The following is a 49903-nucleotide window of genomic DNA, read 5'->3' as shown; positions in this document are numbered from 1 at the left end:
ACCTTCCGGTGTGCCGGGCCGTTGCGTCGGACGGGGCGCGAACGCGTCAGTTCATGTCGCCCATCAGCTCATTGACCTTCTTGCGGTACATGTAGATCGCGACACCGGCGAGCACGGCGGCGGTCGCCTGGAAGAGGATCACCCCGACGCCGTTCAGCTGCACCTCGGCCAGGCCGAGCAGACCCGTGACGCAGTCACCGGCGGTGACGGCCAGGAACCAGACGCCCATCATCTGGGAGCCGTACTTCTGCGGCGCCATCTTCGTCGTGACCGACAGGCCGACCGGCGACAGGCACAGCTCGGCGAGGGTGTGCATCAGGAAGATCAGCACCAGCCACCACATGGTGACCTTGGTGTCGTTGCCGGCGGTCTGGCTCAGCGGCAGGGCGAAGACGAAGAACGAGGCGCCGACGATGACCAGGGCCACCGAGAACTTCGCGATGGTGCTGGGCTCGCGGCTCCGGCGGGCCAGGGCCACCCACACGGCGGCGAAGATCGGGGCCAGGGCCACCACGAAGAGCGGGTTCAGCGACTGGAAGATGACGGTCGGCACTTCCCAGCCGAGCAGGCTGCGCTCGGAGTTCTTGTCACCGAAGAGGGAGAGCGTCGAACCGCCCTGGTCGTAGATCATCCAGAACACGGCGGCGGCCACGAAGAACCAGATGTAGGCGCTCATCCGGCTCTGCTCGACGGTGGACAGGTCCTTGTCCCGCTTGATGCGGGCGAGGACGGCGACCGGGATGATCAGACCGGCGACGGTGATCGGGTACAGCGCCCACTTGATGGTGAACATGTCCGCCGCGACCACGGCGCCGTAGAAGACGGCGATGACGGCCAGGACGGCGAGAGCCTTGACGATCACGGCCTTGCGCTCGGCCTGCGACAGCGGGTTCGGGACGACGCTGCTCTTCGGGCTCAGGGTGCGGCCGGCCAGCAGGAAGATGGCCAGGCCGACGCCCATGCCGATGGCGGCGAGGAAGAAGCCGAGGTGCCAGCTGACGGTCTCGCCGATGGTGCCGATCGCGATCGGCGCCGCGAAGGCACCCACGTTGATGCCGATGTAGAAGATCGTGAAGCCACTGTCACGGCGCGGGTCGTCCACACTCTTGTACAGGTGGCCGACCATCGTGGAGATGTTGGCCTTCAGCAGACCGGAACCGACTGCGACCAGCAGCAGACCGACGAAGAACGCCGGCTGGCCGGGCAGGGCGAGCGACACGTGGCCCGCCATGATGACGAAGCTGGCGACGGCCACCGTCTTGCGGGCGCCCCAGACGCGGTCACCGAACCAGCCGCCCGGCATGGCCATGAGGTAGACCATGGCCACGTACACGGAATAGATCGCCGTGGCCGTCGCCGCCGTGAAGCCGAGCCCGCCGCCCTGGCTTCCGGTCGCGGCGTCCACACCGCCGGAGACCAAGTACAGAACGAGAAGCGCACGCATGCCGTAGTAGGAGAAACGCTCCCACATCTCGGTCATGAACAGCGTGGCCAGGCCGATCGGGTGGCCGAGGACGGTCTTCTCGTGAGCGGGGCTCGGTGAGGCCGTCGTCAGGCTGGAAGCCATGGTCGATCCTTGCTTGCTCGGGACGCTTGGCTTCGTGAGCTCATCCGCGCCCGGTGGGGGGTGGCCGGCACCGGCGACGGATCTCCCACCCACGCCTGGGGGTCTCGCCCCCCGTTGGGGTTGGAGGCGAAGGGACATCCGCAACCGGGATCCACGCCCGCTCCCGCACATGGCGCGAGGGGCCCGGCCCACAGGTCGTTCACTGTCATCAAGCCCGGACAGGCGATGTCATGCAGACTGCCCGTCCGTTCAGGACAGAAAAAGAGACCTTTGGCGCGCTTTATGGCACAAAGGTCCCTGAGGTAGTGCATCAGGCGTCTCGCCACCATACGACACGACAGTGCCGGATTTGAAAGGACTTGAGAGATGGATCACAAGGTTGACGGGGAACCGTTCGACCATATTCGAAGGCGCTCGGGCGTTCATAAGCCCAGATAGAGAGGGGTCTGTAGGCAGGCACCTCGTTTCAGTCGCCGCGGACTACCATCACCCACATGACGCGTGTACTGCTCGCCGAGGACGACGCATCCATCTCGGAGCCCCTGGCCCGCGCCCTGCGCCGGGAGGGGTACGAGGTCGAGGTCCGGGAGGACGGCCCCAGCGCCCTGGACGCAGGACTGCAGGGCGGCGTCGACCTCGTCGTCCTGGACCTGGGCCTGCCGGGCATGGACGGTCTGGAAGTCGCCCGCCGGCTGCGCGCCGAGGGCCACGGCTTCCCGATCCTGGTCCTCACCGCCCGCGCGGACGAGGTCGACACGGTCGTCGGCCTGGACGCCGGCGCCGACGACTACGTCACCAAGCCCTTCCGCCTGGCCGAGCTGCTGGCCCGGGTCCGGGCCCTGCTCCGGCGCGGCGCCGCCGAGACCGTCCAGCCCCCCGCCACCCACGGCGTGCGCATCGACGTCGAATCGCACCGCGCGTGGATGGGGGAGGAGGAGCTCCAGCTCACGGCCAAGGAGTTCGACCTGCTGCGGGTCCTGGTCCGCGACGCCGGCCGGGTCGTCACCCGCGACCAGCTCATGCGCGAGGTCTGGGACACCACCTGGTGGTCCTCCACCAAGACGCTCGACATGCACATCTCCTGGCTGCGCAAGAAGCTGGGCGACGACGCCGCGAACCCCCGCTACATCGCCACCGTCCGCGGCGTCGGCTTCCGCTTCGAGAAGAGCTGAGCGGTCCGCTCCGCAGACGCCTAGGGCATGCTCTAGGACATGCGCCGCCGCCTCATCCAGTCCACGCTCGCCGTGGTGCTCGTCGTGATCGCCGTCTTCGGGGTCTCCCTCGTCATCGTGGAGACCCGGACCATCACCAGCAGCGCCCAGGACCGCATCGAGTCCGAGGCGCTGCGGCTGGTGGGCATCGTCGAGGCGAACGTCCTGGAGCGGAAGAAGGTCGACCCCGTCGCCCTCGCCGAGCAGCTGGACGCCGGCCACTACGCGCGGATCACCATCCCCGGGCAGCCGGCCCTGGAGGTGGGCGACCCGATCACCGACAGCGTCAACCGCGGCACCGCGCGCGGCGAGCAGGGTGAGACGGTGATCGTCGAGGAGTCCCGCTCCACCGTGACCAGGGAGGTCGTGCGGACCCTGGCCGTGGTCGGCGCGGTGGCCCTGCTGGCCGTCGTGGCGGCCGTCCTGCTCGCCGTACGGCAGGCGAACCGGCTGGCCTCCCCCCTCACCGACCTCGCCGAGACGGCGGAGCGGCTGGGATCGGGCGATCCGAGGCCCCGGCACAAGCGGTACGGAGTCCCCGAGCTGGACCGGGTCGCGGACGTGCTGGACTCCAGCGCCGAGCGGATCGGCCGGATGCTGACCGCCGAGCGGCGCCTGGCCGCGGACGCCTCGCACCAGCTGCGCACCCCGCTCACGGCGCTGTCGATGCGGCTGGAGGAGATCACGGTCACCGAGGACCTGGAGACCGTCCGGGAGGAGGCGACGATCGCCCTGACCCAGGTGGAGCGGCTCACGGACGTGGTGCAGCGGCTGCTCACGAACTCGCGGGACCCGCGGACGGGCTCGGCCGTCCCCTTCGACCTGGACGAGGTCGTCAAGCAGCAGGTGGAGGAGTGGCGACCCGCCTACCGCAGCGCCGGCCGGGCCATCGTGCGCTCCGGCAAGCAGGGCGTACGGGCCGTCGGCACGCCGGGCGCGGTCTCGCAGGTCCTGGCCACCCTGGTGGAGAACGCCCTGATGCACGGCGGCGGCACGGTCGCCCTGCGCACCCGGGTGATCGGCAACCAGGCGGTGCTGGAGGTCACGGACGAGGGGCCGGGGGTCCCGGCCGACCTCGGAAACCGGATCTTCGAGCGGGCCATCAGCGGCCGCAACTCCACCGGGATCGGCCTCGCGGTCGCCCGGGACCTCGCGGAGGCGGACGGCGGACGCCTCGAGCTGCTCCAGACGCAGCCGCCGGTGTTCGCGCTGTTCCTCAGCAGGACGGCGCCGGAACGGGCCGAGCCGTCGGCCACGGTGCGCTAGCCGCTGCCGGAGGCCGTACGAGGGGCGGTACGCGAGCCCGTACTAGTTGTTCGCGGGCTCCGGCTCGGGCAGCGGATCGGGCCTGCACCCCGGCTCGGCGGCCAGGGGCGCAGGCTCCGGTATCGGCTCGGCCGCCGGCGCGGCCGCGGGCAGGGCCTTGAAGACCCAGGTCCGGTACGACCAGAAGCGGAAGACCGTGGCGGTGCCGATGCCGATGAACTTGAACATGTTGCTCGCGAGCGGGCCGTCCCAGCCGAAGCCGTAGGTGGCGGTGTAGAGCACGCCGTTCTCGATGACCAGGCCGATCCCGCTGAACGCGGCGAACAGGGCCATCTCGCGGGTGCGGCCGCTCTGGGCGCGGTCCCGGTAGGCGAAGTAGCGGAAGCCGAGGTAGTTCGTCACGATGGCCACGACGGTCGCTATCACGCTCGCGCGCACCACCTGCAGGTCCGTCGTGTTGCGGATCAGGTTGAAGACACCCAGGTTGACCAGCACACCCAGACCGCCGACCGCCCCGAACTTGGCGACCTCTCGCACGAGGCCGCGTAGGCGTTCGAGAACAGATCCGTTCTCCGGAGCGCTCATCTGATGGTTCAGTCCCTGTCGGTCACCGCCCCGCTGGGGGCGTCCGGAGTTCTCCGTCAACCCGTTCATGGTAAGTGTCCCCCCTGCGGCCCGTCTGTGCCTTCGGACACCGTGCGACGCACGGCACACCGTCGGGTCCGCGCCAGGGTCCGGTCCGGATGGCGGAATACCGGCGGATACCCTGGAGGAGTGACGTTCCCGGTAGTCGGCATGGTCGGCGGCGGTCAGCTCGCCCGCATGACCCACGAGGCGGGTATCCCCCTCGGCATCAGATTCAAGCTCCTCAGTGACACCCCGCAGGACTCGGCGGCCCAGGTCGTGAACGATGTCGTCATCGGCGACTATCGCGACCTGGAGACGCTGCGTGCCTTCGCGCGCGGCTGCGACGTGATCACTTTCGACCACGAGCATGTACCCACGGAGCACCTGCGGGCCCTGGAAGCGGACGGCATTCCCGTCCGTCCGGGGCCCGACGCTTTGGTGCACGCCCAGGACAAGGGGGTGATGCGCGCCAAGCTCGACGAGATCGGCGCGCCCAGCCCCCGCCACCGGATCGTGAGCGATCCGGACGACGTGGTGGCCTTCGCGGACGAGGTGGGCGGTTTCCCCGTCATCCTCAAGACCGTGCGCGGCGGCTACGACGGAAAGGGTGTGTGGTTCGTCCGCACACCCGAGGACGCGCAGGCCCCCTTCAAGGCGGGCGTGCCGGTCCTCGCGGAGGAGAAGGTCGACTACGTCCGCGAGCTCGCGGCCAACATCGTCCGCTCCCCGCACGGCCAGGCGGTCGCCTATCCCGTCGTCGAGTCCGTCCAGGTGGACGGGGTCTGCGACACGGTGATCGCACCCGCTCCGAACCTCTCGGAGGACCTCGCGGGCGAGGCCCAGGCCCTCGCCCTGCGCATCGCCAAGGAACTCGGCGTGACCGGCCACCTGGCCGTGGAGCTGTTCGAGACCACCGACGGCCGGATCCTGGTCAACGAGCTGGCGATGCGCCCGCACAACAGCGGCCACTGGACCCAGGACGGTGCCGTCACCTCACAGTTCGCCAACCACGTACGGGCGGTCCTGGACCTCCCGCTGGGCGACCCGCGCCCCCGCGCCAAGTGGACGGTCATGGCGAACGTGCTGGGCGGGGACTACCCCGACATGTACGCGGCGTACCTGCACTGCATGGCCCACGACCCCCAGCTGAAGATCCACATGTACGGCAAGGACGTGAAACACGGTCGCAAGGTCGGCCACGTCAACACCTACGGCGACGATCTGGACGATGTGCTGGAGCGCGCACGCCACGCTGCCGACTACCTCAGAGGAACGGTCACCGCATGAGCACCCCCGCCGCAGCCCCCGTCATCGGCATCGTCATGGGCTCCGACTCGGACTGGCCCGTCATGGAGGCCGCCGCCCAGGCCCTCGACGAGTTCGAGATCCCCTACGAGGTCGACGTCGTCTCCGCGCACCGGATGCCGCGCGAGATGATCGCGTACGGGGAGCGGGCCGCCGAGCGCGGCCTGAAGGCGATCATCGCGGGCGCGGGCGGAGCCGCCCACCTGCCCGGCATGCTCGCCTCGGTCACCCCGCTGCCGGTCATCGGCGTGCCCGTGCCGCTGAAGTACCTCGACGGCATGGACTCGCTGATGTCGATCGTCCAGATGCCCGCGGGCGTTCCCGTCGCCACCGTCTCGATCGCCGGGGCGCGCAACGCGGGACTGCTGGCCGTACGGATGCTGGCCGCGCACGACGCGGAGCTGCTGGCCCGTATGAGCGACTTCCAGCAGGAGCTCAACGACCAGGCCACCGAGAAGGGCAAGCGGCTGCGTACGAAGGTCGCGAGCGCGGAGTCCTTCGGGTTCGGCAAGTGAGCGCCGCGCAGCATCTGGACGAGGCGCGCGCGCTGCTGGCCGAGCACCCCGTCGTGGACGGCCACAACGACCTGCCCTGGGCGCTGCGCGAGCAGGTGCGCTACGACCTGACGCAACGGGACATCGCCGGCGACCAGTCCGCCCACCTGCACACCGACATCCCCCGGCTGCGCGCCGGGGGTGTCGGGGCGCAGTTCTGGTCCGTGTACGTCCGCTCCGACTACGCGGGCGACGAGGCGGTCAGCGCCACCCTGGAGCAGATCGACGTCGTCGCCCAGCTGATCGACCGCTACCCCGGCGACCTCGTGCGGGCCCTGACGGCCGACGACATGGAGGCGGCCCGCGCCGACGGCCGGATCGCCTCCCTGATGGGCGCCGAGGGCGGCCACTCCATCAACAACTCGCTCGCCACGCTGCGCGCCCTGCACCAGCTGGGCGTGCGGTACATGACGCTCACCCACAACGACACGATCGACTGGGCGGATTCCGCGACGGACGAGCCCCGGCACGGCGGCCTGACCGACTTCGGCCGCGAGGTCGTCCGCGAGATGAACCGCGTCGGCATGCTGGTGGACCTCTCGCACGTCGCCGCGACGACGATGCGGGACGCGCTCGCGGTCTCCGCCGCGCCGGTGGTCTTCTCGCACTCCTCGGCGCGGGCGGTCTGCGACCACCCGCGCAACATCCCCGACGACGTGCTGGCGCTGCTGCCGGCCAACGGCGGGGTCGCCATGGCCACCTTCGTCCCCAAGTTCATCCTCCCGGCGGCGGTGGAATGGACGCTGGCCGCGGACGCGAACCTGCGGGCCCACGGCTACCACCACCTGGACACCACCCCCGAGGCGATGGCCCTGCACCGGGCCTTCGAGGCGGAGCGTCCGCGCCCGGTGGCCACGGCCGCCACGGTGGCCGACCACCTGGACCACATGCGCGAGGTGGCCGGCGTCGACCACATCGGCATCGGCGGGGACTACGACGGCACGGCCTTCACCCCCTCCGGGCTGGACGACGTGGCCGGCTACCCGAACCTGGTCGCAGAGCTGCTGGCGCGCGGCTGGTCCACGGCGGACCTGGCCAAGCTGACCTGGTCCAACGCGGTACGGGTGCTGCGCGACGCGGAAGCCGTGGCGCGCGACCTCTCGGCGTCCCGGGGCCCGTCGAACGCGGTCCTCTAGAGGCCGGCGGGGGCGGACCCGGGGCGGACCCGGGGCGGACGCGGCGGATACGGCGGATGGGGCGACGGGTGTGACCTGCGGATCTCACCCGAACGCCACATCCGCCGGGCGCCCCCGCAGTCCCGCGTGTCACGGTGGCACCATCCCTCCCTGCTGCCGCCGAGACCGGAGCGAATGCCATGGCCGACCTGCAGGACGAACCCCACTCAGTGGGCATCGGAGCCGGGGACCTCCCGGCCCCCGCCACACCGGAGTCCGCGGCGAGCGCCCTCGAACGGGCCGCCGCGCTGCTGTCCGTGCATCCCGTCGCGGACGGGTGCAACACCCTCGTCTGGACCCTGCGCCAGAGCCCCTACCACGACATCGACAAGCCGGGGGACAGCGGTGTCGACACCGACCTGCCGCGGCTGCGTGCGGGCGGGGTGGGCGCGCAGTTCTGGTCCCTGATGCCCCCGAACGACGCGTCCGCCCCCGCCGACCAGGTGGTGTCCGACACGCTCGAACAGATCGACGTGGCGCTGACCCTGCTGCGCCGCTACCCGGACAACCTCAGCCTCGCGCTGAACGCCGACGACATGGCCGACGCCCGCAATCGCGGCCGCATCGCCTCGTTCCTGGGGCCTGTGCCCGGCCGTATGATGACGGACTCCCTCAGTGCGCTGCACGCATTCCATGCGCTCGGCGTACGGATCCTCGCGCCCGCCGGAGCGATCTGGGCGCGGGAGGACCTGACGGTCTTCGGCCACGAGGTGGTCCGCGAGGCGAACCGGCTGGCGATCCTGCTGGACCTCACCGGCTGCCCGCCGTCGGTCGCCTGCCAGCTCGCCGAGGCCTCCAAGGCCCCGGTGGTCATCTCGAACACGGCCGCCGCCGCACTGAACCCGCACCCGGGGAACGTGCCCGACGAGGTCCTGCTCGCGCTGCGCCAGGCCCACGGCCTCGCCATGGTCACCTTCGACACCGCGCGCACCGGCGACTCCCTGCACGCGGTCGCGGACCACCTCGACCACGTCCGGACGGTCGCGGGCCCCGAGAGCGTGGGCCTCGGCGCCGCCTTCGGGACCGAACCGCGCAACCCCCGCCCCACCGGCCTGACCGACCCCTCGGGCTACCCGCGGCTGATCGCGGAGCTACTGGACCGAGGCTGGCCGGAGTCCGACGTAGCGCTGCTGACCTGGGGCAACACCCAGCGCGTCCTGCGCGACGCGGAGTTCATCTCCCGCGCCGCCCAACACCGCCGCACCGCCCCTTCCTGAAGGACACCGCCGCGCCTCCGGCCCTGCCCGGCCCATCCCGCGCCGCCAGGCCACTGCGGCCCGGCCCCGCCCCGCCGGCGTACGAGGCGCGGGCTTGGGAGCGGAGCCGCGGCCTCTCACCCCGCCGTCCTTCGTCCGGCGCGCGGGGGCGGGGCAGCGCGCCGCAACGGCGCGCCGGATCCGGCCGGCCCGTCCCGCAGGGGCCCGGCGGCCCCGCTCAGGCCCGCGGACGGCCCATCGCGCGATAGGTCCAGCCCGCCGCCCGCCACCGCACGGGATCGAGCGCATTGCGGCCGTCCAGGACGAGCCGGTCCGTCACGACGGCCGCCAGCCCCGCCGGGTCCAGATCGCGGAACTCGCGCCACTCGGTCAGGTGCAGCACGACCTCCGCACCCCGCGCCGCCTCCAGCGCGGAGTCCGCGTACCTCAGCGTGGGGAAGACCCGCCGGGCGTTGTCCATGCCCTTGGGGTCGTAGACGGTGACCTGCCCGCCCTGGAGGTGGATCTGACCGGCCACGTTCAGAGCGGGCGAGTCCCGTACGTCGTCCGAGTCCGGCTTGAAGGTCGCGCCGAGCACGGCGACCCGCTTGCCGAGGAACGACCCGCCCACGGCGTCACGGGCCAGCTCGACCATGTGCCCGCGCCGGCGCATGTTGATGGAGTCCACCTCGCGCAGGAAGGTCAGCGCCTGGTCGGCCCCCAGCTCGCCGGCCCGTGCCATGAAGGCCCGGATGTCCTTGGGCAGGCAGCCGCCGCCGAAGCCGATCCCGGCCCGCAGGAACTTCGCGCCGATCCGCTCGTCGTAACCGATCGCCTCCGCCAGCTTGACCACGTCACCGCCGGCGGCCTCGCACACCTCCGCCATCGCGTTGATGAAGGAGATCTTGGTGGCGAGGAAGGAATTGGCGGCGGTCTTGACGAGCTCGGCGGTAGGGAAGTCGGTGACGACCAGCGGGGTCCCCTCCGACATCGGCGTCTCGTACACCTCGCGCAGCAGCTTCTCGCCGCGCTCCCCCTGAACGCCGACCACGATCCGGTCGGGGTGCAGGGTGTCCTGCACGGCGAAGCCCTCCCGCAGGAACTCCGGGTTCCAGGCCAGCTCCACGTCCTCGCCCGCCGGGGACAGCTCCACCAGCTTCGCCGCCAGCCGCTCCGCCGACCCCACCGGGACCGTCGACTTGCCGACCACCAGCACCGGCCTCGTCAGGTGCGGGGCCAGCGAGGCCATCGCGGAGTCGACGTACGACATGTCGCAGGCGTACTCGCCGTGCTTCTGCGGAGTGTTCACGCACACGAAGTGGATGTCGCCGAAGGCGCCGACCTCCTCCCAGGAGGTGGTGAACCGCAGCCGCCCCGTCGAGCCCGGCAGTCCGGCCACGTGCTGGGCCAGCAGTTCCTCCAGCCCGGGCTCGTACATCGGCACCCGGCCCGACGCCAGCATTTCGATCTTCTCGGGCACCACGTCCAGGCCCAGCACTTCGAACCCCAGCTCCGCCATCGCCGCGGCGTGGGTCGCGCCGAGATATCCGGTGCCGATCACAGTGATCTTGAGGGGGGCCATGGGTGCTCCAGAGGTGCGGGGCCTTTGCGGCCACTGAGCATAGTCGGGCCCACCAGCGGGGACGCTCCCCAGGAGACCCCTGCTGTCACGCAACTCACGTAGGCCTTCCATATCGCCATCCGTGACCGGGCCACTAAGCTTGGGTTACTTAACGGTAGTTAGCATCACGCATCACCCTGGGGAGTGAGAGATCTTGGCGGGTTCTGCCGACTTCGACCTGTACCGCCCGGCCGAGGAGCACGACATGCTCCGCGAGTCGGTCCGCTCGCTCGCCGAGGCGAAGATCCTGCCGTTCGCCGCCGCGGTCGACGAGGAGTCCCGCTTCCCGCAGGAGGCCCTCGACGCCCTGGTCGCCAGCGACCTGCACGCCGTCCACGTGCCCGAGACCTACGGCGGTGCGGGCGCCGACGCCCTCGCCACCGTGATCGTGATCGAGGAGGTGGCCCGCGTCTGCGCGTCCTCCTCCCTGATCCCGGCCGTGAACAAGCTCGGCTCGCTCCCGGTGATCCTCTCCGGCTCCGAGGAGCTCAAGGCCAAGTACCTCGGGCCGCTCGCCAAGGGCGACGCGATGTTCTCGTACGCGCTCTCCGAGCCGGACGCCGGCTCCGACGCCGCCGGCATGAAGACCCGCGCCGTACGCGACGGGGACTTCTGGGTCCTCAACGGCGTCAAGCGCTGGATCACCAACGCGGGCGTCTCCGAGTACTACACGGTCATGGCCGTCACCGACCCTTCGATGCGCTCCAAGGGCATCAGCGCCTTCGTCGTGGAGAAGGGCGACGAGGGCGTGTCCTTCGGCGCCCCGGAGAAGAAGCTCGGCATCAAGGGCTCCCCGACGCGCGAGGTCTACCTCGACAACGTCCGGATCCCCGCCGACCGCATGATCGGCGCCGAGGGCACCGGCTTCGCCACCGCGATGAAGACCCTGGACCACACCCGCATCACGATCGCGGCCCAGGCGCTCGGCATCGCCCAGGGCGCCCTGGACTACGCCAAGGGCTACGTCCAGGAGCGCAAGCAGTTCGGCAAGCCGATCGGCGACTTCCAGGGCGTGCAGTTCATGCTCGCGGACATGGCCATGAAGATCGAGGCCGCCCGCCAGCTGACCTACGCCGCAGCGGCGAAGTCCGAGCGCGTCGACGCCGACCTCACCTTCTTCGGCGCCGCGGCCAAGTGCTTCGCCTCCGACGTGGCCATGGAGGTCACCACGGACGCCGTCCAGCTCCTCGGCGGCTACGGCTACACCCGTGACTACCCGGTGGAGCGCATGATGCGCGACGCCAAGATCACGCAGATTTACGAAGGCACGAACCAGGTCCAGCGGATCGTCATGGCGAGGAACCTGCCGTAACGAGCCCGGCCCGTACGTACGTGAACGACCCCCGGCGTCTCGCCGGGGGTCGTTCGCGTCGTGTGCCCGGGCAACCCTCCGCGCCCCTGCGGGAAGTGGCCCAGAACCACCGTTCGAATATGGCCCAAGGGCATCTATGATGCTGTCGCACCGGGCTGGTCGCCGCCGTTCAGGCCGTATGACCAGAGGCGTTGACGGGCCGACAGCCACCACTCCTGCGGCCGCCTCCACCTAGGCTTAAGGACTTGAGCATGACCACAGAGACGGTCACACCCGGCCGCAGCAAGCCCGAAAGCCAGGAAACCCCCTCCGGCGGCAAGCGGCGTACGCGAGGGCAGCGCATCCGGCGGGGCATCGCCTGGACGGCGCTCGGTCTGGTTCTGGTGGCGGGAGGCACCGGCTGGTGGATGTACCACCGCCTGGACTCGAACCTGAGCGCCGTGGACCTGAACCAGGCCCTCGGCCCGGACCGGCCCGAGAAACTCCCCTCAAGCGGTACGAATCTGCTGATACTCGGCTCCGATTCCAGGGCCGGCGCCAACGGGGAGCTGGCCGGCGGCAGCAGCGGCGGTCTCTCGGACACCACGCTGATGGTGCACATACCCGACGGCCGGCAGCAGGCGGTCGTGGTCAGCATCCCGCGCGACACCCTGATAACGAGACCCGAGTGCCAGAAAAGCGACGGCTCGCTGCTCCCCTCCCGCGAGCGCGTCATGTTCAACTCGCTTCTCCCGCAGGCCGGTCCCGGCTGTGTGGTCAAGACCGTCGAGAAGATGTCCGGCGTGCGGATGGACCACTACATCGAGGTCGACTTCGCCGGCTTCAAGAACCTGGTCGACGCGATCGGCGGTGTGCACATCACGCTGAAGGAGCCGATCAGGCACGGCGCGAGCGGCCTCAACCTGGCAGCCGGTCCCCAGAAGCTCAACGGGACGCAGGCGCTGGGTTTTGTACGGACCCGGCTCGGCGTCGGTGACGGCAGCGACCTCGGCCGCATCAGCAACCAGCAGATGTTCCTGACCGCCCTGCTCAGCGAGGTGAAGCAGCAGGACCTGCTCGGCAGCCCCGCCAAGTCCTTCGAAATCGCCGATGCCGCCACCCGGTCGATGACGACCGACTCCGAACTCGCGTCCCTCACCTCGCTCGCGGCCTTCGCCCGCAGCATGAAGGGCGTCGATCCCGCCACCATGGAAACCGTCATGCTGCCCGTGGCGTACGACAAGACCGACCCGAACCGCGTGGTGGCGGCCGAGCCGCAGGCGTCCACCCTGTGGAAGGCCCTGCGCGAGGGAACGAAGATCCCGGAGTCGGCGAAGAAGTCGCCCGCGACCGGCGGCTGACGGACAGCACGACGACGGCCCGCTCCCTCATGAGGAAGGCGGGCCGCGGTGTTGTCGCCCGAAGTCCGAAGTCCGAAGTCAGACGTCCGAAGCCGAAGTCCGAAGCTCGCCGCGCGCAACGGCAAAAGCGGCAAGAGCGGCAAGAACGGCAGCAGCGGTGAGCCTGTGATCCGCCCCACGCCCGCCGCCCCCGCTCCGGCTCTTGGGCACCACTCCGATGGGCTAAATTTGGACCTTCGTACGCCGGAATCGGTTGGGGAGAACGCAATGACGGAAGCGATCCTGCTGGTCGGCGGACAAGGGACGCGGTTGCGCCCCGTGACGGTGAACACGCCGAAGCCGATGGTCCCCACAGCAGGCGTCCCGTTCCTCGCCCACCAGATAGCCCGCGCCGCCGCCGCCGGTGTCACGCACATCGTGATGGCCACCTGCTACCTCGCCGAGGTCTTCGAGCCCTACTTCGGCGACGGATCCGACTTCGGCGTCCACCTGGAGTACGTGGTCGAGGACGAGCCGCTCGGCACCGGCGGCGCGATCCGCAACGCCGCGCAGCTGCTCACCGGGGACCCGGACTCCGCCGTCCTCGTCTTCAACGGCGACATCCTCACCGGCCTGGACATCGCCGGCCTGGTGGAGTCCCACAAGACGGCCGACGCCGACGTCTCCCTGCACCTGGTCCGCGTCGAGGACCCGCGCGCCTTCGGCCTGGTCCCCACGGACTCCGAGGGGCGGGTGCTGGCCTTCACCGAGAAGCCGCAGACCCCCGAGGAGATCATCACCGACCAGATCAACGCCGGCTGCTACGTCTTCCGACGCAGCGTCATCGACTCCATCCCGGCCGGCCGGCCGGTGTCCGTCGAGCGCGAGACGTTCCCCGGCCTGCTCGCATCCGGGGCCCGGCTGCACGGCGTCACCGAGAACAGCTACTGGATGGACCTCGGCAGGCCCGAGTCCATCATCCAGGCCTCCGCCGACCTGGTCCGCGGCGTGGTCTCCTCCCCGGCGGTCCCCGGGCGCCGCGGCGAGTCCCTGGTGCTGCCCGGCGCCCAGGTGGAGGCCGGGGCCAAGCTGTCGGGAGGCACCGTCGTCGGCGCCGGCGCCCGGATCGGGGCCGGAGCGGTCGTCCAGGGCTCCATCGTGCTCGACGACGCGGTCATCGGCCCCGACGCCCAGGTGAGCGCCAGCCTGATCGGCGCCCGTGCCTCGGTGGGCGCGCGGACCGTACTGGACGGCACGGTCGTCGGCGACGGCGCCGTCGTGGGGGCCGACAACGAACTGCGCTCCGGGGCCCGGGTGTGGTGCGAGGCCGAACTGCCCGCCGCCGCCATCCGTTTCTCCCCGGACGCCTGATCCGGGTCCGGGGAGGGGGCGCCGCCGCGGTCAGTTTCCGCGGACGGTGACCTTCTCGTCGTTCTGGATCTGCTTCACCAGCTGCTGCACCTTCGCCTTGTCCCAGACGAGGTTGCCGCCGCGCTGGCCGGAGATCGGCATGTTCATCGAGACGCCGTCACCGCCGTTGACGCCCTTCATCGCGAAGAACATCTGGCCCATGTCGTACAGGCCCATGTCCTTGTCGACGATCAGCGTGTCCAGTCCCGCGCCGAGCGTGGGGTACAGCGCGAACGGGTTGAGGACCGTCGACGGGGTCGCGGCCTGGCTTGCCAGCGCCGACAGGAACTTCTGCTGGTTCTTCGTCCGCTGCAGGTCCGACTCGGCGAAGGCGTAGCGGGTCCGGACGAAGGCCAGTGACTGCTCGCCGTTCAGCGTCTGCTTGCCCGCCTTGAAGTCGGCGCCCGACTTCTCGTCCTTGAAGCCCTCCTCGATGTTCAGCTCCACACCGCCCAGCGCGTCCACGATGTTCGCGAAGCCGGCGAAGCCGATCTCCGCGTAGTGGTCGATGCGCAGACCGGTGTTGTGCTCCACCGTCCGCACCAGCAGCTCGGGCCCGTCCTCCGCGTACGCCGCGTTGAGCTTGACCCGGCGGCCCTGCGCCGGGAACTTCTTGCCCGACTGGGAGCCCACGAAGGACGGGATCTCCACGTCCGAGTCGCGCGGCAGCGAGATCATCGTGTTCCCGCTGGAGCACTTCGCCAGGATCATCATCGAGTCGGTGCGCTTGCCCTCGGCCGAGCCCGTGTGGAGCTTCTTCTTCTCCTCGTCGGACATGCCCTCGCGGCTGTCGGAGCCCACGATCAGGTACGTCGTGCAGTCGCCCTCCTTGGGGCGCTCGATGACCTTGGAGAGGTCCACTTCGCGGCGCACCTTGGAGTCGGCCCAGAAGTAGGTGGCGACCGAGGTCACGAGCAGCGCCGAGACCAGCACGATCGAACCGACCTTGATCCGCTTGCGCCAGTCCGGGGCGGGGCCGGGCGCCCGCCCGGGGCGGCCGGGCCCCGACGGCCCGCCGGGACCGCCCGGCCCGCCCGGAGCGCCGCCCGCGGGAGACCCGTAGACCTGGCCGGTGTTGTAGCCGCTGTCGTAACCGCCGTACGTGTCGTGGCTCCCCGCCTGCTGCGGGGGTACGCCGTAGGCCGGCGCAGGGCCCGCCGGCCGGTCCGGGCGCGGGGGCTGCGCGGGTCGCGGCGCCTGCTGCGGCTGCCGCCGGATGTGCCGCATCCGCTGTACTCCCTCGGGCTGCGGCTGCGCGCTGCCGCGCCCGTACGCGTCGTCACGACCTTCTGGCCAGTCATTCATGCGCCTAAGGATGCCTTCCCCGGCGCGTCGTCCGACAGCCCGGGGGTGGATCCGTGCCGGTGCTGTTGCAGAGCTGATGCCTCCGGTACGGATCTAAGGTGTCCGTATGACACAGATACCGGGCGAGCTGCCCGGGAAGCCGACCGCGGCCTCCCGTACGACCCTCAGCCACATCATGACCGCGAACGACACCAACCTTCTCGGAACGGTGCACGGCGGTGTGATCATGAAGCTGGTGGACGACGCGGCCGGCGCCGTGGCCGGGCGCCACTCCGGCGGTCCGGCGGTCACCGCCTCCATGGACGAGATGGCCTTCCTCGCGCCCGTGCGCGTGGGCGACCTCGTCCACGTGAAGGCCCAGTGCAACTGGACCGGCCGCTCCTCCATGGAGATCGGCGTACGGGTCCTCGCGGAGCGGTGGAACGAGTCCACCCCCGCCACCCAGGTCGGCAGCGCCTACCTCGTCTTCGCGGCCGTGGACGCCGACGGCAAGCCCCGTCAGGTGCCGCCCGTCCTCCCGGAGACGGAACGGGACGAGCGGCGCTACCAGGAGGCCCAGATCCGCCGCACGCACCGGCTCGCCCGCCGCCAGGCGATCATGGCGCTGCGCGAGGAGCGCGCGGCCCAGGGCTTCGACGACTGACGGCTTGACGGCCTGCGAGCCTGGCGCCCTGACGGCCTGCGAGCCTGGCGCCCTGTCGGCCTGACGGGCGAGGTGTCGTCAGTTGCCGCAGACCACCTGGTCGCCCGTGACCACCCCGAAGGTGCCCTGGTACGGGTCTTCCGCGCGCACCGGCACCACCTTGCGGTAGTCCGCGCCCGCGGTTACCACCACGGTCCGCCCCTGGCGCGCCACCGGCCGCAGCAGGCTGCCCGGCAGCGCGGTCGCCACCGACCGGGCGGAGCGGTCCCAGCGCGGGTCGTACGCGATCACCGTGCGCCTGACCTCGCGGCTGGCGCCGTTGCCGGGGGCCCGGGTGGTGTCGAAGCCGGTGGCGCGCAGCGCCGCGTCGACCCGTCCGCCCAGCCCGTCGATCCGCGTGCCGTTCTCCACCTGGACCCGGACCTGCTGCGGGGGCACGTCCACCGGGACGGCCGCGGGCCGGGCGGCGGCGGCCGTCGGGGGCCGGACCGGGGCCAGCGGCCGGTCCTGGCGCAGCGCCTCGAACAGCTGGGCCGCCTTCGGCTCGTCCCATTTGACGGTGGAGCCGATGCCCTTGACGCGGAACGACGGGTTGCCGATGGGCACCGAGGCGAACTCCGAGGAGGACGGGGTGAAGTCCCGCATCGCCTGCCCGAGCGCCAGCATCTGCTCGGAGCCGAAGTCCTTGTCGGCCCGGACCGAGCCGAGCAGGGTGGAGCTGACCTCCTTGAACTTCACCGGGTTCAGCAGTACCCCGCCACCGGTCGCCTGCTTGATCAGTGCGGCGATGAAACGCTGCTGACGCTGCATCCGGCCGAGGTCCGAGGCGCCGTCGACATGGCGCGAGCGCACGTACTGCAGGGCCTGCCCGCCGCTCAGCCGGTGGCTGCCGGGCAGCAGGTCGAGGCCGGTGTTCGGGTCGCGCATGGTCTTGGCCGTGCAGATCTCCACGCCGCCCATCGCGTCGACCGTCTTCATGAAGCTGGTGAAGTCGACCTCCAGGTAGTGGTCGATCTTCACCCGGGTCATGTTCTCCACGGTCCGCACGGTCAGGTTGGGCCCGCCCTCCGCGTACGCCGCGTTGAGTTTCAGCGGGTGGGCCTTGTGCGCCTTGCCGGTCACCAGGTCCCGGTGCGCGGGCACCTCGGCGTAACTGTCGCGGGGCAGGCTGATCACGCTCGCCCGCTCCTTGTCCGCCGACAGGTGCACCAGCATGATCGTGTCCGTGCAGTGGCAGGGCGCCCCGCCCAGGCGGTACTCGCGCTTCTCCTCCGGGGTGATCTTCTCGCGGCCGTCGGTGCCCACCAGCAGGAAGTTGACGCCGTGCCCGGCCTGCGGGCGGTTCTTCATGTCCTTGAACGGGTCCACCCGCTCGATCCCGGTGTCCAGGCCGGTCATCACGGCGTGCCCGACGGCCCCGGAGCCCAGTACCGCCACCGACAGCCCGGCCGCGAGCCGCACCCCCCACCGGGGGCGGTCGCCCCGGCGCCGTGCCGGACCTCCGCCGGCGCCGCGGCGGGCGCGCGGCGGCTGGGCCGGCCCGGCGGGACGGGTGGGACGGTGCGGCTGGGGCACGGTGGACACCTCCGCGGGGAGCAGCAGGGAGACCGGTCGGGGGACGGGCCGGATCAGCTGATTCGACAGAACAGTAGGCCCATACGATCAGCCGCTGTCCTTACCGATCACTCGGCGCGCACCGTGTTCCCCCGTACGCGGTAACGTGACACCGATACCCGACCTTGAAGGACCACATGCCCGCCCAGCAGCCCGCAGTCTCGGTGATCATGCCGGTGCTCAATGAGGAGCACTACCTCCGTGATTCCGTCCGCCACATCCTGGAACAGGAGTACGCGGGCGAGATGGAGGTGGTGATCGCACTCGGGCCGTCCACGGACCGCACCGACGAGATCGCCGCCGAACTCGTCGCCGAGGATCCCCGAGTTCACACCGTCCCGAATCCCACCGGCCGGACCCCGGCGGCGCTGAACGCCGCCATCAAGGCCTCGCGTCACCCGATCGTGGTACGCGTCGACGGCCACGGCATGCTCTCGCCGAACTACATCGCGACCGCGGTCCGCCTCCTGGAGGAGACCGGTGCGCAGAACGTCGGCGGCATCATGCACGCCGAAGGCGAGAACGCCTGGGAAGAGGCCGTCGCCGCCGCGATGACCTCGAAGATCGGCGTCGGCAACGCGCCCTTCCACACCGGCGGCCAGGCGGGTCCGGCCGAGACCGTCTACCTCGGTGTCTTCCGGCGCGAGGCGCTGGAACAACAGGGCGGCTACAACGAGGAGTTCATCCGCGCCCAGGACTGGGAGCTGAACTTCCGCATCCGCGAAGCCGGCGGTCTGATCTGGTTCTCGCCGGAGCTGAAGGTCCAGTACCGCCCGCGGCGCTCCGTACGGGCCCTGGCCAAGCAGTACAAGGACTACGGGCGGTGGCGGCACGTGGTGGCCCGCTACCACGCGGGCTCCATCAACGTGCGCTACCTGGCCCCGCCGACCCTCGTCTGCGCGCTCGCCGCGGGCGTGGTCGTGGGCGTGACGGTCACCCCCCTCGGCTTCGCCGTTCCGGCCGGCTACGTCGCGGCGATCGTCGCTGGTTCCGTACCGGCGGGCAGGGGCCTGGGGCTCAAGGCCCGGGCGCAGATCCCCGTTGCGCTGGCGACCATGCACCTGTGCTGGGGCTTCGGCTTCCTGACCAGCCCGCGCGCGCTGGCGAACAAGCTCATCGCGAGCCGCCGCCCGGCCGTGCACCGGGACTCCTCGCAGGTCTGAGACGCGCGGACGTAAGAAGCGGACGTACGAAGGGGCCCGGTGCTGCTGCACCGGGCCCCCTTTCGTGGCCGTCCTACCAGGTGAAGCCCTCTTGGATCTTCATGCAGGCCTTCGCGTTGTCGCCGTTGAGCGCGCGGGCGGAGTCCGGGGCCTTGGTCGGGGCGGGCGGCGGCGGGGTCGGCGCGTCGCCGGTCCGCCAGTCCTTGCCGACGAACAGGACGATCCCGGACACCTCGTCCGTCTTCTGCACCGAGGTCGCCGGCAGGCCCAGCGCGGCGGCCAGGGCGCCGGCGTCGGCCGCCTGGCCGTCACCGGCGAAGCGGATCACCGTGGTGTCCTCGGCTCCCGTCTGGGTTGCGGCGGTGGCCTTGGTGAAGCCCTTGCGGACCAGCAGGGCCGCGACGTCGGTCGCCCGGTTCCTGGCCCTGGCCTCGGCGCCGTCCTTGCCGCCGGTCGCGTTGCGGACGCTGACCGCGATCTTCGCGGGCGCTGCCGGCGCTGCGGTGGTGGGGGCGGTGGTCGGCTGCGGGCCAGGCGTGGACGGGGTACCCGGAGCGGTGGACCCGCCCGGCGCGGTGGAGGCGCCCCCGGGGGTCGGCGACGCCGAGCCCTGGCCGTCGAGGGCGATGTCCTCGCGGACCATCCTGAACAGGTCCTCGGCCTCGCCCGCCTTGGGTTCGACCCGCCCGTCCAGGCCGGGCTTGGTGCTGTAGACCCACGGCATGGTGGTCATGGTGATCCGGCCCGGCGGGACCTTCTTGAGCTCCATGCTGAGGTCGTACAGCTTGTCGATCTTGTTCAGGCCGGTGTCCACGACCATGGCGTCGATGGCCGCCTGCGCCAGGCTGTTGAGCTTCACCGGGTTGCTGAGCTTGGCGTTCTTGCGGAACTCGCGGGCCATCGAGTTCATGTACTGGTGCTGGGCGTGGGTGCGGCCGATGTCGGTGCCGTCCTCGAAGCCGTAGCGGGTACGCAGCCACTGCAGGGCGGTCTCGCCCTGGATGATGCTCTCGCCCGCCGGCAGCTTCAGGCCGGAGCCCTTGCCGTCACGAGTGAGGGAGTGGACGTTCTGCTCGACGCAGACCGGGACGCCGCCGATGGCGTCCGCCATCGAGACCACGCCCTTGAAGTCGATCATCATGAAGTGGTCGATGGGGATCTTGGTCAGCTCGGTCCAGGCGGCGACCGTGCAGCCCGGCCCGCCGCGCTGGAGGGACTCGTTCGTCTGGACGAGCCCCTTGCTGGCGGGATGCACCTTGCCGTTCGGCTCGGTGCACTTGGGCATCATCAGCATCGTGTCGCGGGGCATCGAGACCACGGACATGTTGCTGCGGTCGGCGGACAGGTGCAGCAGCATCTGCACGTCCGCCAGCGGCGGGCCGTCGAAGGTGTCCGAGGCCCCGCCGAGGGCCTGGTTCTCCGCGTCGTCACGCGCGTCGGAGCCGATCAGCAGGATGTTCAGGGGGGTCTGCCCGAAGGCGTTGGGCTTGGAACCGCCCAGCCTGTTCTCCCCGAGGTTCAGGGCGTCCGTCTGGATGCTGCCGTTCAGATGGCGGTAGTAGAGGTATCCGGCCCCCGCCGTCCCGAGTATGAGCAGGGACAGCACGGAGGACACCCAGCGCAGCACGCGCCGCCGGCCCCGTCTCGCGGGCCGGCCGCGGCCGGCCCGGCGGGCCGCTCCGGAGCCGCTCCGTGGCGGGGGCACCGCGCCGGGCGCGTCCGCACCGCCGCCGGGTATGCCCTCGGCGGCCTGGGCGTCCGCCCCCTCCTCCCGCACGCTGCTGTGCCTCACGCGTCCCCCCTCAAAATCCCTCTTGGTCGATGATGTGCCGGTATCACCGGCTGCGTCGCGCTACTTGGCGCAGATCGCCTTGTCGGCCTGGGCCCGCTGTACGTTCTCGGGCAGCTCCGGCACGGCCGGGGCCGACAGCGGGGCTCCCGGCTCCTTGAAGTCCGGACCCAGCGTCAGCTTCATCGCCGTCCTCGGCGCGGCGTCGGCCGTCCCCATCTTCATCGCGGTGGCCGGAAGCCCCAGAAGCTCGGCCAGCGCCCGGGCCTGGTCGGCCTGGTTGGGCGCGTACTCCAGCTGCGTGGCCCCGACCTTCTCGGGCGCGTTGCCGGTCTTGCCCTTGGGCACGCCCTTGGTGTTCAGCCAGTTCAGCGTGGTGGAGGCGGCGCCCGTGGGGCCACCGCCGTTGGACACGTCCACCCGTACGTCCCCTGCGGGCGCCTTGTTGCCCTGGAGCAGCGCGTCCTGCTTGGCCTTCGCGTCCGCGTCGGCCGCCTCCTTCGCGGCCTGCTCCTGCCTCTCGACCTCCGTGAGCGAGATGTCCCCCCGGATCATCTCCAGCAGCGGGTCGGCCAGGGACTTCTCGACGACGACGGTGGCCTTCTTGCCCTCCGGTTCGGCCGGATTGTCCTTTACGGGCAGGGTGGTGAAGGTGATGTTCTTCGTGTCGATGTTCTTCAACTCGCCGGCCAGATCGGTGAGTTTGGCGATGGTACCGATCCCCGAGTCCACGCTCAGCGACTTGGTGGCCGCCTCCGCGAGGGAGAGGAGCTTCTTGGGGTTGGTCAGCGTCTCCTGCGACTTCATCTGACGCATCATCGAACCCAGGAACTGCTGCTGGATCCTGATCCGGTCGAGGTCGCTGTTGTTGCCGAAGCCGTGCCGGGTGCGGACGAAGGCGAGGGCCTGCTCGCCCGACAGCCTGTGTTCGCCGGGGCCCAGCTTGAGCTGGGAGCCGTCCTCGTCGTTCACCGCCTTGTCCAGGCACACCGGTACTCCGCCCACCGCCGTGCTCAGCGTCTTGACGGCGTTGAAGTCGGCCATCATGAAGTGGTCGACCTCGATCCCGGTGAGTTCCTTGACGGTGCGCATGGTGCAGCCCGCGTCGCGGCCCTCCTGGCCCAGGCTGGTGTTGAAGCGGGTGCTTTTGACGGGCGCGATCGTCTTCGTCGAACCGTCCGGCTGCTTCGTCGGGCAGGCCGGGATGTTGGTGATCAGATCGCGGGGGATGGACAGGGCGGTCGCGTTCGTCCGGTCCTTCGAGACGTGGAACAGGATCGTGGTGTCGGCGTGGCCGACGCTGTCCTTGTCCCCGTAGGCCTCGTTGCCCGCGCCGGTGCGCTTGTCGGTTCCGATGACCAGGATGTTGATGGGCTGGTCCTTCTTGAAACCGCCGGTGCCCGCTCCCGCGACGTCGGTGACCTTGAGGTTGCCGTTCAGGTGGTCGTAATAGAGGTACGCCGCCACACCGCCCCCGACGAGCAGCAACGCCAGCGTCCCGCTGGTGATGAGCAGCGCCTTCTTACGGCGTCCGCCGCCTCCGCCCTTGCGGGAACGGCCACCGCGCCGGCCGCCGGGCGGGGCGTCGCCTCGGCGCGGCTTGGGTACACCCGGAGAGGGAGTGGTGGGGGTGACGGGGGCCGACGGCGATCTGCGAGGCGAGGCGACTTTGGGCCGCTGCTGCGCAACGGAGTCGCCCAGTTGCAGTTCGTAATTGCCTGTGCGGGGATTGAGTACCCACTGGTCTGCGGGGTCGATCTCGTCTGCCCGCCCACGGCTTTGCGCATCCACGGTTGCTCGAATCCTCCGTCGGTGCCTCGCGATGCGCCTCCCCCGGGGCGCCCGGTCAACGATCCGGCTGCTGGCGCCCGGTCTCTGGTCCGGCCGGGCACCGGATCGCTCACCTTATCCGCCCTGTTCGGCTGCAAACCATGCTGGTGACAAATTCCACTCCCCTTATAACGGGGCGAACCGCCCATCATGCGCGGTTCGGTCACCGGCTTTTGGGATTGCTTTACCGGCAGTCGGCGTTACCCGCCGTGGTTCCGGTGAAGGTGGGGACGGGTGCGGGAGGTGTGGCGGTTCCCGTACCGGCCGACGCGGTCTCGTCCGGAGTGGTCGAAGGCGTGGTCGAAGGCGTGGTGGGAGGCGCGGTGGGGGGCGTGGTGGGGGACGCGGTCGGCACCGGGATCGGGGTCGGAACCGGAGTCGGGGTCGGAATCGGGGTCGGGGCCACGGGCACCGGCTCCGGCGGGGCGACCGTCACCGGCTCGTCCATCCGCAGCTGCCGGAACAGCCGGGTCGCGTCCGGCTCCACCAGCTCGTCCCGGTTCGGATCGGCGACGTAGGGGCGGCGGGGCACGGTCAGGAACTGCACCTGATCGGTCGGTATGTCCCTTACGCCCCTTACGAGTTCGTAGAGGCCGCGCAGCGAGGCCAGTCCGGGGTCGGTGGTCACCGAGGAGGTCGCCGCGTCCAGCAGCGGGTACAGCCGGGCCGGATTCAGCAGGACCCCGTTGCTCTGCACCTTCTTGACGAGCGAGCCGAGGAACTGCTGCTGCCGTTCCATCCGTTCGGTGTCGCTGCCGTTGCCCAGGCTGTACCGGGCGCGGACGAAGCCGAGGGCCTGCTCGCCCCGGAGGGTCTGGCGCCCGGCGGCCAGCCTCAGCCTGGCCTCGGCGTCGTTCACCGGCTCCTTGAGGCAGACCTCCACCCCGCCGACCGCGTCGACCATCTTCTTGAACCCGCCGAAGTCGATCACCATGTGGTGATCGATCCGGATCCCGGTGAGCTTCTCCACCGTACGGATCGTGCAGGCGGCCCCGCCCCACTGGAACGCCCAGTTGAACTGTGCGAACCGCTCGTCGGTGCGGCTCCCGTCCGCCCCCAGGCAGGCGGGGATGTCCGCCATCAGGTCACGCGGTATCGACACGGCGGTCGCGCTCCTGCGGTCCCCGGGCAGGTGCAGCAGGATCGTGGTGTCCGAGCGCTGGGTGCCCCCGTCCTGCCCGTACGCGGCGTTGTCCTTGCCGGAGCGCGAGTCCGAGCCGATCAGCAGGATGTTCTGGGCGCCGGTGGCAGCGTGTGCCGGGCGGTCGCGGTCGTAGCGGTACAGCTCGGCGGCCGCCGAGGTGTCCTCGGTGATGTTCCCGTCGAGTTTGTTGTAGAGCCACCAGCCGGTGGCCGTGCCCGCCAGGACCAGGAAGGCCGACCCGAGGCCGACCCAGCGCAGCAGACGGCGCCGGCGGCTGCGCGGAGGCCGTCCCGCGCCTCCGGCCGCTGCGGTGCCACCCGGTATGCCTGCGCTGTCCGTCACTGGCGTACGTCCCCTCGCCCATGAGCTCGGAACCGTCAGCCGCACGAGTGGGCGCGGCCACTGCCGATCCTGCCCCCGGCCTGCCGGAGCAGCCCGGGGGCAGGGGGGTGTCTAGGGCCGTCCGGGTGACAAATCGCCCGTTCCCGCTGGTGAGCGGACCCGGGGTGAGCGGCGGAAGCGGGGGGGAAGGGGGGTGCGGGGGGCGGGGTGCGGACCCCGCCCTCCGCCCCCGTCCTAGACGGTGTGGGTGACGCGCTCGCTCTCGACCCGCTGGGCCAGCGCGTCCGCCGGCAGCCGGTCGAGGTTCCGGCACAGCACCACGGACGCGCCCGCGGCCAGCGGGCCGTAGAGCCCGGCCGAGAGCCCCTCCCAGGTGTCGTAGCCGAGCCCGGTCAGCACCCGTGAGCCCTCGCCGATCCCGAGCTTCGCCGCGTCCTCGCGGGCGCGGGCGACCAGCGCCGCGTGCGAGAGCTCCTCGCCGCCGACGATCAGCGCGGGACCCTCCGCCTCCACCGGGACGAACGGCGCGAACCGGTCGCCCTGCCCGGGCACCTCGACCGCGTAGTCCGCGAACCCGGCCGGCGGCTGCGGGAACCGGCCGCCCAGCGGCCGCAGCGCCAGCGCCACGCGCTCGCCGTCGCACTCCAGGGCCCGTTCCAGCGAGTCCGGCCCGCTGACGACGAGGTCGGCATCGCCCGGGTGCCCGCCCACCGAGGCCACGACCCCGACCGAGTCGCACGCGAGCAGCCACACGGCGCTCTGCCAGTGCGCCGGGAGCAACAGCGCGAGCCGGTCCCCGGGCTCGGCCCCCAGATCGCCCTGGAGCAGATTGGCGGTCTTGGCCACCCAATTGGCGAAGGTCGCGACGGACAATTCGACGCGTTCGCCGGTGGCGTCGTCGTAGAAGGTGACGAGCGGGCGGCCCGGATCGGCGGCGAGCGCGGATCGCAGCAGGTCGGCAGGGGTGTGGTCAGTGGCGTTCACCCGGCCCAGCGTACGCGGGCCCCTCCCCCGTACGGCGGCCACCGGCTCCGCCGTACGGGGGAGCACGGCGCGCCGCGCAGTGGACGCAGCGTCAGTTCTCGGATGGCGCCCGGTCGTGCGGGTCCCCACCATCCTTTTCATGCGTGGATTCCTTGCTTCCTCGATCGGCGTCGCGACGGCCGCCGTACTGGCCCTGCCCCTCGCGCTCCCTACTCCTGCCCTCGCCATCCCCTCCGCGGGTGCGGTCACCTCGGCGACCCCGTCCGGGTCCACCCAGTCGCTGCCGCTCGTCCCCGTGGGACCCGCGGCGGACCGCATTCCCGGTGTCCCCGGCATGAGCGCTTCCCCCGGCGGACCCGAGACGCAGGGCCTGGCCGCCCGCGAGGTCAAGACGTTCTCGCTGGTCGGGGTCGTCTGGGACGACGTGGCCACCGAGCTCCACGGCAGGGTGCAGGTCCGCACCCGCTCCGCCCGGACGGCCACCTGGTCCGACTGGCAGGACGTCGAGATCCACAACAGCGAGCACGCGGCCGACCTCGACGCGGCGGAACGCGGCTCCGGCCGGGTCCGCGGCGCCACCGCCCCGCTGTGGGTCGGCGAATCCGACGGTGTGGAGGTCCGCGTCCAGGCGGAACCCGGCGCCCCGGCCACCCGCGCGGGGTCCCGGCTGCCCACGGGCCTGCGGATCGAGCTCGTCGACCCGGGCGTGCAGACGCCCGCCGCGGGGTCGGACGGCAAGAACAGCGGCCCGGAGGGAGACGACAAGGGCGAGGTGACGGCGCCCGCCATGACGATGGAGATGGCGGAGTCCTCCGCGGCGAACATCCCGCACGCCCCGCTCGGCGCGAACGAGATCAGCGCCCTCGACAAGGCCGACTCCACCGCCGACGCGATCTTCGCGAGCGACGGCGAGCTGACCGCCGCGGCCGCCCCGTACATCGGTCCGCGCCCGCGGATCGTCACGCGCAAGGGCTGGGGCGCCGACGAGAGCCTGCGCGAGTCGGGCTTCGTCTACACGAGCACCGTCAAGGCCGCCTTCGTCCACCACACCGCCTCCGGCAACAACTACGCCTGCAAGGACGCCCCCGCGGTCCTGCGCAGCCTGTACCGCTACCACGTCATCAGCAGCGGCTGGCGGGACTTCGGTTACAACTTCGCCGTCGACAAGTGCGGCACGGTGTACGAGGGCCGCGCGGGCGGTGTCTCCAGGGCGGTGCTCGGCGCGCACACCATGGGCTTCAACACGAACAGCATGGGCGTCGCGGTGCTGGGCACCTACACGTCCACGGCCCCGCCGGCGGCGGCGGTCGACGCCGTCGCCGGGCTCACCGCCTGGAAGCTCGGCCTCTTCGGCCGGGACCCGCGCGCGAAGACGACCCTGGTGTCCGGCGGCGGCAACCGCTACCCCAAGGGCAAGAACGTGTCGATGAACGTCATCTCGGGCCACCGCGACGGCTTCGCCACCGCGTGCCCGGGCGCGAAGCTCTACGGCAAGCTGGGCGCCACCCGCACCACATCGGCCAGACTCCAGGGCCGGCCGTAGCCTCCGCGGGCCCGGATCTCGCAGCCCGTCCAGGGGCACCTCCCCACGGTGGCCGGGGGCGTTCGAGAACCGGGTCCGGGGCGTTCGAGAACCGGGTCCGGGCAGCGTCCGGTTCCGGGGAAGGGCCGGGGTGGGGGAACGGCCCGGCAGGGCTACGCTCAGGACATGGCAGGCCGCTTCGACCCCCTCACCCGCACCGCTGTACGCGGCGGCCGCACCGACGTACCCCCGGGTCGCGGCGGCAACGCCGGCGCCGGCGCCAAGGAACGCCGCTGGACCCCCGACGGCCCCGTCGACCTGGGTCTCACCCTCGGCCCGCTCCGACGCGGCCCCGCCGACCCCACGTTCCGCGCCACCCCCGACGGCTCGGTCTGGAGGGCGAGCCAGACCCCCGCCGGCCCCGGCACCCTCCGGGTGGCCGGGCACGGCACGGAGGTCCACGCCGAGGCCTGGGGCCCCGGGGCCGACTGGTTCCTCGAACAGCTGCCCACGCTCCTCGGCGCCGCCGACGACCCGGCCGCCTTCGTCCCCCGCCACCGCCTCGTGCACGCCAGCCACCGCCGCCGCCCCGGCCTGCGCCTCACCCGTACAGGTCTGGTCCTGGAGTCCCTGATCCCGGTCATCCTGGAGCAGAAGGTCACCAGCGACGAGGCCTACCGCTCCTGGCGCCGCCTGGTACGCCGGTACGGGGAACCCGCGCCCGGCCCGCAGGAGGCCGGCCTGTACGTCATGCCCACCGCCCGTACCTGGGCCATGATCCCGTCCTGGGACTGGCACAAGGCCGGCGTCGACGCCAAGCGCTCCGACACCATCGTCCGGGCGGCCCGGGCGGCGAACCGCATGGAGGAGGCGGCCGCCATGGCCCTGCCCGACGCCGTGAGACGCCTGGAGGCCGTCCCCGGCATCGGCCCGTGGACCTCCGCCGAAACCCTCCAGCGCAGCAACGGCGACCCCGACGTGGTCACCACCGGCGACCTCCACCTCCCCGGCATCGTCGGCTACGCCCTCGTCGGCGACCGCGACGCCGACGACGCCACCATGCTGGAGCTCCTCGCCCCCTACGCCGGCCAGCGCCACCGCGCCGCCCGCCTCATCCTCCTCGCGGGCCACATCCCGCCCCGCCGCAAGCCCCGGATGCCGCGCAGCGACATCGGCCGGCTCTAGGGCGGGTCTTTCGGATCTTGTCGGCCGAGCCCGCGTTGTCCGGTGCCGTGCATCGCAAGGCGGAGGAGCTCCCCTCGTACTGGACGTACTCGGGAGCCCCGACAACGCCGCGAGGTGCGGTGCCGGGCAGCGCGGGCCCGGCAAGATCCGAAAGACACGCCCAAGGGCGGGGGCCGTCTCAGTCCCTTCTGGCCGGCGGGGTCCGGCTCGCACGCCCGGCTCTTCCCGCTGCCGGACCTCGACCCTTCCCGCTACCGGACCTCGACGAAGTCCGCTGCGGACCGCGCGGGCCGCTCCCGGGGCGGCTGCGCCGGGTGCCCCACCGCCACGGCACCCATCGGGTCCCAGTCGTCCGGCAGCTCCAGCACCTTGCGCACCACGTCCCGGCAGAACATCGTCGAGGACACCCACGCCGAGCCCAGCCGCTCCCCGGCCAGCGCGACCAGCAGGTTCTGCACGCCCGCGCCCATCGCGACGACGAACATCTCCCGCTCGGCGGCGTCCCGCCGGGCGTGCCCGTAGTGGTGCGCTCCGTCCGTCACCAGACACGGCACCACCAGGTACGGGGCGCGCCGCAGCACGTCGCCGCGCCTGACCCGCTTGGCGACGGACTCCTCGGACTTGCCGTCCGCCCGCAGGTCCGCGATCCACGCGTCCCGCATCGCGTCCAGCAGCCGCACCCGCGACTCCTCCGACTCCAGCAGCACGAACCGCCACGGCGTCGTGTGGTGCGGAGCCGGGGCCGTCACGGCCGCGGCCACCGCCCGGCGCACCGCGCCCGGGTCCACCGGCTCCGCGGTGAAGTCCCGGACCGTACGGCGCTGCGTCACAGCCTCACGTACCGCCTCCGAGGTGCCCAGCCGGAACATGTCGTCGGCCGGCGTGCGCACCAGGTCCCGCGCCGAGGTGCCCTCGCCGAGAAGGTGGGCCAGCCCGCGTACGACGGCCACCGGCAGCCCGTCGGCCTTGCCCTTGACCAGGTCGCCGGCGGCGGCCAGCTCGTCCGCGGTCGCCACCACCGTCGCGCTCAGCGGGTTGCCGTGCGCGTCCGTGCCGCCGCGCAGGTCGTCCAGGACCCGTACCCCGGCCGAGCCGATCGCCACGTCCGTCAATCCGGTGCGCCACGGCCGTCCGAAGGTGTCCGTCACGACGACGCCCACGTCCACGGACAGGGCGTCGCGCACCCCGGCACGGATCGCGGCGGCCGAGCCGTCGGGGTCCTCGGGCAGCAGCAGTACCGTGCCGGGGGCGGTGTTGGAGGCGTCCACCCCGGCCGCCGCCATCACCAGGCCCTGCCGGTTCTCGACGATCCGCAGCGGGCCCCGGCGCGCGACCACGCGGACGGTCTCCGCGTCGATCGCGGCCTCGCGTGAGTCCGCCTCCACGATCCGGCCCTCGGCCTTGGAGACGATCTTCGAGGTGACGAGCAGGACGTCCCCGTCGCGCAGATCGGGGGCGGCCGTGACGATCAGCTTCGCCAGGTCGTCACCAGGTCTGACCTCCGGTATCCCGTCGACGGCCCGCACCTCGTACGAGGGGATGTGCACGCCGGACGCGTCCGCAGCGGTCATCGGGAGGCCTCCGCCAGCTCCAGCGCGGCCCGGGCCATCTCCGCGGTCGCCGCCAGGTCGGTCATCATCAGCGGCACCGCGCGGCAGGTGATCCCGGCGGCCTCCACCTCGGCGACGGACCCCGCGTCGGCGGTGTCCACCAGCCAGCCGTCCAGCAGCTCGGTCCCGTAGTGCAGGGCGACCGCCGCGGCCGTGGACTCGACGCCCACCGCGGCGAGCACCTTGTCGGCCATCCCGCGCACGGGCGCGCCCCCGACGATGGGGGAGAGGCCCACGACCGGCGCCTCGGCGGCGGCCACGGCGTCCCGGATGCCGGGCACGGCGAGGATCGTCCCCACGGAGACCACGGGGTTGGACGGGGGGAAGATGATCACGTCGGCGGCGGCGATGGCCTCCAGCACGCCGGGCGCGGGCTTGGCCTGTTCGGCCCCCACGGGTACGACGGCCTCCGCGTCCACCGACGCGCGCAGCCGGACCCAGTACTCCTGGAAGTGGACGACGCGGCGCTCGCCCGTACCGGCCTCGGTGATCGCGACGTGGGTCTCGACCCGGTCGTCGGACATCGGCAGCAGCCGCACCCCCGGCTGCCAGCGGTCGCAGAGGGCCTCGGTGACGGCGCTCAGCGGGTAGCCCGCGCCGAGCATCTGCGTACGGACGATGTGGGTGGCGAAGTCGCGGTCGCCGAGGCCGAACCAGGTGGGTCCGACCCCGTACGCCGCGAGTTCCTCCTTGACGGTGAAGGACTCGTCGGTGCGGCCCCAGCCCTGGTCCTCGTTGATGCCCCCGCCGAGGGTGTACATCACCGTGTCCAGGTCGGGGCACACCTTGAGCCCGAAGAGGTGAATGTCGTCACCGGTGTTGCCGATGACCGTGATGTCCGCGTCGGGCACCGCCGACTTGAGTCCGGACAGGAACCGGGCGCCGCCTATACCGCCGGCCAGAACAACAATGCGCATGCGGACAGTCTGTCAGCCGCAGCCTGTCGTCGAGGGGCGGAGCCGGGCGACGCCGGGGACCGGCGGCCGGTCGAGCTCAGGCGGGTACGGACGCCGATTCGGCCGGGGAGCAGCTGTGCATCGGCATCTCGGTCAGACCGGGGAAGTAGACGTGCAGGCTGACGGCGCCGTCGAGGGTGTCGTTGACCACCTCGTGGGCGTAGCCGGGGGCGAAGACGCGCTGGGATCCCGGGCGGTGGGTGAGCCGTCCGCGGGCGGTGTGCTCGGTGAGCTCGCCGTCGAGCACGGTCAGGACGCCGGAGGAGGCGCCGTGGTCGTGCAGCCCGCTGCCCTGGCCCGGGACCCAGCTGAGCAGCCAGACCTCGTAGCCGGGGCCGGTGCGCAGCCGGTGGTACCAGCGGGTGGTGGCGTCGTACTGGACGAGGTGCTCCCAGGAGGCGCGGTCCTCGGCGATGGAGCGGGCGAGGCCGGCGAACTCGGCGACCGTGGCCGGATGTTCCCGGGCGGGCTGGAGGAGGTGCTGGACGGCGAGGATGTCGCCGGCGATCTGGAGGTCGCTCTCGACGGCGGCGGGAGCGGTGGTGGCACGGGGGGTGCTGTTCATCGTGGGAGTACCTCGACGGATGTCAGTCGCGCTGGCGGTTGCTGGGGGAGGGCCGGAGCTCAGGGGAGCCGGGGCTCCGCAGGCATCAACAGCTGCAACAACAACAGCGAACCTGGGCAGCGCACAGGAACCCACGAATGGGGGTCCGGGTGGTGGCTGCGGGCGCTGACATGCGAACAAGGAGAACGGGTCGGGGGCCGGACTGTCAACCCAATGTCCGGTTTGGTGGAAAAGTTTCACCTCATCCGGTTGCTGTGTGCGGAGAAAGGTTTGTGCAGGGGGGTGCAGGGCAGGTGGCGCTGTGTCGGGCTCAAACCCGATCCGTCATGTCGTAACCGGAATGTGATCTACACCGCTTCTCCGGCCGGATCGCAACCCCGTCCGAGAGTGGGCGCGTGGATGACGGTAAAGGCGGCATCTCAGGACGCCCGTTGCATGTGTCACGATTTTTGGCGATATGAACACTTTCTGCATACGCTTGGTTCCGCAGAGTGAATAAGAGGCCCAATAGCAGACCTCGGCTTGACTGCTCCGGAGCCACGCACTTGTAATTTCACTCGTGTCGTTACGTAGCGATAAGTGACGACATCACCACGGGGACGCACAGACAGAGCGAGGGGCGCACATGACCGAGCTGTTTCAGGAACTGCTGGTCGAGGAGGCGGACGAGGAGCTCGGATGGCAGGAGCGCGCTCTGTGCGCCCAGACCGACCCCGAATCCTTCTTTCCCGAGAAGGGCGGCTCCACCCGCGAGGCCAAGAAGGTCTGCCTCGCCTGCGAAGTCCGCTCCGAATGCCTTGAGTACGCCCTCGCCAACGACGAGCGATTCGGCATCTGGGGCGGCCTGTCCGAACGTGAGCGCCGCCGCCTGAAAAAGGCAGCGGTCTGAGGCGCCCGACGCACCACCGGCCGGGCACCCACCGCACATCGCACGGCATAGCGAACGCGTGACGGACGGCGCACCGACCAGCACGCCGACCAGCACGCCGAGCAGCACATCGAGCAGTGCATCGAGCACGACGCAGAGCACGACACAGAGCAGGTCATAGAGCACGGCACAGAGCACGGCACCCGGTCCGCCTCCTGCACCTTCCCCGCAGGAGGCGGACCGCTGTCTTGGCAGCCGTTAGGGTGGGGCGCTGTCCAGCAGCCTCCGAGGGCACACCACCCCCGGACCCCCGGCCGGAGGGCCCGTACCGCGATGTCCCTGCACAGCCAGTCGACGGCCTCCTACCAGGCCCCGGCCACACCCGAGTTCCCCCGGCACGTCGTCACCGCGGTCCTCGTCGCCCACGACGGCGCCCGCTGGCTGCCCCGGACACTCGCCGGCCTCCTCGGCCAGGAACGCCCCGCGCAGAACCACGTCGCCGCCGACACCGGCAGCGCCGACGACTCCGCGCGGCTGCTCACCGAGGCCTTCGGCGACGACCGCGTCCTGCACCTCGCCCGCCGCACCGGATTCGGCACCGCCGTCGACGAAGCCGCCCGGACCGCGGGCACGCTGACCCCCGAGGACCTCCCGTACCTCAAGCGCCCCAGCGGCTGGGACCCCGTCAGCCGCACCTGGCGCGACGACACGTACGACCTCCCCGACCTCCCCCACGGCGAACCCGTCCAGTGGCTCTGGCTCCTGCACGACGACAGCGCCCCCGAACCCGACGCCCTCACCGAACTGCTGCGCGTCGCCGAAGAGAACCCCGAAGCCGCGGTCATCGGCCCCAAGCTCCGCGGCTGGTACGACAAGAAGCAGCTCCTCGAAGCAGGCGTCACCATCGCCCGGAGCGGCCGCCGCTGGACCGGCCTCGACCGCCGGGAGCAGGACCAGGGCCAGCACGACCAGGTCCGCCCGGTCCTCTCCGTCTCCACCGCCGGCATGCTGGTCCGCCGCGACGTCTACGACGCCCTCGGCGGCTTCGACCGTCGCCTGCCTCTGATGCGCGACGACGTCGACCTGTGCTGGCGCGCCCAGAGCGCCGGCCACACCGTCCTCGTCGCACCCGAGGCCGTCCTGCGCCACGCCGAGGCCTCCGCCCGCGAGCGCCGCACCGTCGACTGCGCCGGACGCACGACGGCCGGCCCGCACCGCGTCGACAAGGCCGGCGCCGTCTACACGATCCTCGCCAACAGCTCCGGCCGCGCCCTGCCCTACGTGCTGCTGCGCGTCCTGTTGGGCACCGTGCTGCGCACCCTCGCCTACCTCATCGGCAAGGCCCCCGGGCAGGCCGTCGACGAGATCACCGGCCTCCTCGCCACCCTGCTCCGCCCCGGCCGCCTCCTCGCCGCCCGAAAGGCCCGCCGCCGCCCCGCCGTCCCCGCAGCCGAACTGCGCCCGCTCTTCCCCCCGCCCGGGGCGTCCGTGCGGGCCAACGTGGAACAGCTGGCCGGCTACTTCGGCGGCGACCGCGACACCGACGCCGCTCCCGCCGGCCGGCACGGCGGCGGCAGCATCCTGACCGCGCCCGGCGAGGACGGCGACTACGTCGAGACCGAGCGCTTCGCCCGCCTCAAGCGGATCGCACGCAACCCCGCGCCCGTCCTCTTCGCCCTCCTCCTGCTCGTCTCCCTCGCCGCCTGCCGCGGCCTGATCGGCGGCGGCTCCCTCATGGGCGGCGCCCTGCTGCCCGCCCCCGACAGCGGCCCCGACCTCTGGCGCGCCTACACCGACGGCTGGCACGCCGTCGGCACCGGCTCCACCGCCGCCGCACCCCCCTACCTGGCCGTCCTCGGAGCCCTCGCCACCCTGCTGTTCGGCTCCACCCAGGCCGCCCTGACCCTGCTGCTCGTCGGATCCGTCCCGCTCGCCGGCCTCACCGCCTACTTCGCCTCCCGGCCGCTCGTCGCCTCCCGGCTGCTGCGCGCCTGGGCCGCCATCGCCTACGCCTTCCTCCCCGCGGTGACCGGCGCCCTCGCCGGCGGCCGCCTCGGCACCGCCGTCCTCGCCGTCGTGCTCCCGCTGATCGCCCGCTCCGCCGTCGCCGCCTTCGCCCTCGGCGAGGGGAGCGCCGAGAAGCGGGGCAGCTGGCGCGCGGTGTGGACGTACACGCTCCTGCTGACGCTGACCACCGCCTTCACCCCCGTCATCTGGCCGCTCGCCGCCGTCCTCGGGACCGCCGCGCTCGTCCAGCGCCGGGCGCAGTGGAAGGCCTACGGCCTGCGGCTGCTCGCCACCCTCGCCGTCCCGCTCCTTGTGCTCGCCCCCTGGTCGCTGGGCCTGCTCACCCACCCCGGCCGCCTCCTGGACGAGGCCGGACTGCCCTACGGAGCCGGCGCCGCCGGGGCCCTGGACCTGCTCGGCATCAGCCCCGGCGGGCCCGGAACCGGAGCCGGCCTGCTGCTCCTCGGCGTCGTCCTCGCCGCCCTGGCCGCACTGCTGCGCACCGACCGCCGCTTCGCCGTCCGCACCGCCTGGGCCGCCGCCCTCACCGCGCTGCTCCTGGCCGTCGTCGTCAACCGCACCGCCTGGGCCGGCCCGGCCACCCTCGTCTACGGACTCGCCCTGCTCGCGGCCGCCGCGATCGGCGCGGACGGCGCCAAGGAGCGGGTCGCCGCCCGCAACTTCGGCTGGCGCCAGCCGCTGGCCGCCCTCATCGCCCTGGCCGCCGCCGTGGGCCCGCTGATCGCCGGGGCCACCTGGATGCTCGCCGGCGCCGACGGCCCGCTGGAGCGCCGCGACCCGGTGCAGGTCCCGGCCTTCGTCGCCGACGCGGGCGGTGACGACAACCAGACCCGCACCCTGATCCTCGACCTGGACCCGCCCGCCACCGTCTCCTACAGCCTCGTCCGCGGCTCCGGCGGGCGCGTCGGCGACGCGGAGATCACCGCCCGGACCGGCGGCGACCCCCGCCTCGACAAGGTCGTCTCCAACCTGGTCGCCGGCTCCGGCGCCGACCAGTCCAGCCAGCTCAGCGCCTACGCCATCCGCTTCGTCATGTTCCGCCCCGGCGGCCCCGAGGAGATCCGCCGCGTCCTCGACGCCACCCCGGGCCTGAGCCGGCGCCACCAGCAGGACGGCACCGCCCTGTGGGGTGTCGAGCCCTGGCTGCCGCGCGCCGTCATCGTCTCCGGCAAGCAGGGCGAGGCCCCGATCCCCGTCGCCGCCGGACCCGTCGAGGCGCACGGCAAGATCCCCGCCGGGGAGGCGGGCCGCATCCTGCGCATCGCCGACCGCGCCGACTCCGGCTGGCAGGCCACCCTCGACGGCAAGCCCCTCAAGCCGAAGACCCTGGACGGCTGGGCACAGGGCTTCGAACTGCCCGCCGACGGCGGCCGCCTCGACCTCGTCCACGAGGAGTCCCTCCTGCGGACCGCCTGGTACTGGGCGCAGGGCCTCCTCGCCCTGGTCCTGCTGGTGATGGCGCTGCCGGGCCGCCGCGCGCAGCTCGACGACGACCTGCCCGAGGAGGAGGCCGCGCTCCCGTCCCAGCCCGGCCCGGGCGAGGCCGGCGAGGGCCGCCGCGCCCGCCGCCTGCGCGCCGAGGCCGAGCCCGCCCCTGTACCGGTGGAGACCGCGGCGGACGCCGACCCGTACGCGCAGATCCCGGCGCAGCCGGTGTACGGGGAGGAGACGTACGCGTACCAGGCGTACGGCGACCAGGGCGGCTACGCGTACGAGCCGCAGCCGCAGCAGCAGCCGGCCCCGTACGAGCCGTACCCGTCGTACGACCCGCAGGGCGGGCAGGACCAGCCGGACCAGCAGGTCTACGAGGCCCCGTACCCGCAGCAGCACCAGCCGGTCCAGGACCCGGACCAGCAGCAGTACCCCTACCCGTACGAGCCGTACGACCCATACGGCCGGCACGACCCGCGTCCCGACGGGAGCCCCCAGCAGTGAAGCAGCGCGTACCCCTGACGCTCGCGGCCGTGACCGCGGCGCTCGCCGCCCTCACCGGCCTCGCCGCCCTCACCGCGCCCGCCGCCGACGGCACGACAACCGACGGCAAGGAGGCGGCCGCGGCCCGGATGCCGGTGGAGCGGTCCCTGCTCGTGTGCCCGGGACCCAGCTCCTCCGACATCGCGGAGACCACGTACACGTCCTTCACCCCCGGCGCCCCCGCCGGAGAGGGCAAGGGCTCGGCCCGGCTGCTCGGCGCGACCAAGGACGCCAAGCCGGTGCTGGAGCCCAAGGAGCCGGGCAAGCCCGTCGGGGCCACCGCCAACGGCGCCGACGCCCCGGCCCTCACCGGCAGCGCCGACGGGGCCCTCGCCCCCGGCTGGACGGCGCAGCTGACCACCAAGGTCTCGGTCGGCCGGGCTCGCGGAGTGCTCGGCGTCGGCTGCACCGCACCCGGCACCGACTTCTGGTTCCCGGCGGTCAGCACGGCCAAGGGACGCGAGGACTACGTCCACCTCACCAACCCCGACGACGCCGCGGCCGTCGTCGACATCAAACTGTTCGGCCCGGACGGAATGGCCAAGCCCGACGCCGGAACCAGCGAAAGCATCCGGGTCGACCCCAAGTCCACCAAGAGCGTCCTGCTCTCCTCCCTCGTCCCGGGCGCCCAGCTCGCGGACGCCACGGCCCACGTGACGACCCGCGCGGGCCGGGTGGGCGCCTCGGTGCAGGCCGGCGAGGAGGGCGTGGGCGCCGACTGGCTGCCGGCCTCGGCGGACCCGGCGGCCTCGCTGGTACTGCCCGGGATCCCGGCGGACGCCGCCTCCGTACGGCTCGTCGTGTTCGTGCCCGGTGAGGAGGACGCGGACCTGAAGGTGCGCCTGGCCGGACCCGGCGGCGCGATCAGCCCGGCGGGAAGCGAGCAGCTGCACGTCAAGGCCGGTATGACGGCGGTCATGGACCTCAAGGACCTGACCCGCGGCGAGCCGGGTTCACTGCTGCTGACCCCGGCGGACGCCAAGAAGGCCGCCCCGGTGGTCGCGGCGGTACGGGTGGTCCGCGGCAGCGGCGCCAAGCAGGAGCTCGGCTTCGTCCCGGCCACCGGAGCCGTCGGGGCCCGCGCGACCGTCGCCGACAACCGGCCCGAGCAGAACACCACCGTGCTGGCGCTGACGGCCCCGGAGGCCGACGCGAAGGTCAAGGTGACGGCCTCACCGGGCACCGGCGGAGGTGAACCGGCCTCCCAGGAGGTCACGCTCAAGGCGGGCACCACACAGACGCTGTCCCTGGCCCCGGCGGGCGGCAAGGGCTCCTACGCCCTCACCGTGGAGACCCTCTCGGGCGGCCCGGTCCACGCGGCCCGCACCCTGTCCCTCCCGGAGGACGGCATCGCGATGTTCACGGTCCAGGGCCTGTCGGACGACCACTCCACGGTCTCGGTCCCCAAGGCCGCCCAGGACCTCTCCGTCCTGACCAGGTAGACCAGTTCGGCGGCCCACCACGGCCCACCACGGCCCACCACGGCCCGCCGGCATCCGAGGTTCCGGGCCCGGAGCCGGGAAGCCCGGGGCCGGTTGGTTCAGGGGCCCGGGGGCAGGGCCCCGCCCGGCGACGGCGCCGCACGCCCACCCGGCCCCGCCGGGGCGGGCTACCGGGGCGGGCCGGCCCGGTCAGTCCTGCCCGTAGCGCGGATCCACGGTCTCGGGCGACAGCCCGAGCAGGTCCGCCACCTGCTCCACCACGATCTCGTGGACCAGCATCGCCTTCTCGTCCCGCGTCTTGGTGCGGATCTCCACCGGACGCCGGAAGACCACGATCCGGGCCGGCCGCCCCTCGCGGGACTCCGAGACCGCGCCCAGCGGCACCGCCTCGTCGTTCCACCCGCCGTCCGCACCGCCCGGCGGTCCCGGGACGTCACCGACCAGGAACTCCACCTCGGCCAGCTGCGGCCACCGCCGCTCCAGCCGCTCCACGGAATCCCGTACGAGGTCCCCGAACAGCTCCGCCCGGCTCGCCGACAGCGGCACCTGCGGAGGGGCCACCGGACCGCGCATCCCGCGCCCGTGCCGGTCCCGGCGGCGCGGGCGCGGCTCGGCGGGGACCCCGGCGGGGGACGCGGCTGGGCGGGGGGGAAGAGGGGTGTCCGTCACCCCCGCAGGGTAGCCCTGAGCCCGACACGGGGGAGTGAGCGGCGGTGGAGTCGTCGCGGCCCGGTCAAGAGTGCGGTACCGTCCAACGTCGTGAGCCTTGTACGTCGCTGTTCGCGCACCGCGTGCGGCCGCCCTGCCGTCGCGACACTGACGTACGTCTACGCCGATTCGACCGCAGTTCTCGGCCCGCTCGCCACCTACGCCGAACCCCACTGCTACGACCTGTGCGCCGAGCACTCGGAGCGCCTGACAGCCCCACGGGGCTGGGACGTCGTACGCCTGTCCGACACCTCCAGGCCGTCCCGCCCCAGCGGAGACGACCTCGAAGCCCTCGCCAACGCCGTCCGCGAGGCCGCCCGCCCGCCGGGGCGCGCGGCGGAGGCCGGCGGACGCGGCCAAGGCGGTCCGGCCACCGGCGAGACCCGCCGTGGCCACCTGCGCGTCCTGAGATCGCCGGATTCCTGACGCCCGATCGTCTGAAGAGCCGTTCCTGGTGCAAGGTAGGTTGACCAGACCGCACAGGACCTTCAGGAGGGCAGGCAGTGGCCGCAGATCTTACGAACATCGTCAAGGCATACGACGTGCGAGGTGTCGTGCCGGACGAGTGGGACGAGTCGCTGGCGGAGCTGTTCGGCGCGGCCTTTGTCGAGGTCACGGCCGCCACGGCGATCGTCATCGGCCACGACATGCGCCCCTCCTCCCCGGGACTGTCCGCCGCCTTCGCGCGCGGCGCCGCCGCCCGCGGCGTGGACGTGACCCTCATCGGTCTGTGCTCCACCGACCAGCTGTACTACGCCTCCGGCTCCCTGAACCTGCCCGGCGCGATGTTCACGGCCTCGCACAACCCGGCCCAGTACAACGGCATCAAGCTGTGCCGCGCGGGCGCCGCCCCCGTCGGCCAGGACACCGGCCTCTCGCAGATCCGCGAGCTGGTGGAGAGCTGGACCGACGAAGGCGCCCCGGCCGTCCCCGCCGGCACCGTCCCGGGCACGATCACCGAACAGGACTCCCTCGCCGGCTACGCCGCGCACCTCAAGGGCCTGGTCGACCTGACCTCGATCCGCCCGCTCAAGGTCGTCGTCGACGCGGGCAACGGCATGGGCGGCCACACCGTCCCCACCGTCTTCGACGGCCTCCCGCTGGACGTCGTCCCGATGTACTTCGAACTGGACGGGACGTTCCCCAACCACGAGGCGAACCCGCTCGACCCGAAGAACATCGTCGACCTGCAGGCCCGCGTGCTCTCCGAGGGCGCCGACCTCGGCATCGCCTTCGACGGCGACGCCGACCGCTGCTTCATCGTCGACGAGCGCGGCGAGGGGGTCTCCCCGTCCGCGATCACGGCCCTGGTCGCGGCCCGCGAGCTGGCCCGCAACGGGGGCACCGGCACCGTGATCCACAACCTGATCACCTCCTGGTCCGTGCCGGAGGTCGTCAAGGAGCACGGCGGCACCCCGGTCCGCACCCGCGTCGGCCACTCCTTCATCAAGGAGGAGATGGCCAAGACCGGCGCCATCTTCGGTGGTGAGCACTCCGCGCACTACTACTTCAAGGACTTCTGGAACGCGGACACGGGCATGCTCGCCGCGCTGCACGTGCTGGCGGCGCTGGGGGGTCAGGACGGGCCGCTGTCGGCGCTGGTGGCGTCGTACGACCGTTACGAGGGCTCGGGTGAGATCAACTCGACCGTCGCCGATCAGGCCGGCCGGCTCGCGGCGGTCAAGGAGACCTACGGTGCGCGCGAGGGTGTCGTACTGGACGAGCTGGACGGGCTGACCGTGACCGGCGACGACTGGTGGTTCAACGTCCGCGCCTCCAACACCGAGCCGCTGCTGCGCCTGAACGTCGAGGCCCGCGACGCGGCAACCCTGGCCGAGGTCCGCGACGAGGTCCTGTCCCTCATCCGCGCCTGACGCCCACGCCGGCGGGGCTGAGCCGGCCCCGCCGGCGTCAAGGCTCATCCAGCCCCGCCCGGCGTTCGAGGCGCGGGTCCGGGCGGAGCTTGGTGCCCGGCGGAGCCGGGTTCCCCACACCGGCGCCGCACCAGCCCGGCCACACCGAAGCGGGACACTCCAGGCCGCACCGGAGGTGACTCGGCGGTACGCTGACCTCGCCCCAACCGCATGTCCGAAGGGAACCGCCCCATGCCGCTCGAAGCCGGCCTCCTGCAGATCCTCGCCTGCCCCGCCTGCCACTCGCCCCTCGAGGACAAGTCGGCCGACGAGACGGCCCCCGAGCTGATCTGCACCGGCCAGGACTGCGGCCTCGCGTACCCGGTCCGTGACGGCATCCCGGTACTCCTCGTGGACGAGGCCCGCCGCCCCGCCTGATCCACCGCTCCGCCCGCGCCGCGAGCGCCCCAGACGCCGCGGGCGCGGACGCTGAGACCGATTCCGCCACCCTGGATCCGTCAACACCGCCGGAGGCCGCCATGCTCGACGAGTCGCTCCTCGACGCACCGGACGATCTCGCCCGCGTCGACCGCCGGGGCCTGCTCCGCGGCGCCGCCGAGGCCGGAGCCAGAGTCCGTACCGCGGCCCGGCACGCCAACGAGGCGGGCCTCGCCGAGTTGCGCCCCGACGGCCGCCCGCGCACGGTCCTGATCGCCGGGCCCGGCACCGCCGCCACCGGCGTCGCCGACCTGCTGGGAGCCCTCGCCGGAGCCTCCGCACCCGTGATCCGGCTGGACCCCACCGGCGTCGCCCACGCCGCCGGCGCGCTGCGCTGGTCGCTGCCCGGCTGGGCCGGCCCCGTGGACCTGCTGCTCCTCGCCACCACCGACGGCACCGAGCCCGGCCTCGCCGTCCTCGCCGAGCAGGCCTACCGGCGCGGCTGCACCGTCGTCGCCGTCGCCCCCGAACGCTCGCCGCTGAGCGAGGCGGTGGCCGGCGCGCACGGGCTCCTGGTACCGATGGCCAAGGCCCCGTACCAGGAATACGACGAATCCGCCGCCGCCGGACCCGGCGCACTGTGGGCCCTGCTGACGCCCCTGCTGCTGCTCCTCGACCGGGTCGGCCTGATCACCGCCACCCCCGCCACCCTCCAGCTCGTCGCCGACCGGCTCGACCGCACGGCTGAACGCTGCGGGCCGGCCATCGCCACCTACTCCAACCCGGCCAAGACCCTCGCCGCCGAGCTCGCCGACTCCCTCCCGCTCATCTGGAGCGAGGGCACCGGCGCCGCCCCCGCGGGCCGCCGCTTCGCCGCCACCCTCGCCGAACTCGCCGGCCGCCCCGCACTCGCCGCCGTACTCCCCGAGGCGCTGCCCGCACACGGCATCCTGCTCGCGGGCGCCTTCGCCGCCGGAGCCGACCCCGACGACTTCTTCCGTGACCGGGTGGAAGAGCCCCAGGCCCTTCGCGCACGCGTCGTCCTGCTGCGCGACCGGCCGGCCGGCGGCCTGACGGCCGCCCCCGCCGCACGCGAGCTCGCCCTCAGCCACGACACGGCGATCAGCGAACTCGAACCGGAGGAGGGAGCCGAGCTGGAGCAGCTCGCCGAACTCCTCGCCGTCACGGATTTCGCCACCGCCTACTTGGCGTTGGCTTCCGGGGGACACAGCTGAGGGTCCCGCAAGTGGCCCGGCTCTATCCAGGAAGACGACGATGGACCGCCTGACGAACACGATCCGCCCCTACGCCTGGGGATCCACCACGGCCATCCCCGCGCTCCTCGGTGTCGAACCCACCGGCGAGCCGCAGGCCGAGATGTGGATGGGGGCCCACCCGGGCGCTCCCTCCCGCGTCGACCGCGGTGCCGGCGAGAGGGCGCTCTCGGACGTCATCGCCGCCGATCCCGAAGGCGAGCTGGGCGCCGCCACCGTCGCCAGGTTCGGACCCCGGCTGCCCTTCCTCCTCAAAATCCTCGCCGCGGGTGCCCCGTTGTCCCTGCAGGTCCACCCCGACCTGGTCCAGGCGAAGGCGGGCTTCGAGGACGAGGAGCGCCGCGGGATTCCCATCGACGCGGCCCACCGCAACTACAAGGACCCCAACCACAAGCCCGAGATGATCTGCGCGCTCACGCCGTTCGACGGGCTGTGCGGCTTCCGCCCGCCGCTGGAGGCCGCCGAACTCCTCGCCGGGCTGGAGGTGAACAGCCTCAAGCCGTACGTCGACCTGCTGCACGCCCATCCCGAAGAGGCGGCCCTGCGGGAGATGCTCACCGCGGTCCTGACCGCGGACCGCGAGGAGATGGCCCACACCGTCCAGGAGGCCGCGGTGGCCGTCGAGCGCCTCGGTGGTCCGTACATCCCGTACACCACCCTGGTCCACGACTACCCGGGCGACCCGGGCGTCATCGCGGCCATGCTGCTCAACCACGTCCGACTCCAGCCCGGCGAGGCGATGTTCCTGGGCGCGGGCGTCCCGCACGCCTACATCGACGGCCTCGGGGTCGAGCTGCTGGCCAACTCCGACAACGTCCTGCGCGCCGGGCTCACCCCCAAACACGTCGACGTGCCCGAACTGCTGAAGGTCGCGAAGTTCGAGCCGGGCGACCCCCACGTGCTGCGCCCCGAGGGCAACGGCGAGGAGGTCTACGAGATCCCCATCGACGAATTCCGGCTCTCCCGCTTCCTGCTGGCGCCCGGCGGCGCCGCCCGGGTGCTCCCGCACGGGACCCCGCAGATCCTGCTCTGCACCGCGGGCGCCCCGAGAGCCGGCGAACTGTCCCTGGGGCCCGGCGAATCGGTCTTCGTGCCGGCGGGCGAAACGGTCGAACTATCCGGAACCGGTACGGTCTTCCGTGCCACCGTGGTGGTCTGACGTAGCGTCCGTCCCATGGGCTGCAACAATGTGCGGCCGGTAGTCAGTGGCTAGGAAGGACACCCTGCACCCATGAGCGCGTCGGGCGGTACCAAGGCGATCGTGGCGGCACTCGCCGCCAACCTCGCCATCGCTGTAGCCAAATTCGTGGCATTCCTCTTCAGCGGCTCCTCGTCGATGCTCGCGGAAAGCGTCCACTCGCTGGCGGACTCCGGGAACCAGGGGCTGCTCCTCCTCGGTGGAAAGAAGGCCAAGCGCGAGGCGACCCCGCAGCACCCCTTCGGGTACGGGCGCGAGCGCTACATCTACGCCTTCCTCGTCTCCATCGTGCTGTTCACCGTCGGTGGCATGTTCGCCATCTACGAGGGCATCGAGAAGATCAACCACCCGCACCCGATCGAGGCCTGGTACTGGCCGGTCGGCGTCCTCGTCTTCGCGATCATCGCGGAGTCGTTCTCCTTCCGCACCGCGATCGTGGAGTCGAACGCGATCCGCGGCAAGCAGACCTGGACCCAGTTCGTCCGGCGGGCCAAGGCCCCCGAACTGCCGGTGGTCCTCCTCGAAGACCTCGGCGCGCTCGTCGGCCTGATCCTGGCCCTCGGAGGCGTCGGCCTCGCCCTGCTGACCGGCAACGGCGTCTGGGACGGCATCGGCACCCTGTGCATCGGCGTCCTGCTGATCGTCATCGCGATCGTCCTGGCCGCGGAGACCAAGTCCCTGCTGCTCGGCGAGGCCGCGGGCACCGAAGAGGTCGAGAAGATCAAGGTCGCGCTCGTCGACGGGGACGTCGTCACCCGCGTGATCCACATGCGCACCCTGCACCTCGGCCCCGAGGAACTGCTGGTCGCCGCCAAGATCGCGGTCGAGGGTCACGACACCGCGACCCAGGTGGCGGACGCGATCAACGCCGCCGAGGCCCGTATCCGCGCGGCGGTCCCGATCGCGCGGGTGATCTACCTGGAGCCGGACATCTACCGCCCCGAGGCAACCACCCCGCTCACCAAGTAACCCCCGGCCGTACGAAGGCCCCCGCGCACCGCACACACGGCTCGCGGGGGCCTTCGCCTTCCCCCAGGCCCTCAGACCCCCGGCGGCACCTGCCCCGCGTACGCCGGCCGCCCCGCGGCAGCCTCCGCCCGGCGGCGAAGCCGCAACGAGGCGACGCCGGACAACGCGCCGGCGCACAGCACCACGACGCCGGCGAGCGCCGCGGACCGCAGGCCGACGACCAGCGGATGGCCCTGGTCGATGACCGCGCCCTTCACGGCCGACAGGGAAACGGTTCCGCCCTCGGCCTCCTGGGACCGGTGGCGGGAGTCGGCGGAGTTGCCGCGGGTGTCGCCCAGCACGAACAGCCGGTCCTCGGGCACCGTCACGTCGAACGCGCCGGGCGACCCCGCCACCGGGTCGCCGTCCAGGACGTACGGCTCGTCCAGCGGCTTCCCGTTCAGGGTCAGCGTCCCGTCCCCGGGCGCGTAGGCGATGCGGTCGCCGCCCACCGCGACCACCCGTTCCACGGACAGGCCCTGCTCACCCCAGCCTGGGGCGTCGAAGAGCACCACGTCGCCGCGGTCCACCTCGGCGATCAACAGGATGAAGACCATCGACCCGCCCGCCGGGTGGGTCGGCCTCATGTGGTCCGACGTCATGACCTTCGTCGGCATGAAGAAGTACCCGCCGAGTCCCCCGACGCAGCTGAGAACCGCGCCCAGCACCAGCAGCACCACCGATGCCACCCCGATCCGGCGTCCCGGCACCCGGTCCTGTATCCCCATGCTTCCGCCCCTGCTCTCCTTGATCTGACGTGCGGCCGAACTGTTCGGTCCGGCCGCGGCGGGAACGCCGACGGGTCCCGCACCAGGTGAAGGACCCCGTCGGGCGGAGCTGCGGCTGCCGGATCGCGCACAGCACGGCCGGGAAAGACAGAGGCAGTTCTTCGGCTGACTGGGGCTCACTCGGCCGATCGGTGTAGATTCGTGCTCAGTGTCAGACGTCGCTGCTGATGGCGGGTCGGGCGGTCCTTGCGGCCGGCCGAGGGGAGAGAGGACCCCCGACGGACTGTGCTCGGTGCCCGTCCCCAGGACGGCGCACGGCTCAGCCGTACCCACCCTCTCGAACCATGAGGAGCAGCACCCATGGACTTCAAGGTCGCAGACCTCTCCCTCGCAGCCTTCGGCCGCAAGGAGATCACCCTGGCAGAGCACGAGATGCCGGGCCTGATGTCGATCCGCGCGGAGTACGCGCAGGCCCAGCCCCTGGCCGGCGCCCGCATCACCGGCTCGCTGCACATGACCGTGCAGACGGCCGTGCTCATCGAGACCCTCGTCGCCCTCGGCGCCGACGTGCGCTGGGCCTCCTGCAACATCTTCTCCACCCAGGACCACGCGGCCGCCGCCATCGCGGTGGGCCCGACCGGCACCCCGGAGAACCCGCAGGGCGTCCCCGTCTTCGCCTGGAAGGGCGAGACGCTGGAGGAGTACTGGTGGTGCACCGAGCAGGCGCTGACCTGGCCGAACACCCCCACCGGCGGCCCGAACATGATCCTCGACGACGGCGGTGACGCCACCCTCCTCGTCCACAAGGGCGTCGAGTTCGAGAAGGCCGGCGAGGCTCCGGACCCCTCCACCGCGGACTCCGAGGAGTACGCGCACATCCTCACGCTGCTGGGCCGCACCCTCGGGGAGAACCCGCAGAAGTGGACGCAGCTCGCGTCCGAGATCCGCGGCGTGACCGAGGAGACCACCACCGGTGTCCACCGTCTCTACGAGATGATGCAGGCCGGCGAGCTGCTCTTCCCGGCGATCAACGTGAACGACGCCGTCACCAAGTCGAAGTTCGACAACAAGTACGGCTGCCGCCACTCCCTGATCGACGGCATCAACCGCGCCACCGACGTCCTCATCGGCGGCAAGGTCGCGGTCGTCTGCGGCTACGGCGACGTCGGCAAGGGCTGCGCCGAGTCCCTCCGCGGCCAGGGCGCGCGCGTCATCGTCACCGAGATCGACCCGATCTGCGCCCTCCAGGCGGCCATGGACGGCTACCAGGTCGCCACGCTCCAGGACGTCGTCGAGACGGCCGACATCTTCATCACGACCACCGGCAACAAGGACATCATCATGGCCGCCGACATGGCCAAGATGAAGCACCAGGCCATCGTGGGCAACATCGGCCACTTCGACAACGAGATCGACATGGCCGGCCTGGCCAAGATCGACGGCATCGTCAAGGACGAGGTCAAGCCCCAGGTCCACACCTGGAAGTTCCCCGACGGCAAGGTCCTGATCGTCCTCTCCGAGGGCCGCCTGCTGAACCTCGGCAACGCGACCGGCCACCCGTCCTTCGTCATGTCGAACTCCTTCGCGGACCAGACCCTGGCCCAGATCGAGCTCTTCACGAAGCCGTCCGAGTACCCGACCGACGTCTACGTGCTCCCCAAGCACCTCGACGAGAAGGTCGCCCGCCTCCACCTGGACGCGCTCGGCGTCAGGCTCACCACGCTGCGCCCCGAGCAGGCCGAGTACATCGGCGTCAAGGTCGAGGGCCCGTACAAGCCGGACCACTACCGCTACTGATCACCTGCTGATCGGTTCCATGATCAGCGGCGGCAGAACGTGAAGCAGGCCCCCGGCACGCGTGCCGGGGGCCTGCCCCGTATCCCTCGATCCCAAGAAGTGTGCGCACCATGCCCCGCGGCCGCTACTCGCTCCACGACCCGCACGACCACACCCCCCTCGGCGAGGAGCACTTCCACTGCGCGCCCGGACCCTCCGGCTGGCGCTACGTCTCCCAGCTCACGGCCCCGAACGGCGACCACCGCGGTTCCGTCGACCTGGCGATCGACGAACTCGGCCGCCCCATCCGCCTTGAGGTCAACGCCGCGAGCTGGCAGGTCCGCGGCGCCGCCATCGACGGCGTCACCTGGGTCCGTACCGACCCCACCGGCACCGAGGCCACGGAGGGCAACATCGCCGCCCCCGGCTTCACCGGCACCTCCCCGGCCTTCCTCATCGCCACGTCCCGCCTGCTGCGCCTCACTCCGGGCGCCCCCGCCACCCGCGTCCGGCTCCTCGCCCTCACCGACCCGGTACTGGCACCGCGTACGGTCGACCAGGCCTGGGCCCTGCTGGCCAGGGAGGAGCACCCCACGGACAGCGGTCCACTCCTGGTGGACGCGTACCAGGTCAGCGCCCTGGACACGGGTGAGGTGCACACGATCCACATCGCCGGCGACGTGGTCCTCTCGGCCCCCGGCATCGAACTCGAACACCTGGAGACCCCGCCCTCGGCCTTCGGGGAGCAGTGACCCCTCAGGCCGGCGGCGCGAACCCGCCGGCGCGCGGCGCCTCCACGGGTGCCACGGGCACAGGAGCGACGTAGGAAGTCGACACCGGCGCGCTCGCCGGCACCGGCATGACCGGCATCACCGGAACCGGGGCCGGCGCGGTCACAGCCATCGGTGCGGGCGTGAACCCGGAGGCGCCGGCGGCGCGGAAGGCCCGGGCGGCGTCCCGCGTCTGCCGCTCGTGCACCACGGCCATCAGGAAGGCGGCAGCAGGCACCCCGGCCGGCGGCGGCGCGCCGGTGCGCGCCACCAGGTCGTCGGCGAGTTTCGCCGCCATCGCGGCGCCCACCTGCGGATCCAGCTGGTCCATCCGTGTCAGGTACTGCCGGATCGCCAGCCACAGTCCGTCCGGCACCGCCGACAGGTCCAGCCCGGTGAACCGCCCGGCCAGCCACGGCGGCGGCGCGGGCACCGGCATCACCCTGGCCCCCGGCACCCGCTCCCGGATCACCAGCGTCCCCGCGAAGACGTCCCCGACCCGCCGGCCCCGCGCCGACACCAGCGAGGCGATGCAGGCCACCGACCCGAAGGTCAGCAGCAGCTCCACCACTCCCATGGCCCCGCGCACCAGCGCATGCCGGAACCGGATCGGCCCACCGTCGTCCCGCACCACCCGCAGCCCGCAGGCGAGCTTGCCCAGCGAGCGCCCGTGGGACAGCGTCTCCACCGCGATCGGCACGCCGACCAGCAACATCAGGAAGCTCGCCACCCCCACCGCCGCCTGGGCGGCCTCGTCCAGGGACGCGGTCGCGGCGGTCAGCCCGATCGAGAGGATCACGTATCCGGTGATGTACACGGCCAGGTCCAGCAGGATCGCCAACGCACGGCTCGGCAGCCGCGCCGGCCGCAATCCCAGGACGACCGCGTCCCCCGTCACCAGATCGCTCACCACAGCACCTCTCATGTGACCTGCCCCGCCCGTTCGGCATCCAGTCTGCCAAGCTGACCACACTAGGAATAGGCAGCAGCCAGGGGACCTGGGACAGGGGAGCGGCAACCGGATGGATCTCGACGTCTTCGTGACGGCACACCGCGCGGAATGGGACCGCCTGGAGCAGCTGCTGGGGCGCGGCCGCAAACTCACCGGCGAGGAGGCCGACGAGCTCGTCGCCCTCTACCAGCGCACGTCCACCCACCTCTCCCTCATCCAGAGCAGCGCCCCCGATCCCATGCTCACGGGCCGGCTGACCCAGCTGGTCGCCCGTGCCCGCGCCACGGTGACGGGCACCCGCCGCGCCGGCTGGCGCGACGCAGCCCTCTTCTTCACGGTGGGCTTCCCGGCCGCCGTCTACCTCAGCCGCCGCTGGTGGATACCGACCGCCCTGCTTTCGACGGCGCTCGGCGTGCTCATCGGCTGGTGGATAGCCACGCACCCCGAGGTCCAAGGCGCCATCGCGGCCCCGGAGCACCTCAAGGCGCTCACGGAGCCGGGCGGCCAGTACGAGACGTACTACTCCAGTCACCCGGCGAGCTCCTTCGCCGCCCAGGTCTGGACGAACAACGCACAGGCGGCGGCGATCTGTCTGGTCCTGGGCGCGTTCCTGGGGCTCCCCGTGCTCTGGATCCTCTTCCTGAACATGGCCAACCTCGGCGTCGGCCTCGGCCTGATGGCCTCCGCCGGCCGCCTCGACGTCTTCCTCGGCCTGATCCTCCCGCACGGCCTGCTCGAACTGACCGCCGTCTTCGTCGCGGCGGGCACGGGCCTGCGCCTGGGGTGGACGGTCATCGACCCGGGCCCCCGCAGCCGCCGCACGGCCCTCGCGGAACAGGGCCGCGCCGCCCTCGGCATGGCCATCGGCTTGGCGGTGGTGCTGTTCATCTCGGGCCTGATCGAGGGCTTCGTGACCCCGTCCGGCCTCCCGACCTGGGCCCGCATCACGATCGGCGTCGTCGCCGAGGCCGCCTTCCTGCTCTACGTCTTCATCCTGGGCGGCAGGGCCGCCCGCGCCGGCGAGGTGGGCGACGTCGAGGCCGCAGACCAGACGGCGACGCTCCCGACCGCGGCCTGATGTGCGTACAAGCCTGCTGAGCTGCTAGTCTCTCGTCGTCCCGCGAAGGCCGTTGACACGGAGCTCGTGGGGAGGTAGATTCGAACGGTTGCCTCGAACTGGACAAGTTCGGCAGCGATGGTTTAAACTCTCTCTCACCCCACAGGGAATCGAATTCCATGGGGTACAGCCGACTCCTCATCCAGCAATTCGAAGCCGGTAAATCCGGTGGAGAACTTCTGATAGAGTCGGAATCGCCGAAAAGGGAAACGCGAAAGCGAAGAACTGGAAAGCGAAACCCGCTTCGACCGGGAATCGGACACGAAAGAGTCTGATAGAGTCGGAAACGCAAGAACAGAACGAAAGCCCGGAGGAAAACCCGCGAGGGTGAGTACAAAGGAAGCGTCCGTTCCTTGAGAACTCAACAGCGTGCCAAAAATCAACGCCAGAAGTTGATACCCCGTCCACTTCGGTGGATGAGGTTCCTTTGAAAAAGACCTGTAGGGCTCCGGTTTCGGGGTGCTTGCAGGCAAGAACACAGCGAGGACGTTGTGGTGCACCGGTCTTATTCCGACCTGGTGTGCCCGCTCTAAGTGATGTGTGCACCCGATTAC

Annotated in this window: 40 protein-coding genes; 25 read left to right on the top strand and 15 right to left on the bottom strand. The window is 71.8% G+C overall.

Annotated elements, in window-relative coordinates; all coding sequences use genetic code 11:
• Nucleotides 1-46 precede the first annotated feature (46 nt).
• The gene (locus ACWGIF_RS22795; protein ID WP_453500133.1) at nucleotides 47-1567 is read right to left on the bottom strand and encodes a peptide MFS transporter; all 1521 of its coding nucleotides are present in this window, start codon (nucleotides 1565-1567) and stop codon (nucleotides 47-49) included.
• Nucleotides 1568-2061: 494 nt separating this feature from the next.
• Between ACWGIF_RS22795 and ACWGIF_RS22790 the strand changes: the two genes are divergently transcribed.
• Both ACWGIF_RS22790 and ACWGIF_RS22785 read left to right on the top strand, forming a co-directional pair.
• The gene (locus ACWGIF_RS22790) at nucleotides 2062-2739 is read left to right on the top strand and encodes a response regulator transcription factor (RefSeq protein WP_326590059.1); all 678 of its coding nucleotides are present in this window, start codon (nucleotides 2062-2064) and stop codon (nucleotides 2737-2739) included.
• A 39-nt stretch (nucleotides 2740-2778) separates the two neighbouring features.
• Complete coding sequence (locus tag ACWGIF_RS22785; protein WP_453500131.1) at nucleotides 2779-4044, top strand: ATP-binding protein; 1266 nt, start codon at nucleotides 2779-2781, stop codon at nucleotides 4042-4044.
• A 42-nt stretch (nucleotides 4045-4086) separates the two neighbouring features.
• Here ACWGIF_RS22785 and ACWGIF_RS22780 read toward each other — a convergent pair whose 3' ends face one another.
• The gene (locus ACWGIF_RS22780; RefSeq protein WP_453500141.1) at nucleotides 4087-4629 is read right to left on the bottom strand and encodes a GtrA family protein; all 543 of its coding nucleotides are present in this window, start codon (nucleotides 4627-4629) and stop codon (nucleotides 4087-4089) included.
• A 210-nt stretch (nucleotides 4630-4839) separates the two neighbouring features.
• Here ACWGIF_RS22780 and ACWGIF_RS22775 point away from each other — a divergent pair, with 210 nt between their 5' ends.
• From ACWGIF_RS22775 to ACWGIF_RS22760, 4 genes are all read left to right on the top strand, one after another.
• Nucleotides 4840-5958 carry a 5-(carboxyamino)imidazole ribonucleotide synthase gene (locus tag ACWGIF_RS22775; RefSeq protein ID WP_453500139.1) on the top strand — a complete coding sequence of 373 codons (1119 nt, stop codon included), beginning with the start codon at nucleotides 4840-4842 and terminating at the stop codon, nucleotides 5956-5958.
• Nucleotides 5955-6491, top strand: coding sequence for a 5-(carboxyamino)imidazole ribonucleotide mutase (purE, locus tag ACWGIF_RS22770; protein WP_453500129.1), 537 nt, complete (start codon nucleotides 5955-5957; stop codon nucleotides 6489-6491). Before ACWGIF_RS22775 ends, purE begins: the two co-directional genes overlap by 4 nt.
• A complete protein-coding gene (locus tag ACWGIF_RS22765) occupies nucleotides 6488-7666 on the top strand; it encodes a dipeptidase (RefSeq protein WP_453500127.1) in 1179 nt (392 codons plus the stop codon). The genes purE and ACWGIF_RS22765 overlap by 4 nt, the downstream gene beginning before the upstream one ends.
• Nucleotides 7667-7845: 179 nt before the next feature.
• Entirely contained in the window at nucleotides 7846-8922 is a 1077-nt protein-coding gene (locus tag ACWGIF_RS22760; RefSeq protein ID WP_453500125.1) for a membrane dipeptidase, read from the top strand.
• Between the two features lie 217 nt (nucleotides 8923-9139).
• Here ACWGIF_RS22760 and ACWGIF_RS22755 read toward each other — a convergent pair whose 3' ends face one another.
• Nucleotides 9140-10483 (bottom strand): UDP-glucose dehydrogenase family protein, encoded by a 1344-nt coding sequence (locus ACWGIF_RS22755; RefSeq protein WP_453500123.1) that lies wholly within the window; start codon nucleotides 10481-10483, stop codon nucleotides 9140-9142.
• Nucleotides 10484-10676: 193 nt separating this feature from the next.
• Here ACWGIF_RS22755 and ACWGIF_RS22750 point away from each other — a divergent pair, with 193 nt between their 5' ends.
• The 3 genes from ACWGIF_RS22750 to ACWGIF_RS22740 all read left to right on the top strand — a co-directional run bounded on the left by ACWGIF_RS22750 (nucleotide 10677) and on the right by ACWGIF_RS22740 (nucleotide 14524).
• On the top strand, nucleotides 10677-11834 hold the full coding sequence (locus ACWGIF_RS22750) for an acyl-CoA dehydrogenase family protein (protein ID WP_453500121.1): 1158 nt from the start codon (nucleotides 10677-10679) through the stop codon (nucleotides 11832-11834).
• A 251-nt stretch (nucleotides 11835-12085) separates the two neighbouring features.
• Nucleotides 12086-13174 (top strand): LCP family protein, encoded by a 1089-nt coding sequence (locus ACWGIF_RS22745; RefSeq protein ID WP_453500119.1) that lies wholly within the window; start codon nucleotides 12086-12088, stop codon nucleotides 13172-13174.
• A gap of 267 nt (nucleotides 13175-13441) precedes the next feature.
• Nucleotides 13442-14524 (top strand): sugar phosphate nucleotidyltransferase, encoded by a 1083-nt coding sequence (locus tag ACWGIF_RS22740; protein WP_453500117.1) that lies wholly within the window; start codon nucleotides 13442-13444, stop codon nucleotides 14522-14524.
• A 30-nt stretch (nucleotides 14525-14554) separates the two neighbouring features.
• Here the strand turns inward: ACWGIF_RS22740 and ACWGIF_RS22735 are convergent, their stop codons facing one another.
• Complete coding sequence (locus ACWGIF_RS22735; RefSeq protein WP_453500115.1) at nucleotides 14555-15868, bottom strand: LCP family protein; 1314 nt, start codon at nucleotides 15866-15868, stop codon at nucleotides 14555-14557.
• A gap of 106 nt (nucleotides 15869-15974) precedes the next feature.
• Here ACWGIF_RS22735 and ACWGIF_RS22730 point away from each other — a divergent pair, with 106 nt between their 5' ends.
• The gene (locus ACWGIF_RS22730) at nucleotides 15975-16511 is read left to right on the top strand and encodes an acyl-CoA thioesterase (RefSeq protein ID WP_361756158.1); all 537 of its coding nucleotides are present in this window, start codon (nucleotides 15975-15977) and stop codon (nucleotides 16509-16511) included.
• Between the two features lie 78 nt (nucleotides 16512-16589).
• Here ACWGIF_RS22730 and ACWGIF_RS22725 read toward each other — a convergent pair whose 3' ends face one another.
• Nucleotides 16590-18086, bottom strand: a complete 1497-nt coding sequence (locus ACWGIF_RS22725) for an LCP family protein (protein ID WP_453500113.1) — start codon at nucleotides 18084-18086, stop codon at nucleotides 16590-16592.
• Between the two features lie 176 nt (nucleotides 18087-18262).
• On the opposite strand from ACWGIF_RS22725, the gene ACWGIF_RS22720 reads away from it, so the two are divergent.
• A complete protein-coding gene (locus tag ACWGIF_RS22720) occupies nucleotides 18263-19288 on the top strand; it encodes a glycosyltransferase family 2 protein (protein WP_453500111.1) in 1026 nt (341 codons plus the stop codon).
• 73 nt (nucleotides 19289-19361) lie between these two features.
• Here the strand turns inward: ACWGIF_RS22720 and ACWGIF_RS22715 are convergent, their stop codons facing one another.
• The 4 genes from ACWGIF_RS22715 to ACWGIF_RS22700 form a co-directional block, all read right to left on the bottom strand.
• Nucleotides 19362-21080 carry an LCP family protein gene (locus ACWGIF_RS22715; protein WP_453500109.1) on the bottom strand — a complete coding sequence of 573 codons (1719 nt, stop codon included), beginning with the start codon at nucleotides 21078-21080 and terminating at the stop codon, nucleotides 19362-19364.
• Between the two features lie 60 nt (nucleotides 21081-21140).
• Nucleotides 21141-22868, bottom strand: coding sequence for an LCP family protein (locus tag ACWGIF_RS22710; RefSeq protein ID WP_453500107.1), 1728 nt, complete (start codon nucleotides 22866-22868; stop codon nucleotides 21141-21143).
• 223 nt (nucleotides 22869-23091) lie between these two features.
• The gene (locus ACWGIF_RS22705; RefSeq protein ID WP_453500105.1) at nucleotides 23092-24393 is read right to left on the bottom strand and encodes an LCP family protein; all 1302 of its coding nucleotides are present in this window, start codon (nucleotides 24391-24393) and stop codon (nucleotides 23092-23094) included.
• A gap of 234 nt (nucleotides 24394-24627) precedes the next feature.
• Entirely contained in the window at nucleotides 24628-25377 is a 750-nt protein-coding gene (locus tag ACWGIF_RS22700; protein ID WP_453500103.1) for a TIGR03089 family protein, read from the bottom strand.
• A 139-nt stretch (nucleotides 25378-25516) separates the two neighbouring features.
• Between ACWGIF_RS22700 and ACWGIF_RS22695 the strand changes: the two genes are divergently transcribed.
• Together ACWGIF_RS22695 and ACWGIF_RS22690 are read left to right on the top strand one after the other, a co-directional pair.
• Nucleotides 25517-26920 (top strand): peptidoglycan recognition protein family protein, encoded by a 1404-nt coding sequence (locus tag ACWGIF_RS22695; protein WP_453500101.1) that lies wholly within the window; start codon nucleotides 25517-25519, stop codon nucleotides 26918-26920.
• Nucleotides 26921-27085: 165 nt separating this feature from the next.
• Nucleotides 27086-28084 (top strand): DNA-3-methyladenine glycosylase family protein, encoded by a 999-nt coding sequence (locus ACWGIF_RS22690; RefSeq protein WP_453500099.1) that lies wholly within the window; start codon nucleotides 27086-27088, stop codon nucleotides 28082-28084.
• Nucleotides 28085-28335: 251 nt separating this feature from the next.
• Here ACWGIF_RS22690 and ACWGIF_RS22685 read toward each other — a convergent pair whose 3' ends face one another.
• The 3 genes from ACWGIF_RS22685 to ACWGIF_RS22675 all read right to left on the bottom strand — a co-directional run bounded on the left by ACWGIF_RS22685 (nucleotide 28336) and on the right by ACWGIF_RS22675 (nucleotide 31215).
• Complete coding sequence (locus ACWGIF_RS22685; protein ID WP_453500097.1) at nucleotides 28336-29655, bottom strand: coenzyme F420-0:L-glutamate ligase; 1320 nt, start codon at nucleotides 29653-29655, stop codon at nucleotides 28336-28338.
• A complete protein-coding gene (gene cofD, locus ACWGIF_RS22680; RefSeq protein ID WP_453500095.1) occupies nucleotides 29652-30611 on the bottom strand; it encodes a 2-phospho-L-lactate transferase in 960 nt (319 codons plus the stop codon). Before cofD ends, ACWGIF_RS22685 begins: the two co-directional genes overlap by 4 nt.
• A 76-nt stretch (nucleotides 30612-30687) precedes the next feature.
• On the bottom strand, nucleotides 30688-31215 hold the full coding sequence (locus tag ACWGIF_RS22675; protein WP_453500093.1) for a cysteine dioxygenase: 528 nt from the start codon (nucleotides 31213-31215) through the stop codon (nucleotides 30688-30690).
• A gap of 625 nt (nucleotides 31216-31840) precedes the next feature.
• Here ACWGIF_RS22675 and ACWGIF_RS22670 point away from each other — a divergent pair.
• From ACWGIF_RS22670 to ACWGIF_RS22660, 3 genes are all read left to right on the top strand, one after another.
• Nucleotides 31841-32104, top strand: a complete 264-nt coding sequence (locus ACWGIF_RS22670; protein ID WP_003983763.1) for a WhiB family transcriptional regulator — start codon at nucleotides 31841-31843, stop codon at nucleotides 32102-32104.
• Nucleotides 32105-32416: 312 nt separating this feature from the next.
• A complete protein-coding gene (locus ACWGIF_RS22665) occupies nucleotides 32417-36046 on the top strand; it encodes a glycosyltransferase family 2 protein (RefSeq protein ID WP_453500091.1) in 3630 nt (1209 codons plus the stop codon).
• Complete coding sequence (locus tag ACWGIF_RS22660; RefSeq protein WP_453500089.1) at nucleotides 36043-37527, top strand: DUF5719 family protein; 1485 nt, start codon at nucleotides 36043-36045, stop codon at nucleotides 37525-37527. The genes ACWGIF_RS22665 and ACWGIF_RS22660 overlap by 4 nt, the downstream gene beginning before the upstream one ends.
• 189 nt (nucleotides 37528-37716) lie before the next feature.
• Here the strand turns inward: ACWGIF_RS22660 and ACWGIF_RS22655 are convergent, their stop codons facing one another.
• Complete coding sequence (locus tag ACWGIF_RS22655) at nucleotides 37717-38196, bottom strand: metallopeptidase family protein (protein ID WP_453500087.1); 480 nt, start codon at nucleotides 38194-38196, stop codon at nucleotides 37717-37719.
• A gap of 15 nt (nucleotides 38197-38211) precedes the next feature.
• Between ACWGIF_RS22655 and ACWGIF_RS22650 the strand changes: the two genes are divergently transcribed.
• The 6 genes from ACWGIF_RS22650 to ACWGIF_RS22625 all read left to right on the top strand — a co-directional run bounded on the left by ACWGIF_RS22650 (nucleotide 38212) and on the right by ACWGIF_RS22625 (nucleotide 43967).
• Nucleotides 38212-38661 (top strand): DUF3499 domain-containing protein, encoded by a 450-nt coding sequence (locus ACWGIF_RS22650; protein ID WP_453500137.1) that lies wholly within the window; start codon nucleotides 38212-38214, stop codon nucleotides 38659-38661.
• Between the two features lie 77 nt (nucleotides 38662-38738).
• Nucleotides 38739-40109 (top strand): phosphomannomutase/phosphoglucomutase, encoded by a 1371-nt coding sequence (locus tag ACWGIF_RS22645; protein ID WP_453500085.1) that lies wholly within the window; start codon nucleotides 38739-38741, stop codon nucleotides 40107-40109.
• Nucleotides 40110-40340: 231 nt separating this feature from the next.
• Entirely contained in the window at nucleotides 40341-40526 is a 186-nt protein-coding gene (locus ACWGIF_RS22640; protein WP_030015246.1) for a Trm112 family protein, read from the top strand.
• A 101-nt stretch (nucleotides 40527-40627) separates the two neighbouring features.
• Nucleotides 40628-41761, top strand: a complete 1134-nt coding sequence (locus tag ACWGIF_RS22635; RefSeq protein ID WP_453500083.1) for an SIS domain-containing protein — start codon at nucleotides 40628-40630, stop codon at nucleotides 41759-41761.
• Nucleotides 41762-41801: 40 nt separating this feature from the next.
• A complete protein-coding gene (gene manA / locus ACWGIF_RS22630) occupies nucleotides 41802-42959 on the top strand; it encodes a mannose-6-phosphate isomerase, class I (protein ID WP_453500081.1) in 1158 nt (385 codons plus the stop codon).
• A gap of 72 nt (nucleotides 42960-43031) precedes the next feature.
• The gene (locus tag ACWGIF_RS22625) at nucleotides 43032-43967 is read left to right on the top strand and encodes a cation diffusion facilitator family transporter (RefSeq protein ID WP_453500079.1); all 936 of its coding nucleotides are present in this window, start codon (nucleotides 43032-43034) and stop codon (nucleotides 43965-43967) included.
• 71 nt (nucleotides 43968-44038) lie between these two features.
• Here the strand turns inward: ACWGIF_RS22625 and lepB are convergent, their stop codons facing one another.
• Complete coding sequence (gene lepB / locus ACWGIF_RS22620) at nucleotides 44039-44734, bottom strand: signal peptidase I (protein WP_453500077.1); 696 nt, start codon at nucleotides 44732-44734, stop codon at nucleotides 44039-44041.
• A gap of 360 nt (nucleotides 44735-45094) precedes the next feature.
• Here lepB and ahcY point away from each other — a divergent pair, with 360 nt between their 5' ends.
• A complete protein-coding gene (gene ahcY, locus ACWGIF_RS22615) occupies nucleotides 45095-46531 on the top strand; it encodes an adenosylhomocysteinase (RefSeq protein ID WP_453500075.1) in 1437 nt (478 codons plus the stop codon).
• Nucleotides 46532-46641: 110 nt separating this feature from the next.
• Entirely contained in the window at nucleotides 46642-47262 is a 621-nt protein-coding gene (locus ACWGIF_RS22610) for a hypothetical protein (protein ID WP_453500135.1), read from the top strand.
• 4 nt (nucleotides 47263-47266) lie between these two features.
• Here ACWGIF_RS22610 and ACWGIF_RS22605 read toward each other — a convergent pair whose 3' ends face one another.
• A complete protein-coding gene (locus ACWGIF_RS22605; protein WP_453500073.1) occupies nucleotides 47267-48190 on the bottom strand; it encodes an RDD family protein in 924 nt (307 codons plus the stop codon).
• A gap of 112 nt (nucleotides 48191-48302) precedes the next feature.
• Between ACWGIF_RS22605 and ACWGIF_RS22600 the strand changes: the two genes are divergently transcribed.
• Nucleotides 48303-49310, top strand: a complete 1008-nt coding sequence (locus ACWGIF_RS22600; protein WP_453500071.1) for a stage II sporulation protein M — start codon at nucleotides 48303-48305, stop codon at nucleotides 49308-49310.
• The last annotated feature ends 593 nt before the right edge of the window (nucleotides 49311-49903 follow it).

It is taken from the genome of Streptomyces sp. NPDC054849 (genome assembly GCF_053610945.1).
Note: the sequence above shows the minus strand (reverse complement) of the source record. Positions and strands in the feature narration are given on the sequence as shown.

What these genes read in the sequence shown, in the direction of transcription:
- ACWGIF_RS22740 (WP_453500117.1), top strand. Translation starts at nt 13,442, where the DNA reads ATGACGGAAGCGATCCTGCTGGTCGGCGGACAAGGGACGCGGTTGCGC.
- ACWGIF_RS22625 (WP_453500079.1), top strand. Translation starts at nt 43,032, where the DNA reads ATGAGCGCGTCGGGCGGTACCAAGGCGATCGTGGCGGCACTCGCCGCC.
- cofD (WP_453500095.1), bottom strand. Translation starts at nt 30,611, where the DNA reads ATGCGCATTGTTGTTCTGGCCGGCGGTATAGGCGGCGCCCGGTTCCTG.
- ACWGIF_RS22760 (WP_453500125.1), top strand. Translation starts at nt 7,846, where the DNA reads ATGGCCGACCTGCAGGACGAACCCCACTCAGTGGGCATCGGAGCCGGG.
- ACWGIF_RS22695 (WP_453500101.1), top strand. Translation starts at nt 25,517, where the DNA reads ATGCGTGGATTCCTTGCTTCCTCGATCGGCGTCGCGACGGCCGCCGTA.
- ACWGIF_RS22640 (WP_030015246.1), top strand. Translation starts at nt 40,341, where the DNA reads ATGCCGCTCGAAGCCGGCCTCCTGCAGATCCTCGCCTGCCCCGCCTGC.
- ACWGIF_RS22600 (WP_453500071.1), top strand. Translation starts at nt 48,303, where the DNA reads ATGGATCTCGACGTCTTCGTGACGGCACACCGCGCGGAATGGGACCGC.
- manA (WP_453500081.1), top strand. Translation starts at nt 41,802, where the DNA reads ATGGACCGCCTGACGAACACGATCCGCCCCTACGCCTGGGGATCCACC.
- ACWGIF_RS22775 (WP_453500139.1), top strand. Translation starts at nt 4,840, where the DNA reads ATGGTCGGCGGCGGTCAGCTCGCCCGCATGACCCACGAGGCGGGTATC.
- ACWGIF_RS22790 (WP_326590059.1), top strand. Translation starts at nt 2,062, where the DNA reads ATGACGCGTGTACTGCTCGCCGAGGACGACGCATCCATCTCGGAGCCC.
- purE (WP_453500129.1), top strand. Translation starts at nt 5,955, where the DNA reads ATGAGCACCCCCGCCGCAGCCCCCGTCATCGGCATCGTCATGGGCTCC.
- ACWGIF_RS22745 (WP_453500119.1), top strand. Translation starts at nt 12,086, where the DNA reads ATGACCACAGAGACGGTCACACCCGGCCGCAGCAAGCCCGAAAGCCAG.
- ACWGIF_RS22685 (WP_453500097.1), bottom strand. Translation starts at nt 29,655, where the DNA reads ATGACCGCTGCGGACGCGTCCGGCGTGCACATCCCCTCGTACGAGGTG.
- ACWGIF_RS22610 (WP_453500135.1), top strand. Translation starts at nt 46,642, where the DNA reads ATGCCCCGCGGCCGCTACTCGCTCCACGACCCGCACGACCACACCCCC.
- ACWGIF_RS22780 (WP_453500141.1), bottom strand. Translation starts at nt 4,629, where the DNA reads ATGAGCGCTCCGGAGAACGGATCTGTTCTCGAACGCCTACGCGGCCTC.
- ACWGIF_RS22735 (WP_453500115.1), bottom strand. Translation starts at nt 15,868, where the DNA reads ATGAATGACTGGCCAGAAGGTCGTGACGACGCGTACGGGCGCGGCAGC.
- ACWGIF_RS22665 (WP_453500091.1), top strand. Translation starts at nt 32,417, where the DNA reads ATGTCCCTGCACAGCCAGTCGACGGCCTCCTACCAGGCCCCGGCCACA.
- ACWGIF_RS22690 (WP_453500099.1), top strand. Translation starts at nt 27,086, where the DNA reads ATGGCAGGCCGCTTCGACCCCCTCACCCGCACCGCTGTACGCGGCGGC.
- lepB (WP_453500077.1), bottom strand. Translation starts at nt 44,734, where the DNA reads ATGGGGATACAGGACCGGGTGCCGGGACGCCGGATCGGGGTGGCATCG.
- ACWGIF_RS22795 (WP_453500133.1), bottom strand. Translation starts at nt 1,567, where the DNA reads ATGGCTTCCAGCCTGACGACGGCCTCACCGAGCCCCGCTCACGAGAAG.
- ACWGIF_RS22675 (WP_453500093.1), bottom strand. Translation starts at nt 31,215, where the DNA reads ATGAACAGCACCCCCCGTGCCACCACCGCTCCCGCCGCCGTCGAGAGC.
- ACWGIF_RS22785 (WP_453500131.1), top strand. Translation starts at nt 2,779, where the DNA reads ATGCGCCGCCGCCTCATCCAGTCCACGCTCGCCGTGGTGCTCGTCGTG.
- ACWGIF_RS22720 (WP_453500111.1), top strand. Translation starts at nt 18,263, where the DNA reads ATGCCCGCCCAGCAGCCCGCAGTCTCGGTGATCATGCCGGTGCTCAAT.
- ahcY (WP_453500075.1), top strand. Translation starts at nt 45,095, where the DNA reads ATGGACTTCAAGGTCGCAGACCTCTCCCTCGCAGCCTTCGGCCGCAAG.
- ACWGIF_RS22755 (WP_453500123.1), bottom strand. Translation starts at nt 10,483, where the DNA reads ATGGCCCCCCTCAAGATCACTGTGATCGGCACCGGATATCTCGGCGCG.
- ACWGIF_RS22670 (WP_003983763.1), top strand. Translation starts at nt 31,841, where the DNA reads ATGACCGAGCTGTTTCAGGAACTGCTGGTCGAGGAGGCGGACGAGGAG.
- ACWGIF_RS22730 (WP_361756158.1), top strand. Translation starts at nt 15,975, where the DNA reads ATGACACAGATACCGGGCGAGCTGCCCGGGAAGCCGACCGCGGCCTCC.
- ACWGIF_RS22635 (WP_453500083.1), top strand. Translation starts at nt 40,628, where the DNA reads ATGCTCGACGAGTCGCTCCTCGACGCACCGGACGATCTCGCCCGCGTC.